We start from the raw sequence: 57671 nt of genomic DNA on the forward strand, positions 1-57671 counted from the left end.
CGCTACATGCAGATCGAGGGCATGGCCGCTCTCGCCACACCACAGATCGAGGAGGTGACGCCGCTACAGATTACACCCAAGGCCGCCTGATCGATGCAGCCCGGTGCCACGACCGAAATTACACCACGTTGACGGACACGACCAGCGACCGCGTCCGTCCATGCTGATCCGCACCTCGGCCTCGCGCAGCACATCGGTGAAGTCGGCGCTGGTGAACTGGCTGCCCTGATCCGTGTTGAAGATCCCGGGCCTGCCCAAGCGCGCCAGCGCTTCCCGCAACGCCTCGACACAGAACGCCGCGTCCATCGTGTTCGACAGCCGCCAGGCCAGCACCTTCCGGCTCGCCCAATCCATGATGGCGACGAGATAGAGGAAGCCACGCCGCATCGGCAGGTAGAGCCTGCCCCGGCGGAGGCCGGGGTGATGTCGGCGCACCAGACGTGGCCCGGCCGCGTGATCTCCAGATCGCGCAGCAGATACGGGTAGATCCGGTGCTCGGGATGCGGATCGCTCGTCCGCGGGCGCTGGTAGATGGGCGCCAGCCCCATCCTCGCCATCAGCCGCCGCACCCGCCGACGCCCGACCCCATGGCCGAGGCGCTTGAGGTACCGTGCCATCTGGCGGTTGCATACCAGGGATGATCCAGGAACGAGGCGTCGATCACCGCCATCAGCGCGAGCGTCTTCGCCGTCTCCGGCACCGGTGCATAGTAGAAGGACGACCGGCTGATCGATACCAGCCGGCACTGTGCGGCGATCGACAGGCTGGCATGCTCTCGCTCGATCATCTGCCGTCGTCCCACGACGCTCATCGTGCGAACCCCTTCGACAAAAAATCCGCTCCACCACCAGTTGCCCGATTTTGGCATGCAGTTTCTCGATCTCGGTGTCGCCCGCGACCTTCGCCGCCTCGTTCGCCCCCGGGAAGGTCGCCGCCATCCCATCGATCGCCTGCCGCTTCCAATTCGCGATCATCGTCGGGTGGATGCCATGCTTCGTCGCCAGCTCCGCCAGCGTCAGATCGCCACGGATCGCCTCCAGCGCCACCCGCGCCTTGAACTCACCCGTATACCGCTTCCGCGTCGTCTTCATTGCCGTCCGTCCCTTACGTCCGGGATAGCTTAGCCTCCTCTCCGGAAAACCGGCACCACCTCACTAGATGTTTGATCCCGGGCTTTGACGGTGCATGCTCCGCGAGTGAGATGATGCGCAGGATCATGACGCTGTTCGACGAATATCAGTCGAAGGAAACCGCCAAGCACACGCTGCGCGCGATGAACGAGAATGCGCGCCAGGGCTTCTGGAACGGCGCTCGCCCGCCGATCGGCTACCGGGTGGTCGCGGCCGAGCAGCGCGGCATGAAGATCAAGAAGAAGCTGGAGGTCGATCCGCTCCATGCCGAGACGGTGCGCCGTATCTTCCGCATGGCGCTGGAGGGCGCCGACGGACGCGGACCGATAGGCGTCATGGCGATTGCGTGCTGGCTCAACGAGAACGGCATCCGCACCCGCTACGGGGGGTGGGGCAAGGGCATGGTCCACCAAGTACTGACGCGGACCACCTATATCGGCCAGCATCGCTTCAACAGATATGATGCGAAGAAGGGGCAGGCGAAGCCTTTGGAGGAGCATGCCGTCATGGAAGTGCCGCCAATCATCACGGTGGCGGAGTTCGAGGCTGTGCAGCGCTCCTTGAATTCGCGCAGCCCCAAGATGATGGCGCCGCGTGCGGTGGGCGGATCGACGCTGCTGACGGGCATCTGCTTCTGCGCCTGTTGCGGCGGCTCGATGACGCTGAGGACTGGGACCAGCCGTAACGGTCAGGAGTATCGCTACTATACCTGTGTGACCAAGGCGGTGCAGGGAAAGACGGGCTGTTCCGGCCTCACGCTGCCGATGGATCGACTTAACGCGGCGGTGATCGAGCATCTCGAAACGCGGTTGCTCGACCCGGCGCGGCTCGAAGTGCTGATGGACCAGATCCTTGCCCGTCGCGACGAATGGGTGAGTGAGCGCCGCCTGCATGTCGCCGAGCTGGAACGCCGCGCGACGGAGGCTGAGACGAAGTTGTCGCGGTTCTATGAGGCGATCGCAAACGGGTTGGTCGATGTGGGCGACCCGTCGCTCAAGGCGCGGATCGCTGAACTGACGGCCATCCGCGATCAAGCCAAAGGCGACGCTGAGCGGGCAGTGGCGCATATCGAACGGATCAACCCGGAGATCACGCCGGAGAGCCTGCGCGCTGACCGCCAAGCGCAAGCTACGCCACGACGACGGCTCTTACGCCCGGAACTACGTTCGGGCAGTGGCGCAGCGAGTCGAGGTGCATAGCAAGACAGACGTGCGCATCTGCGGAACACTGACCGAATTACTGCGGACCCTGACCGCCGCCTCTGGCGTACAGGCGGCGGTCCTAGAGACTCGCGGTTTCGGACCGAAATGGTGCCCAGAAGAGCACAAAGCTGAGCACTCAAATCATTGGGAAATTGCGATCAATCGCCGGTGACCTCGCCCTCGTCGTCCGGCAATTTCTTTTCGATGCGCCGGTTGCGAACGTCTTTCAGCACGTCCTCCATCTCGAACAGCAATGCACGACCCTCGTCTGTCTTCCCATTGGCATCGTCTTGATCGGCCGCGAACAGTGCCTTGGCTCGCACGGCTAGGTCCATCAACGACGCATAGCGCTGCTCGCCCAGCTTCTTGCGGACGACCTCGAATCCTTCGGTGAGCGTGCGGAACTCGCTGTCAATGTTGCGATAAGGAAAATCGCCAACGGGATCCACGAACGTCGGAGCAAATAGGATCATTGATCCCAGCAGGTCATAGATCTCGCTCAGCGTTGCCGGGACATAAGGCTTGGGATTGAAGTAGGGGTTCGGTCTGCTCATCGTTTTGTCTCCGGGCGAGGAATAGCGTAGGTGTGGCCAGCTCCGAGCTGGCGCGGGCGAATGATGACCACGCGGCTTGGACGGAAATCGGCGTCGAAGAATCCTCGAACTTGCGGTGTGCCCATCGTCTTGCGGCTCAGGGTTACGTCGAACACCACATCTTTGACCCGCGCATCGGGACGGCGATAGGTGAGATCGCCACCCGAACTGATGTTCTCCCTCCGATTGACCCGCACCGGCCCCGCACCCGTCGAGTCGATGCCGGATTGATGATAACGCTCACGTAGACTGCGGCGAACCTGCCGATCGACATAGTTACCCAGCGCTTCCTGATCGGACAGCCTCGGCGTAAGCCTGCCCGCCTTTAGCAAGGCCACGCCTTGATCATATGCCGCATCGGCGTTCCGCTGAACAAAGCGGAGCGTCTCCACTTGAAGCGGCCCATAATCGCCCTTCACGCGCGCAGTGACCGCAGCGCGCTGGAAACGCAGATTGCTTAGCTTCGCTGTCAGGCCCTGTGTCGTTTCGACCCGATTCCCAAGCGCGTCAGTCGGCACGATTTCATCGTAATGCCAACCAGGATCGATCGCCTTGATTTGCGCTGAGAGCTGCTGCATCTGATTCTGGAGCACCTCTGCGGTCATTGCGTCTGCGGGACCAGTGAGGTCGAAAAAATTGTCTGCCACTGCGACCACCGCGCCGCCTGGGGAATTGCGAAGTCCTGGGAACGACTGCTCCAGGGTCATGGGATCCTCGAAGGCCCTGATGTTCCCACCCCGCCCAACGATCGGCCTCTGCAGAGGCGCCGCAAGTTGCGCCTCGATATGTTGTCCGATTGTCGGCGGGTTTGGATAGGTAGATGCCCGACGGGCTCCCGTCTGCCTGTCTATTGTCATCCTAGGGGCCAGCGTGTCCGAGCCCCGCGGGCGGACGTTCGCATACTGTGCCGAAATCCCGCCACTGCCCAACGCTCCGCCGGGGGCAAAGGTGAACTGCCCGTTGCGGGGATCGTGATAGGGATTGAACTTGAGTTCGGTTCCGTCAGCCAGCCGAACCGTGGCAAGACGCCCCGTCCTAAGCCAGTGCCCGAACGCCTGCCGTTGTTGGTCCACATCGATGTTCATAATGCCGCCCCGCTCCGTTGCGGCAGGAACATAAGGGGAACATTTTCCAACAAGTCAAGCCTGAACCAGGGCGCACGCATCCTTGGGCCACCATCAGATGCCCGGTTCCATCCGCTAAGCTCTTAAGTTTCATGAAAATGGTGCCGCTTACAGGACTCGAACCTGTGACCCCCGCATTACGAATGCGATGCTCTACCAGCTGAGCTAAAGCGGCCCGTGATCGTGTCGACCCGGCTGGTGTCCGGTCGAGGTGGGGGCGCTTAACAGGTCCATGTGGGGCTGGCAAGCGGCTTTGCCGTCGGGGGCGGATCTTTAGACGCCGTTAACCGCGTGCCGCGCATGAGCGAGGGGGACAGCGCGAGGGAAAGCAACGACGTCATGAGCAACGGCACGCCCAAGAACGAAGTGCCGTCCGCCGGTCGGCAGGGCGGCGATGAGGTGGAGGATTTGCTCTTCGCGCCCGGCGGCGTGGAGCGACGGCTGCACTCGCGCGCCTATCATCACTGGATTTCGCTGCTCGAAGGCGGGCCCTATCCACGGATCGAACGGCTCGATCCGGCCGCCATCGCCGATTTCGCCCCCTATTCGGTGTTGCTCGACTTTCGCGGCGGGGCGGTCGATCCGCGCATCGCCTATATCGGTCAGGCGTTGCGCGACGAATGCGGCCTTGTCGGCGTGACCGCCCGAATCGCGGACCTGCCCGAGCGTTCGCTGCTGGCGCGGCTGACGGGGCGCTATGACCAATTGCTGGCGGCCAATGCGCCCGTCGGGTTCGAGGCCGAGTTCGTCAATGCGCGCGACCATAGCACGCTCTATCGTGGCATATTACTGCCCTTCTCCTCGGACGGGCAGGGGATCGATTTCGTCTACGGCGTCATCAATTGGAAGGAACTGGCCGATCCGCTGCTCCAGGCGTCGCTCGATTCGGCGTTGATGGCGGCGCAGCGAACGGCCGACGAGGATGGCGGCGAAGGCAGCGCGACACGTGGCCGCGGAACGCCGTGGCCGATGCGCGATGCCGATGCCGCGCGTCCGCGTCGTGATGGTCCGACATCGCACGACATGCTGGCTTTTCCCGTCGATGCGGCACCGGGCACCCCGATCGTGCTCGTCGGCGAGGTTCGGGCGGACGGCATGATCGAGGTCCGGCACAGCATCCTGGGCGACGCGCGCCTGGTTGACAGGCTATTGCGCGTCACGCTTTGATTGTTGCGCTGCGTCGCAACATCTTTTCTTGAGCGGCAAAGGGTTGAGCGGCGCGAAAGCCGGGCCTAGGATTTCGATCCATGGCACCGAATATGTCGCATCCGATGGCCGACGCGATCGCCGCACGGCTGACCCAGGGCGCCCTTCCGGCGGAATTGCAGGGGTTTGGCCCCGCGGAGGTGGCTGCCGCGGCAGCCTTCGTTGCGGAGGTGGCGCAGCAGCGGGCGGCGGGTGAGCCGTCGATCGCGCTGGAGCCTATCTCGGGCGACGACACGCACCGCCGGATGCGCCTCGCCATCGTCAATGACGATATGCCCTTCCTGGTCGATTCGATCGCGGCGGCGGTCGGGGCCGAGGGGATTGCGATCGACCGGGTGATCCACCCCATCCTGGCGGTCACGCGCGACGCCGATGGCGCGATGCAGGCGATCGGCGCGCCGGGCGGCCGGTCCGAATCCTTCATCTATCTGGAAATGGAGCGCGCCGATGCGCGCGATCGTCGCGGGCTGGTCGACGATCTGCGCGCGGTGCTGGCCGATGTCCGCGCCGCCGTGACCGACTGGCCGGGGTTGCAGGATGCGCTGGCCGCCGACGCGACCACACTGGGCGAGAAGAATGGCGAGGGCGCGGCGCTGCTGCTGTGGTTCCTGGGCGGCAAGCTGACCCTGCTCGGCCATGAGACATGGTATGAGGATGGCCGCAAGAGCCCGGCGCTCGGCGTCGCGCGCAACCCGCACAGCGTGCCGTTGCTCGCCGACATCTCGCGCCAGCGCGCGCTGGACTATTTCGTCGAGGGCGGCGCGGCGCCGTTGCTGCTCAAGTCCAATGCCATTTCCACCGTACACCGCGCGGTGCCGCTCGACCTGGTGCTGGTGCCGATCATGGAGGGCGGCCGGGCGGTCGGCCTGTCGATCCATGCCGGCCTCTGGACCAGCGCCGCGCTGGCCAGCCCGCCGCATGAGGTGCCGGTGCTGCGGACCCGGCTGGCCGCGCTGCAGGCCAAGTTCGGCTTCGATCCGCGCGGCCATACCGGCAAGGCGCTGACCCATGCGCTGACCGCGTTGCCGCATGACCTGGTCGCGGCCTTCCCGCCCGAGGCGCTGGAGACGCTGGCGCTGACCGCGATGTCGCTGGCCGACCGGCCGCGCCCCGAACTGGTGCTGATCCGTTCGGCGTTGCAGCGGCATCTGTTCTGCTTCGTCTGGCTGCCGCGCGACGAGTTGACGACGGCGCGGCGCGTGGCGATCGGCGACATGCTGGGCGAGGCGGCCAATGGTTCGCTGCTCAACTGGGCGATCGCGCTGGAGAACGGGGTGGTCGCGCTGATCCGCTACACCATCGACCTGCGCCAGGACGGGCGACTGCCCGACACGGCGGCGTTGGCCGAGCGGCTGAGCAAGATGGTGCGCGGCTGGATGCCGGACGTCGAGGCGGCGCTGGCGGAGACGCTGCCCGCCCCGCGCGCGGCGCGTCTGGCGCTGCGCTGGGCCAATGCCTTCCCGACCAATTACCGCAATGTCAGCGATGCGGCCGAAGCGGCGGCGGACATTCTGCGCCTGTCCGCGCTGGAGGATGACGGCAGCCGCTCGGTCCGCCTCTTCCCGGTTCAGCAGGGGCAGGCCCGCCGCCTGAAGATCTACAAGCTGAACGGTGCGCTGCCCCTGTCGGACGCGGTGCCGGTGATGGAGAATTTCGGCTTCCGCGTGATCGGCGAGCTGCCGACGCGGCTGCGCGATGATTCGGCCGCCTTTGTCCATGATTTCCTGGTCGAGACCGAGGCGACGACCGAGCCCGAGGGCGCGGCGGTGCTGGAAGGCGCGATCGCCGCGGTGCTGGAGGGCAAGGCGGAGAATGACGCGTTCAACCGCCTGATCGTCGATGTCGGGCTCAGCCCGCAGGCGGTGGTGCTGTTCCGCGCCTGGTTCCGCTATCTGCGGCAGGCGGGGCTGCCCTATGGCCTGACCACGGTGGTCGACGCGTTGCGGCGCGCGCCGAAGCTGGCGACCGCGCTGGTCGAGTGCTTCACCGTCGCGCATGACCCGAAGGCGAAAGGCGATATCGCCGCCGCCGATGCCGCCATCGCGGCGGGGCTGGATGCGGTGTCGGCGATCGACGACGACCGTATCCTGCGCAGCTTCCGCGACATGATCGCCGCGACCCTGCGCACCAACGCCTTTGCCGAGACGGGGAAGGAGGCGCTGGCGTTCAAGCTGGACAGCCGTGGTATTCCGGGCCTGCCCGCACCGCTGCCGTGGCGTGAGATCTGGGTGTATAGCCCGCGTGTCGAGGGCATCCATCTGCGCGCCGGTCCCGTCGCGCGTGGTGGCCTGCGCTGGTCGGATCGTCGCGACGACTTCCGCACCGAGATTCTGGGGCTGATGAAGGCGCAGCGGGTGAAGAACGCGGTCATCGTGCCGACCGGGGCCAAGGGCGGCTTCTACCCCAAGCAACTGCCGTCGCCCGTCACCGACCGCGACGGCTGGGCGGCCGAGGGCAAGGAAAGCTACCGCGTGTTCATCCGCGCTTTGCTGTCGATCACCGACAATATCGTCGAGGGCGCGGTGGTGCACCCGGACGGCGTGAAGGTGCTGGACGGCGAGGACCCCTATTTCGTGGTCGCCGCCGACAAGGGCACGGCGACCTTCTCCGACGTCGCCAATGCGCTGGCGCTGGAGCGGGGCTTCTGGCTGGGCGATGCCTTCGCCTCCGGGGGCAGCCAGGGTTATGACCACAAGGCGATGGGCATCACCGCCAAGGGCGCCTGGGTCTCGGTCCAGCGGCACTTCGCCGAGCGCGGTATCGATGTGCAGAGCCAGCCGATCCGCGTCGTCGGCTGCGGCGACATGTCGGGCGACGTGTTCGGCAACGGGATGCTGCTGTCGAAGGCGATCAAGCTGGTCGCGGCGTTCGACCATCGCCATATTTTCCTCGACCCTGATCCCGATCCCGCGACCAGTTGGGACGAGCGCGCACGGATGTTCGCGCTGCCTCGATCGAGCTGGGCGGATTACGACACCAGCCTGATCTCGCCCGGCGGCGGCGTCTTCCCGCGTTCGGCCAAGACGATCCCGCTGTCCGACGAAATCCGCGAGGTGCTGGGCATCACCGCGACGTCGCTGGAACCGGCGGCGCTGATCTCGGCGATCCTGAAGGCGCCTGCCGACCTGCTCTGGTTCGGCGGCATCGGGACGTACATCAAGGCGGCGGCGGAGAATAACGTCCAGGTCGGCGATCCGGCGAACGACCGGCTGCGCGTCGATGCCGAGGATCTGCGGGTCATCGCGATCGGCGAGGGGGCCAATCTGGGCGTCACCCAGGCCGCGCGCATCGCCTTTGCCGAGCGGGGCGGGCGGATCAACACCGACTTCATCGACAATTCGGCGGGCGTCGATTGCTCGGATAACGAGGTCAATATCAAGATCGCGCTCAACCGCGAGATGATCGAGGGCCGTCTGGCGGAGGGCGACCGCAACACGCTGCTTGCGTCGATGACCGACGATGTCGCGCATATCGTGCTGGAGGATAACCGGCTCCAGACGCTGGGCCTGTCGATCGCCGAGGCCGACGGTGCGGGCGCGATGCCCAGCTATGTCCGCGTCATCGAAATCTTCGAGAGCGCCGGGCGGCTCGACCGCGCGGTCGAGGGGCTGGCCAGCAACGAACTGCTATTGCGGCGCGGGCAGGACGGCATTGCGCTGACCCGGCCCGAACTGGCGGTGCTGCTGGCGACGGCCAAGCTGACGCTGCAGGACGCTGTCGAGACCAGCCCGCTGGCGCTTGACGAGGAACTGCTGCCCGATCTGCACGCGGCCTTCCCGACCGCGATGCGTGAGGCGTTCGGCGCGGCGATCGACCAACATCGCCTGCGCGGGGAGATCGTCGCGACCAAGCTGGCCAACCGGATCGTCAACCGGATGGGTATTCTCCACCCATTCGAGCTGGCGGAGGAGGAAGGCGCGGCGATGGCCGACATCGCGGCGATGTTCGTCGTGGTCGAGCGGCTGTTCGACCTGCCATCCGTCTGGACGGCGATCGAGACGGCGGCGATGCCCGAGGTGGCGCGCATCGCGCTGTTCGACGAGGTGGCGCGCGCCACCCGGTCGCAGATCGCCGACTTGCTCCGCGCCATGCCCGCCGGGACCGCGCCGGGCGCGGCGCTAGAGCGGTTGCAGCCGGGGATTGAGCGGCTTGCGGCGGAAACGCCCGCCCTGCTGCGTGACGAGGCCAAGGCGCAGAGCGCGCGGGTCGTCGCCGCACTGGAGGATGCGGGTGCGCCTGCCGACCTTACGGCGCGGGTGGTGCGCGTGTCCGAACTGGACGGCGCGGTCGGACTGGCCGATCTGGGCCAGCGGCTGTCGCTGGACGAGACGCGGCTGACCCATGCCTTCACCCGTCTGGGGCAGGCGCTGGGCCTCGACTGGGCGCAGGGACAGGCGGCGCGGATCAACCCCAGCGATCCGTGGGAGCGGTTGCTGATCGCGGGGCTGGCGCGCGATTTCCAGCAGCAGCGGCTCGACTTCCTGGGCCGTGCGGGCGCGACCGATCCCGAAGCGGCGGTCGAGGCGTGGCTGGAACGCAACGCCGCGCGGGTCGGCCAGTTCAAGGCGGTGATCGACCGGGCACGCTTGGCGACGCAACCCAACGCCGCGATGCTGGCTCAGATCGCGGGCCAGGCGCGGGTGCTGCTGGGGCGATAAGGGGCCAAATCCCATCGCGACCACCCCGGCGAAGGCCGGGGTCCAGTTTCCTCTCCGTCGAGAACGCGCAAAACGGCGCGTGGGAGGCTTCTCCCGCGCGCCGTATTTCTGATCCATGCAAAGCCGCGAAGATTGATTTCGGGCGGAGACATGGAGGACGCTGAGAATGTGGGGACGCGCGCAGCGCCCTCTCTATTCTACAGCGGCAGAAAGAAGAGGGCCGCTGGCGCGGCGGGCGAAACACCTCCGCGCCTCCGCGCGAACCAACCTTCTTCACATGGCGAGATCAGATCGCCGCACACTTCTCCAGCAGCCAGTCGCGATCCGCGCCCTCCAGCTCGGGCGCCAACGCCTCCGCCACCCGCGCATGGTACGCGTTGAGCCATTCCCGCTCACCTTCGGTCAGCAGCGCCGCCACGATCAACGTCCGCTCGATCGGGCACAGCGTCAGCGTCTCGAACCCCAGCATCTCGCGATCCGCGCCATCGATCGCGCGGGGTTCGACCCGCACCAGATTCTCGATGCGGATGCCATATTCGCCCGCCTTGTAATAACCAGGCTCGTTGGACAGCAGCATCCCTGCGCGCAGCGGCTCCATCGCCGCGCCGCCGGGATAGTTGGGGGCGGCGATCCGCTGCGGCCCCTCATGCACCGACAGATAGGCGCCGACGCCGTGGCCGGTGCCATGCGCGTAATCCAGACCGGCTTCCCAGAGCGGCCGCCGTGCCAGCGCGTCGAGATGCCCGCCCAGCGTCCCGTCCGGGAAGACCGCCGTGGCGAGGCCGATATGACCCTTCAGCACACGGGTGAAGCGGTCGCGCATCTCCGCCGTCGGATCGCCGATCGGCATGACGCGGGTGATGTCGGTGGTGCCGTCCTGATACTGCCCGCCCGAATCGATCAGGAAGAGCTGGCCCGACTCGATTGCGGCGTTCGATTCCTCGGTGACGTGGTAATGCGGACTGGCCCCATGTGCGCCGGTCGCCGAGATGGTCGCAAAGCTGATATCCTTGAGCAGCCCGGTGTCCTGACGGAACGCCAGCAGGCGCGCGGCGGCGGAGAGTTCGGTCTGCCCGCCTTTGGGGCATTCGCTTTCGACCCAGCGCAGGAACTTCACCATCGCCGCGCCGTCGCGCACCGATGCGGCGCGATGCCCGGCGACTTCCGCGGGGTTCTTGATCGCCTTGGCCAGCACCACCGGGTCACGAAGCGCCAGCACCCTGGCTCCGCCCGCCTCCAGCGCCTGCGCGATCGCCGCAACCGCCCGTTCGGGATCGGCGACGATGCGCTTGCCCGCAAAGCCGGTCAGATAGTCCTCGAACGCCGCGCGGTCGTGCAGCCGCACCGCATTGCCCAGATGCGCGCGGACCTCCGCCGTGATCTTCTCGGGCGCGACGAACAGATCGGTCTCGCCGTCCGCATGGACGATCGCATAGGACAGCGCGACCGGGGTATGCGCGACATCGGTGCCGCGTATGTTGAGCGCCCAGGCGATCGAGTCGAGCGCCGACAGCACCACCGCATCGGCGCGCATCTCGGCCAGCCATTCGCCGATCCGCGCGCGCTTGGCCGCCGAGCTTTCGCCCGCCACGGTGTCGTGCTGCACGGTCAGGACGGCGGGGGAGGGGGCGGGGCGGTCGGTCCAGACCGCATCGATCGGGTTGGCCGTCACCGCGACCAGCTCCGCCTCGCGATCGGCGAGCGCGGCGGTCATGTCGGCGACCTGCTGGGGAGTGTGCAGCCACGGGTCGTAACCGATACGCTGCCCCGCCGCCGCCTCACGCCCCAGCCAGCCGGCGACGCTGTCCTGCGGCACCGGGATATAGGCGTAATCATCGCCCGACACCTGCTCGCGCACCTGGAGCGTGTAGCGCCCGTCGGTGAAGATCGCGGCCTTGTCCGCCATCACCACCGCCGTCCCCGCCGACCCGCCGAACCCGGTCAGCCAGCCCAGCCGCTGCGCATAGTCGCCGACATATTCGCTCATATGCTCGTCGGTCAGCGGCACGACGAAGCCATCGAGCCCTTGCACGGCCAGTTCGGCGCGAAGGGCGGCAAGGCGGGCGGAATGGGACATGCGGAAACCTGTCTGGGGAGGAAATGGTCGCGCGGGTCTAGCCCTGTGGTGAAGGGACGTCGAGCCTGACGGCCTTGCGCGAACTTCGCCGTCGGCCCCTTTCGGCGGGATGAAAGCCTAGCTACATCACGGCGATGACCGAACGCCCTGCGCTGACGCCGCCTATTGCCGAAACCCGTGCCCACAGCTTCACCGCGCATGGGATCACCATCGAAGACCCCTATGCCTGGCTCAAAGACCCCGCCTATCCGGACGTCACCGACACGGATGTGCTTGCCTATGTCGAGGCGGAGAACGCCTATTTCGAGGGCGTCATGGCCCCGCGCCAGCCGCTGATCGACCGGCTGTACGAAGAGATGAAGGGACGGATCAAGGAGGACGAATCCTCGGTCCCGCAAAAGGATGGCGATTGGCTCTACTGGACCGCGTTCGAGACGGGGGGCCAGTATCGCAAATGGTGGCGCAGGCCCGTCGCGGGCGGCGCGGACGAACTGCTGCTCGACGAACCGGCGCTGGCTGAGGGGAAGGAATACTTCCGGCTGGGGGCTTTCTCGATCAGCAATAATGGGCGTTACCTCGCCTATGCGATCGACGACAATGGATCGGAACGGTTCGAGGTGCGGGTCAAGGACCTGACCACCGGCGAACATCTGCCCGATGTCATCCCCGGCATGTTGTCGGAGATCGTCTGGGTCGCGGACGATAGCGGCTTCCTCTACGGCGTGGCGAATGCGCAGTGGCGGACCGACAATGCGCGCTTCCACCGGCTGGGCACGGCGGTCGCGGACGATGTCGAGCTGTTCCATGAAGCGGACGAGGGCTACCGCGTCGCCGTGGCGGAAACCTCCGCGCGCAACTGGATCCTGATCGCGACCGGCGACCATGTCACCAGCGAAATCCGACTGCTGCCGTCCGACAACATCTTCGCCGAACCGATCCTGGTCGCGCCCCGCAAGGAGGGGCGTGAATATGACGTGGACGAGCATGACGGCACGCTGTTCATCCACACCAACGATGTGGACCCGCAATTCCGCCTCTGCACCGCGTCGATCGACGCGCCGGGCGACTGGCATGAGCTGATCGGGCCGAACCCGCATTTCTACATGACCGGGGTGGAGTGCTATAAGGATTACTTCGTGGTCGAGGGGCGCGAGGACGGGTTGGACCGGATTGCGCTCCACCGTTACGACACCCCCACCACGGCGCAGCGGATCGATTTCCCCGAAGAAAGCTACACCGCCGGGCTGGGCGACAATCCCGAGTACGACGTGTCGGTGCTGCGCCTCGGTTACGAGTCGATGGTCACGCCGGGCACCGTCTATGATTATGACGTGGCGACGGGGGCGCTGACCACGCTCAAGGTGCAGGAGATACCGTCGGGCTATGACGCCGACCGATATCGCACCGAGCGGCTGAAGATCGCCGCGCGCGACGGGACGATGGTGCCGGTGTCCATCGTCTACCCGAAGGATTTCCCGCGCGACGGATCGGGCAAGCTGTTCCTCTATGCCTATGGCGCGTACGGCTATGCGATCCCGCCGGGCTTCTCGACCGGCCGGATGAGCCTGCTCGATCGCGGCTTCGCCTATGCCATCGCGCATATTCGTGGCGGCGACGATCTGGGCCAGCAATGGTATCTGGACGGCAAGCTGGAGAAGCGGACCAACACTTTCGCCGATTTCGTCGACGTGGCGAAGGGGCTGATCGACGGCGGCTGGACGGCCAAGGGCCGGATCGCCATCGCGGGCCGTTCGGCGGGGGGCGAGCTGATGGGGGCGGTGGTCAATTCCGATCCCGACCTCTGGGGCGCGGTGATCGCCGATGTGCCGTTCGTCGACGTGCTCAACACGATGATGGACGCCGAACTGCCGCTGACGCCGGGCGAGTGGCCCGAATGGGGCAATCCGATCGAGGACAAGGCGGCGTTTGAGCTGATCCGCAGCTACAGCCCCTATGACAATGTTAAGCGCCAAGCCTATCCGCCGATGTTCATCTCCGGCGGGCTGAACGATCCGCGCGTCACCTATTGGGAGCCGGCCAAATGGGCCGCCCGGCTGCGCGCGACCAAGACCGACGATAATCTGCTGTTGCTCAAGACCAATATGGGCGCGGGGCATGGCGGCAAGTCGGGCCGGTTTGAAAGCCTGCGCGAAGGAGCGGAGGAGCATGCCTTTGTCCTGTGGCAGATGGGAGTGGAATCCTGAGCATCGAGGCGATCGTTGCCCGCTATGGCGTGGTGGCGATCGCGCTGGGCGCAGGGCTGGAGGGCGAGACGGCGGTCGTCACCGGCGGCATCCTGGCGCATCAGGGGCTGGTCGCCTGGCCCGCCGCGCTGGTCGCCGCCGCGATCGGATCGTTCGTCGCCGACCAGATCTTCTTCTCCGTCGGACGCTATGCGCGGGACGGGCACTGGGTCGCGACGTTGCGCAAGCGGCGTGTCTATGCGCGGGTGACCCGGATGATGGAGCGCTATCCGATCGGCTTCATCTTCGCCTTCCGCTTCCTGTACGGCCTGCGCACGATCAGCCCGGTGGCGATCGGCACCAGCCGCGTGTCGACCCGGCTGTTCGTCGCGGTGAACGCGGCGTCGGCGGCGTGCTGGGCCTCGATCTTCGTCGGGATCGGCTATCTGTTCGGCGAGGCGTTTCAGGAACTCGCCACACGCTATCGGCCCAGCCTGCGCCATATCCTGATGGCGGCGGCGTTGGTCATGGTCGCTGCCGCGATCGGATGGGGGCTTCGTGCGTTGTGGCAGCGATACAAGGATCAGAACGAACAGGTATGACCCGCTTCACCCTGCGCATCACCGCCGCCCCCGAGCATATCGACGAGCTGGGCCATGTGAACAATGCGGTCTGGGTCCAGTGGATTCAGGCGATCGCGACCGCCCATTGGGAAGCGGTCGCGCCGCCCGAGCATGTCGCCGCCCATATCTGGGTCGTGACCCGGCACGCGATCGATTATCGCGGCAATGTGGTGGCGGGCGAGACGGTGACGGGCGAGACCTGGGTGCCCGATCCGCCCCGGGGGGCGCGGTTCGACCGGCATGTCCGCTTTATCGGGCAGGACGGGCAGGTGAAGGTGGAAGCGGTGACGACCTGGGCGCTGATCGACCGCGCCACCGGGCGCCTGCTGCGCGTCACGCCGGAGATCGCCGCGCCCTTCTTTCGGGTTTGACCGCAAGATGCGGGACGCTTCCCGGCCTGCGATCGGTTAGGATCCGCCCCATGTTGAGCGAATGTACCATGGCCTCGCCGGTCGGCGAACTGACCCTCGTGGCGAGCGAGCAGGGCCTGCGCGCGATCCTGTGGCCCGAGGAGCGGGAGGGCCGCGTGCCCTTGCCCGAGCGGCAAAGCGACTCCGCGCACGCGATCCTGGCCGAGGCGGTGCGCCAGCTGACCGAATATTTCGAAGGGCGGCGGCGCGATTTCGACTTGCCGCGCGATCCCGTCGGCACCGAATTCCAGAAAAGCGTATGGACCGGCCTCAACGCCATTCCGTATGGCGAGACGCGCAGCTACGCCGCGCTCGCCGTCGCGATCGGGCGGCCGGGGGCGTCGCGTGCGGTGGGGGCGGCGAACGGGCGCAACCCGCTGTCGATCGTGACCCCCTGCCACCGGGTGATCGGCGCGAACGGGGCGCTGACCGGCTTCGCGGGCGGGCTGGCGGTGAAGCAGTGGCTGCTCGCGCATGAGCGGGGCGAGCGAGCCTTGGCGCTGGAACCCTGACCGACAGCGCCGCAAGCCTCTTTTCCCGCGCGTTGGCCTAGCCGCTGTTCCGAAGCGCGGTGGCAATCGCGTTGATCGACAGTAATATGCCCTCGCCGATGCGCGGATCGTCCTCGCCCGCGCGGTGGCGCTTCATCAACTCGATCTGGAGCAGGTTGAGCGGCTCGATATAGGGCAGGCGCAGGCGGATCGAGGCCTCCAGCGTCGGATTGTCCGACAGCAGCCGGGTCTGCCCCGTCACCGTCAGCAGGCCGTCGCGCGTGCGGTGCCAGCCGTCCTGGATGCGCCCGAAAATCACCTCGCGCATGCCTTGGTCCTCGACCAGCCCGGCATAGCGGCGGGCGATGCCGATGTCGGACTTGGCCAGCACCATCTCCATGTTCGCCAGCGTGGCGGCGAAGAAGGGCCAGTTCTTCGCCATGTCGGCGAGCAGCGCCTTGTCCTCGAACTGTGCGATCGCGGTGCCGACCCCGAACCAGCCGGGCAGCATGACGCGCGCCTGCGCCCAACTGAACACCCAGGGGATGGCGCGCAGATCCTCGATCGCGTCGGATTTCTTGCGGCTGGCTGGGCGGCTGCCGATCTTCAGCCCGGCGATCTCGGCGATCGGGGTCATCTGGCGGAAGAAGGTGCGGAACCCTTCGGTGCCATAGACCAGGTCGCGATAGGTGCGGAACGCGGTCGCCGACAATTGCTCCATCGCGGCGGTGAAGCGGTCATTCTGGGCGGACGACAGTTGTTCGGGTTCCAGGCTGGCGAGCAAGGTGGCCGAGGCCATGGCCTCCAAATTGGTCATCGCCGAGTCGCGTGTGCCATATTTGCCCGCGATCACCTCGCCCTGTTCGGTGATGCGGATGCGGCCCTGCACCGTGCCGTGCGGCTGGGCACGGATCGCAGCAAAGGCGCTGCCCCCGCCACGCCCTACCGCACCGCCGCGCCCGTGGAAGAGCTGCATCCTGACGCCCGCCTCCTCGAAGACCGGCCGGAACGCGCGGGACGCCTTGGACAGCGACCAGGTCGAGGTCAGATAGCCGCCGTCCTTGTTCGAGTCGGAATAGCCGATCATCACTTCCTGATGGCCCCGCGCTCGCACGATCGCGGCGATCTCGGGCAAGCCGAAATAGGCGCGCATGATATCCGGCCCGGCCTCCAGATCCTCGATCGTCTCGAACAGCGGCACCGCCATGATCGCGGCGGTGGCGGGCTGGCCGGGACGGTAGAGGCCGAACTCCTTGAGCAGCAGGTTGATTTCGAGCAGGTCGGACACCGACTTGCCCATCGAGACGATATAATTGGTGATGCACTTCGGGCCATAGGCCGCGTGCGCATCGGCGGCGGCCTGGACGATGGCGAGTTCGGACCGCGTCTCGTCCGAATAATCGGCATAATGGCTGACCAATGGGCGGGCATTGGCGAGTTCGCGGCGCAGCAGCGCGACCCGCGCGCCTTCGTCCAGCGCCAGATAATCGGCCTCGACCCCGGCGACCTTGAGCAGTTCGGCGACCACCCGCTCATGCACCGCCGAATTTTGCCGCAGGTCGAGCGTGGCGAGGTGGAAGCCGAACGTCTCGACCGCGCGGATCAGCCGGCCCAGCGCTCCGCCGCTCGCCAGCGCGCCGCCGCCGCGCGCCGCGAGGCCGCGCGCGATCGCGACCAGATCGGTGCGCAGTGCCTTAGGATCGGGATAGGGTTCGCCGGTCAGCCGGCCGGGGCGGGACGAGGTCTTGCCGGTCAGCGCCTGATGAGTCGCGGCGAGCCGGGCGTAGATGCCCGACAAGGCGCGGCGATAGGGTTCGTCGGCGCGGCTCAGCGCGTCATCGCCACTCGCCTCGGCCAGCGCCAGCACCGCCCCATCCACCTCGGCATGTTCGGTCGAGATCGACAGCTCGGCACCCAGCGCGTGCACCCCCTCGGAATAATGGGTCAGCACCGCATCGGCCGCCTGCGCCAGCGCATGGGTCAGCGACTCGGCGGTGACGAAGGGATTGCCGTCGCGGTCGCCGCCGATCCACGAGCCGGGGCGCAGAAAGGCGGGGACGCGCGCGCCGAACGCCTTGTCCCAATGCTGGTAGAGCGCGGGCAGCACCGGCAGGAACACGTCGCGCAGATAGGACAGCGCGGTTTCCACCTCGTCGGTGACATAGAGCCGTTCGCGGCGCAGCACCCGCGTCTGCCAGAGAAGCGCGATCTGCCGTCCGATCGCCGCCTCGACATCGTCACCGTCGGGCGTCACGTCGCGCCCCGCATCGCGCATCGCCAGCAATTCGGCGATGCGGTTGCGGTGATCGATCATGCTCTTGCGCCGCACCTCGGTCGGGTGCGCGGTGAGCACGGGCACGACCAGCGCCTGTTGCAGCAGCGCCATCGCCTGATCGCGGTCGATGCCCTTTTCGGCCAGCGTCGCCAGCACATGGGCGATATCGGCACCCTGTTCGCGGGCGATGCCCTGCCGGTCCTCGGCGAGGTTGGCGAGCATCGAGAAGAGCATGAAGCCGCGCACGAAATCGAGCGTCTCGTCGAGCGCGAGGCGTTCGAGTTGCAGGTCGACGGCGGCATCGTCGCCCAGCCCGCGATGCCGGTCGACCGAGGCGCGGCGGATCGCCTCGGTGGCCTCGAACAGCGCGTCGCCGCCAAAACGACGGATCACATCGCCGAGCTGGGTGCCCAGGAAGCGGATATCGGCGTTGTTGGCGATCGGGGGAAGGCTGGTCATGGCCGCCATTGCTGCAACGCAATAGCCTGGACGTCAACCGCCGATATCCGGCAATATTAGTATGCCGTTTTACAAAACGAGCAATTTATATTTCACATTGGCGCCATGTGGAGACCGCGAAGTTACTTTTTTCGACCCGATCGGGTGCCGTCCCGGCGATGAAGGACAGGCACCCGATGGTGGGGCGCAGTCCGCTCAGTTTGTATTACCGGGCGCGACCATGCCGGTCGCCGTCGGCACCGGATCGGTCGGGGGGGCAGGCCGCTCGGTGCGCGAAGCCTCGCGTTCCTCCGAGGTGACGGTGCCGTCGCGGTTCAGGTCCATCCGGTCGAACCGCGCCAACATGCCCTCGAAAAACTCGCTCTCAGTGATCTCGCCGTCCTTGTTGCGGTCCAATGCCTTCAGCCGCGAATTGGCGGCGGGCATTTCGTCGGCGGTGATGATGTCGTTGCCGTCGCGATCGAGTTCGCGGAAGCGGCGCGCCATCATGCTGCCGAAATCGACGCGGCTGGTGACGGAGGGGGGCACGAAACCGGCTTTGGCGGCGGCCTGGTCCGCTTCGGCGCGGCTTTCTTCCTTCTTGCCGCAGGCGGTGGTGGTCATCACTGCCATCAACCCCAGGCCTCCAAGGCCGATCGCCCAACCACGCATTCCCGACTCCTTGGCTCGTTACGCTTCCAGTTCAACGTCCCAATAGAGCCAGTCGTGCCATGTTTCATGCAGATAATTGGGCGGGAAGCTGCGGCCATGCTCCTGCAAATGCCAGTTGGTCGGGCGGATCGGCTCGACATGCAGCGGCATTCCGGCCTGGCGAGGGGTCCGTCCGCCCTTCCTCAGGTTACAGGGGGCGCAGGCGGTGACGACATTTTCCCAGGTCGTCCGTCCGCCCTGCGCGCGCGGGATGACATGGTCGAAGGTCAGGTCCCGGTGCGAGCCGCAATATTGGCAGGAAAAGCGATCGCGCAGGAACAGGTTGAAGCGGGTGAAGGCCGGGAATTGCGACGGCTTCACAAATTGCTTGAGCGCGATGACCGAAGGAAGCTTGACCTTGGCGGTCGGGCTGCGCACCTCGCGCTCATAATGCGCGACGATATCCACCCGGTCGAGGAACACGGCCTTTACCGCGGTCTGCCAGGGCCAGACCGACAGGGGATAATAGGACAGCGGCGTATAATCGGCATTCAGCACGAGAGCCGGACAACTGTCCGGGTGTCGGATCAAATCGGGATGAAACACAGCTCCTCCCTTTGCGGTATCGCTAGCGCCCTTTCGCGCAGCGACGTGACATGGCTATGACAGCATGGGATTGGAATCGGGGTCAAGGGGGCGGATGATGCGCGGCATGGTCTCCGTGACGCGATTCGCGCCCAGCCCGACCGGACGGCTGCATCTGGGCCATGCGCTGTCGGCGGTGCGGGCGCATGATCTCGCGCGGGCCGGTGGCGGGCGATTCCTGCTGCGGATCGAGGATATCGACGGTACGCGCAGTCGACCGGAGCATGTCGAGACGATCCTTCGCGATCTCGCATGGCTGGGGCTGGAATGGGACGAGCTGTCCTTCCAGTCGGAGCGGCTGGCGCTCTATGCCGCCGCGCAGGCGCGGCTGGGCGATCTTCTCTATCCCTGTTTCTGCACCCGCGCTGCAATCGCGGCCAGCCTGTCCGCGCCGCACGGGCCCGTGGCGGCCTATCCGGGCACCTGTCGTTCGCTGTCAGCGCAGGCGCGCGCTGCGCGGATTCACGAGCCGCATGGCTGGCGGATCGACATCGCCCGCGCGGTCGACCGCGTGGGGCCGCTCGACTGGCGGGACGACCAGGCCGGCACGATCGCCGCCGATCCGCTGCGCCATGGCGACGTGATCCTGGCGCGCAAGGACGCCCCCGCCAGCTATCATCTGGCGGTGACGGTCGACGATGCCGCGCAGGGCGTGACCGATGTGGTGCGCGGACGCGACCTGTTCGAGGCGACGCATGTCCACCGCCTGCTTCAGGCCCTGCTGAGGTTGCCGACGCCGCTCTATCATCATCATCCGCTGATCGTCGGGGGTGATGGACAGCGGCTCGCCAAGCGCCACGGCGCGCCCGCGCTGGCGGCGATGCGGGAGGCGGGCGAGGACGGCCATGCGCTCGCCGATGCGCTGCGGCGCAATATGCTTCCCGCTGGATTTCGGCTGGGGGAGGCGTAAGCTTCGCGGCATGACCCTATTTCTCGTGATCCTGCTGATCGCGGCGATGATCGCGACCCTGGTCGCGCTGGTGCGCGGCATCGTCAGCTTTCTGCAAGAGGCGTCCGCCGAGGCAAGGGGCGGCGAGGGGCCGACCGTGTCGCAGTTGAAATCCAACCGGATGATGCAGCAGCGCATCTTCTTCCAGGCGCTGGCGATCACCGTCGTCGTGCTGCTCCTGTTCCTGGCGGGACGGACCTGAACCCATGGTCAAGCTGACGAAAATCTATACCCGCACCGGGGACAAGGGCACGACCGGACTGGTCGACGGATCGCGCCGGTCCAAGGCGGACGCGCGGATGATCGCGATCGGCGAGGTGGATGAGGCGAACAGCGCGATCGGCGTCGCGTTGCTGTCGGTCGAAGGACCGATGGCGGCGCAGCTGACCCATATCCAGAACGACCTGTTCGACCTGGGCGCCGATCTGGCCACCCCCGGCGAGATCGAGGGCGCGCTCCGCATCCTGCCGGAGCAGGTCGCGCGGCTGGAGGGACAGATTGACGCGATGAATGCGGCGCTGTCGCCGCTGACCAGCTTCATCCTGCCCGGCGGCGGCGCGGCCGCGGCCCATCTGCATCTGGCGCGGGCGATCGCGCGGCGGGCGGAGCGGGCCGCCGTCGCGCTGGGCGAACGGGACGCGGTCAATCCGGCCGCGCTCGCCTATCTCAACCGATTGTCCGACTGGCTGTTCGTCGCCGCGCGGGTGATGAACCAATGCGGCGCATCGGACGTTCTTTGGGTGCCAGGAGGGGCGCGCACGGGACGGTAAAGGACCGGTCGGCGGCCCCGCACTCCGGGGAGCGCCCAATGTCGATCCTTGCTCCGTCCGCCGCGACGTCTGCGCCGCCTGCCGACGATCTGGCCGCGCGCTACCGATCGGTGCGGGCGCTGACCCTGGCGCTGGCGGAGCCCCTGTCGGACGCCGACGCCACGGTCCAGTCGATGCCCGACGCCTCGCCCGCCAAATGGCATCTGGCGCATACGAGCTGGTTCTTCGAAACCTTCGTATTGCGCGATCATGTGCCGGGCTATGCACTGCACGACCCGCGCTTTCCCTTTCTGTTCAACAGCTATTACGAGGCGGAGGGCAAGCGCCACGCGCGCCATCGCCGCGGGATGATCACCCGCCCGACGCTGGACGAGGTGCGGGCGTATCGCGCGCATGTCGATGCGGCGTTGCTCGCCGCCCTGCCCGCGCTTCCCGCCGATGCGCGCGACCTTGTGGCGCTGGGCTGCCATCATGAGGAGCAGCATCAGGAGCTGTTCGTCACCGATATCCTGCACCTGTTCTCGGAAAGCCCGCTCGAACCCGCGCTATATGCGCCCGAGCCCAAGGAGCCGGTGGCGATGCCCGGCCCGGTCGGCTGGATCACGGGGCGGACGGGCATCGTCAGGGTCGGCCATGACGGGCGGGGCTTCGCCTTCGACTGCGAAGGGCCGCGCCACGACGCGCTGCTTCACCCCCACGCCATTGCCGACCGCACCGTCACCAACAGCGAGTGGATGCGGTTCATCGCCGATGGCGGCTATCGCGACTCGCGCCATTGGCTGTCGGATGGCTGGGCCTGGGTGACGGGGGAAGGGATCGCCGCGCCGCTCTATTGGGAGGCGGGGGACGGCGGCTGGACCCGTTTCGGACTGGACGGCCGCCGCCCGGTCGATCCCGCCGCGCCGGTCACGCATGTCAGCTTTTACGAGGCGGACGCCTTCGCCACCTGGGCGGGCGTGCGACTGCCCACCGAGATCGAGTGGGAGGCGGCCGCCGCGGCGCATGACGCATCGGGCGGCCACCAGATGGATCGCGCCGGCGCGGTCGAGCCACGTCCCGCGCCGCAAGGCCCGGCCTTTTTCGGCAATGTCTGGGAATGGACCGGCAGCGCCTATCGCCCCTATCCCGGCTTCCATCCCGTCGCGGGCGCGGTCGGCGAATATAATGGCAAGTTCATGAATGGGCAGTTCGTGCTGCGCGGAGGCAGCTGCGCGACGCCGCGCGGTCATGCCCGCGCCAGCTATCGCAACTTCTTCTACCCCCATCAGCGTTGGCAATTCACCGGCGTCCGCCTGGCAAAGGATCTGTAATCATGCTGAAGCCCGAGATCGAGGACGGCCAGATGACGCTGGCCGACCCCGCCTTCCGCGCCGATGTCCTGTCCGGGCTGGCGCGTCGCCCGCGCGCCATTCCCGCCCGCTGGTTCTATGACCGTCGCGGGTCGGAGCTGTTCGAGGCGATCACCGACCTGCCCGAATATTATCCGACCCGGGCCGAGACCGCGATCCTGAAGACCATCTGTCCCGAGGTGATCGCGCATGTCGGCCGGGGCCGGGTGGTCGTCGAGTTCGGATCGGGATCCTCGACCAAGACGCCACTGCTGCTGCGCTGTGTCGAGCCCGCGGCCTATGTGCCGATCGACATTTCAGGCGATTTCCTGCGCGACTCCGCGCGCAATCTGCAACGCGCCTTTCCCGATCTTCCCATCCATCCGCTGGAGGGCGATTTCATGCGCGCGCTGGCGTTGCCCGCGATGGTGGCCGACAGGCCCAAGCTGGGCTTCTTCCCCGGCTCGACCATCGGCAACATGACGCCCGCAATGGCGACCGACCTGCTGCGCGCGATGCGCGGGTCGCTGGGCGAGGGCGCGATGCTGCTGATCGGCATGGACCGGGCCAAGCCCGTCGACGTGCTGGTCCAGGCCTATGACGATGCGCCGGGCGTCACGGCGGCGTTCAACCGCAATCTGCTCGACCGGATCAACCGCGAACTGGACGGCACTATCCCGGTCGAGGCCTTTCGCCACCGCGCGGTGTGGAACGACGATCGCTCGCGCATCGAGATGCATCTGGCCGCGACCCGCGATGTCGATTTCACCATTGAGGGACGCGCCTTTGCGATGGCGGCGGGCGAGACCATCCATACCGAGAACAGCCACAAATACGGGCCCCGCGACGCCAGGATCCTGTTGCGCGCGGGTGGCTGGACCCCCGTGGCGCAATGGAGCGATCCCGATGAATTGTTCACGGTCTATCTCGCCGAAGCCCAGGCGGCCCGGCTTGCCCCCTGAGGGCGTCATGGACAGGTGGCTCGCACCCGTGGCGCGATCGCTGCTCGCCGACGCCGATGTCCCGAAGGTGCAGTCGCGGCCGCTGTCTGCGGTCGACTGTCTTCCCCTTGATCCATCGGGGTATTATCGAGCCGCGCTGTGCGCCCGCGCGAAACCCCTTCTTATCCGCCGCGAATACGCCTATGCAGGCGTGATCCCCGGGGGAGCGCCGATCCGCGCTTGAGAGGGGGGCAGGAGCCCCCGACCCGCTGAACCTGATCCGGCTGACACCGGCGTAGGGAGGGAGCGGCCCCGTCTCTCATGGTCCGTTTCCTCCGCATGGAGTGGACTATGGCAGATATCCCCGCAAAGGCCGAGATCGGCGTCACGACCGGCCCGATCCGTGGCTCGAAGAAAATCCATGTCGGCCCGCTGGGCGTTGCGATGCGCGAAATCCATCTCGACCCGTCCTCGGGCGAGCCACCGCTGCGCGTCTATGACACCTCAGGCCCCTATACCGACCCGACCGCGCGGATCGACATCATGGCGGGCCTGCCGCAGATTCGCCGCACCTGGATCGAGGGGCGCGGCGATGTCGAGACCTATGACGGCCGCGAAATCCGCCCCGAGGATAATGGCCAGCTTGGTCCCGACCGTTCGGGCGGAGTGCCGCAATTCCCGCGCACCGGGCTGAACCGTCCGCTGCGGGCCAAGCCCGGCATAAACGTCAGCCAGATGCACTATGCCCGGCGCGGCATCATCACGCCCGAGATGGAATATGTCGCGACCCGCGAGAATCTGGGGCGCGAGATGCTGAAGGATTATGTCCGCGACGGCGAGAGCTTCGGCGCGAGCATCCCTGATTACGTCACGCCCGAATTCGTCCGTGACGAAGTGGCGCGCGGCCGGGCGATCATCCCCAACAACATCAACCACCCCGAATCCGAACCGATGGCGATCGGCCGCAACTTCCTGGTCAAGATCAACGCCAATATCGGCAATTCGGCGGTCGCCAGCAACGTCGCCTCCGAGGTCGACAAGCTGGTCTGGTCGATCCGCTGGGGCGCGGACACGGTGATGGACCTGTCGACCGGGCGCAACATCCACGACACGCGCGAATGGATCATCCGCAACGCGCCCGTGCCGATCGGCACCGTGCCGATCTATCAGGCGCTGGAGAAGGTCGGCGGCATCGCCGAGGAGCTGACCTGGGAGATTTTCCGCGACACGCTGATCGAACAGGCCGAGCAGGGCGTCGACTATTTCACCATCCATGCGGGCGTGCGCCTGCCCTATATCCCGCTGACCGCCAAGCGCGTCACCGGCATTGTGTCGCGCGGCGGCTCGATCATGGCGAAATGGTGCCTGGCGCATCACAAGGAATCGTTCCTCTACGAACGCTTCGACGAGATCACCGAGATCATGAAGGCGTATGACATCGCCTATTCGCTGGGCGACGGGCTGCGTCCCGGCGCGATCGCCGACGCCAATGACGAGGCGCAGTTCGCCGAGCTCTACACGCTGGGCGAGCTGACCAAGCGCGCCTGGGCGCAGGACGTGCAGGTCATGATCGAGGGCCCCGGCCATGTGCCGATGCACAAGATCAAGCAGAATATGGACAAGCAGCTGGAGGCGTGCGGCGAGGCGCCCTTCTACACGCTCGGGCCGCTAACGACCGACATCGCGCCGGGATATGACCATATCACCAGCGGCATCGGCGCGGCGATGATCGGCTGGTATGGCACGGCGATGCTCTGCTACGTCACGCCCAAGGAGCATCTGGGCTTGCCCGACCGCGACGACGTGAAGGTCGGCGTGGTGACGTACAAGCTGGCCGCGCACGCCGCCGACCTGGCCAAGGGACACCCGGCGGCCAAGATGCGCGACGACGCGCTCAGCCGCGCCCGCTTCGAGTTCCGCTGGCGCGACCAGTTCAACCTGTCGCTCGACCCCGACACGGCGGAATCGTACCACGACCAGACGCTCCCGGCGGAAGGCGCGAAGACCGCGCATTTCTGTTCGATGTGCGGCCCCAAATTCTGCTCGATGAAGATTACGCAGGAGGTCCGGGAATTTGCGGCGAAGCAGAACGCCCCGGTGGAGACCTTCGTCGCAGCCGACGAGGCCGAGGCGGGGATGCAGGAAATGAGCGAGAAATTCCGTGAGAAGGGCGGGGAGGTCTACCTTTCGGCGGAGTGATGAAAAAGGGCTGCATCCGGCAAGGATGCGGCCCCCTCATTCCCAATCCCCGTTTCGCCTGAGCGAAGTCGAAGGCCATGGGGTGACGATTATGAAAGCGGCGAGGGGGCGTCATGAAGGCGCACCTCTCGCCTTTCTGCTTAGGGGCATTCGGGCAAGCTCAACAGATTGTTCGGCTGCTCGCCGTCATTCTGCGTCTTGAGATATTTGTTACCCGCAGCGGACCGGGCGACAATCACCCAGACCGTTTGCCCGCCGACCGAAACGTAGAACTGCCATTGGCCGGTTTCGATAGCGGCAATCGCTTGTTCTTGGGTCAGCTTCCATTGGTTGGGGTAGGTGCCGCCGACATGGGAAATGCGCTCGTGGGCGCTGTAGCGGTTCGTCTTGTTGATGCATTGGATTTGGGCAGCATTAGCCATCGTACATAGCTCCGCCACACCGCCCAGGCATCATGGCGGTTGACCTTGAGCGAACGGGCCCATAAATTCCGGATGCTGACCAAAGCACCGGCGGGGATGCCTGCCGTTTTATCAAGGGTGATCGGTTCCAACGATCACCCTTGATCTTCTTATGACATCATTAAGCATAATCTGTGTCAATAAGAATAATGCCTACTTCATCCTTATTTTAGAAAAGAAAGTGGATACAGTTTAATCACTAGGTGATTCGATCAGCGCTGCGCCCATTCCGAGGATGAAGTGTTGTCGCTGGACCGCGATCTCTGAGGTGATGGGCGTGGCACGGGCAATCCAGCCGCGCCCATCACAATCACATCCGTTTTGGATCAATAATGATACCGGCACTGCGCCACTTGCAGCACTTGCTCATCGCCGCTGTCAGCCACCCGGTACACCAGCCGATGCTCATGGCTGATCCGGCGCGACCACCAGCCTGACAGGTTCCCGCCCAGCGGTTCGGGTTTGCCGGTCCCCTTGAACGGGTGGCGGCGACATTCTTCAATCAGGGCATTGAGCTTCGCGAATAGCTTCGCGTCATGAGCATGGAGGTCGAGATACTCGGCCCATGATCGTGACGAGAACTGGACCTTCACGGTTGGACGAGATCGTGGGTTTCGCCGCCGCCTGCTTCCAGCTCGGCGATGCTTTCCAGCAGACGCTGGGCGTTCTTGGGCGAGCGCAGCAGGTATAGCGTCTCTTCGATCGAGGCCCATTCGCTGGCCGAAATCAGCACGGCGCCTTCACCCCGCTGGCGGGTGATCGCCACGGGCGCGCGGTCGGCGACGACCTTGTCGATCATCGCCTTCAGATTCTCGCGCGCTTCGGAATAGGAGACAGCTTGCATACAGCCAAAGTTGTACAATAATCTGTCCAATGTCAAGGCTTACCGCTTCCGCACGAACTCCGCGCGCAGCACCAGCCCCTTGATCCCGTCGAACTTGCAGTCGATTTCCTGGTCGTCGCCGGTCAGGCGGATCGACTTGATGAGGGTGCCGCGCTTCAGCGTCTGGCCCGCGCCCTTGACGGTCAGGTCCTTGATCAGCGTCACCTGGTCGCCGTCGCTCAGCACATTGCCGACCGAGTCGCGCACCACGACCGCGTCATCGGGACTGCCCGCACCGGCCTTGGCGGCGGCGTCGGCCGCGCTGATCCATTCGCCGGTCGCTTCGTCATACACATATTCGTCGTCGGCCATCGTCCGAGGTCCTTGTTCTGATCGGTGGAATGGCGCGCCCTATGCGCGCTCGCGTCAAATGATGCCAGTATGATTACAGATCGGGCGACCCTTGAATCAGGACAGTGGCGGCAGTGCCCAGTCGATCGGTTCGCGGCCATGCGCGACCAGAAAGTCATTGGCGCGCGAAAAGGGGCGCGAGCCGAAGAACCCGCCCCGCGCCGACAAGGGCGAGGGGTGGACCGAGGTCAGGACGCAGTGCCGCCCGGCTCCCATCTCGCGGACGAAGCCCGCCTTTTTCTGGGCATAGGCGCCCCACAGGATGAAGACGACCGGCTCGGGCCTGGCGGCGACCGCGCGGATCACGGCGTCGGTGAACCGCTCCCAGCCGCGCCCCTGATGCGACGCGGCCTGCCCCATCCGCACGGTCAGCACCGAATTGAGCAGCAGCACCCCCTGCCGCGCCCAATGGTCGAGCAGCCCGTGGCTGGGCGGCGCGATGCCCAGGTCTGTCGCCATCTCCTTGTAGATGTTGACCAGGCTGGGCGGCGGGCGGACGCCCGGCTGGACCGAAAAGGCCAGGCCATGCGCCTGTCCCTCGCCATGATAGGGGTCCTGCCCCAGGATCACGACGCGCACCTGGTCGAGTGGGGTCAGGTCGAGCGCGCGAAACCATTCGGAGGGGCGGGGAAAGACCCGCTGCCCGGCCGAGCGTTCCTCGGCCAGAAAGCTCTTCAGCGCCTTCATATAGGGCGTGTCGAACTCGTGGCGCAGGACGGACAGCCAGCTTTCGTGCAGACGGATATCGCTCATCGCTTCGTCATGCCGATGACGTCTTTGTCGCGCAACCGTGGCGCGTGCGGATCGTTGTGCAAGCGATATGGTCACGATATTGGCGGCCATTGCGATCATTCGGAGGATTTAGCGACCATGATGCGTTCGACCACCGTTCTCGCCCTTCTCGCCGCCGCGCTGCCGCTGGCGGCGTGTGGCTCCTCCAACGAGGGCGGCGCGAACACGACGCAGGCGGCGCCCGCCAATGCCAGCACCGCGGCGGCGATGGGCGCGAAGGTGCGCGACCTGCCCGAGGGGCAGCGCAACGGCGTCCTGTTCCGTGCGATCCGCGATTCGGGCAGCACCGGGCAAAGCTGCCAGGCGGTGACCTCGATGCGCGAAGTGGCTGCGGTCAATGGCGCCCCGGCCTGGGTCGCGGTGTGCGACAATAATGCGCAATGGACCATCGTCTTCACCGCCGATGGCGGCGCGACGGTGACCGGACCCTTCCCGCTGGACAAGAAGGGCTGATGACGCCTGCGCAGCGGGGGCGGCTTTGCCCTTGAAGGCGATCCGACCCGTCGCGCCCGGGCGGCCCTATTCGTGCCCGTCCAGCCTGTCGCCGGGAACCGGACGCCTGGGGCAGACTGGCAACTCTTGCCTGTGTCGACGACGGTGCACCGGCCCGTCCCGGCAACCGGCATTGGCATGCCGGTGCTGGCTGGGGCATGATAAGGCCGAGAGCCCGGCCAAAAGGAGAATTTCGATGCGCCGTCTTCCCTTGCCCTATGTCTTGCCCTGCCTGATCCTGGTCGCGCTGGCGGGCTGTAACAGCCAGACCTCCGACACGAGTTCGGACGTCGCGCCGGGCAATTTCACTCCCCCCGGGCCGGTGCGGCCGACTCCGGCGGCGCAGACGGCGAAGGTCGATCCGCTGGCGGCCTATGTCGGCCATTATCCCAATGACGTGGTGAAGGGCGTCAGTTTCTTCGACCAGCCCGAGGTGCTGAGCGCGCTGCGCGGGGCGGTGAGCGATCAGGCGCTGGTGAAGCGCGTGACGTCGCAAGGTTCGGTCACGGTTCCGATCTTCCGCTTCGGCAAGACGGGGATCGCCGCGCATGGCTGTACCCCGCATAATTGCGCCGACAGCCATTGGACCTTTATCGTCGAGAAGCAGGGGCCGGAGAATAAGGGCCAGCTCTGCTATCACGATCAGGACAAGATGGGGGACGCCAGCCGCTGGTATATCGGCGGCGCGCCGGTCGTCCGTCCGGGGCCGTGCCCGCAGGAATAAGCGGTCGGGGGTGTCTCCGGTCGAAAGCCGCCTCCGTTCGACCTCGGGGTCGAACGGACGGGCGGCGCGCGGTGCAGCCCGCCGGACATGGCGGCACAGGGATAGGCGTGCCTGTTCTCCATGCGGCGAGCGGCGCGCGAACCCGGTCAGAAAGTATAGGCTATGCCCAGCGCGCTCAGCCACTGGCTGCGCGAGCCCGCTTGCGACACGATCGGGCTGTCGCCGAAATCATTGAGCATCCGGCTATAGTTGACGCTGCCGACCAGCTTCCAGCCATGAACCAGATTGCCGGTGATCGAATAGGTGCCGATCGCACCCGCCGTCCAGTCCTTCCACCCCGCGCGGGCGGTATAGACGGGCAGGGTGCTCGCGATGCTCTGCTCGGGGTTGATCGAGAAATAGCGGCGGGCATAGCCTTTGCCCGCGCGCTCGGCGGTCACGAACAGGCCGACCGCCGCCTTGGTCGACAGCGGCGTGAAATAGTTGATCGTCGGCTGCCAGATCGCACTGTCATGGACGTTGGTCACGTCATGCCGATAGCTGAGCGCGATGGACAGCCGGTCATAGGGGCTGGTCACGACGCCGACCTTGGCGATGCCGACATAGCCACCCAGTTCGACTGCCGCGCCGATCTTGCCCAGCGCGCGAACGCGGGGATCGTCGATCTGCGACGGTGCGGTGCGATCCATGTTGACCACCGCGACGGGACCCGCCTGAAAATCCCATGCGGGGTTGCGAAGGTCGCCGATCAGGTCGACCGACAGGCGGTTGCCGATCAGCGCGATCGTGCGTCCGTCGATATAGGCCAGCCCGGCGGGGGCGGCGGTGAAGCGATAGTCGTTCGACCCCTCGTAATCGGGCAGATAGACTCCGCCCAAGCCGATGGTGACGCTGTTCTTGTTCAACTCGCCCGCCGGTGTGGTGGCGGGATCGCGAGGACCGGAAATCTCTTGCGCCCAGGCGGGCACTGACAGGGAAAAAGCCGCCGTGGCGATCAACGGGGCGGCAACGCGCGAAAAAAGCCGCAAGGTGGAACACTCCCTGAGATGGTTATCCGGCATCAAACGCCACGCCATGGATTTCGCTCCGGCGCGATGGGTCAGAAGATATACCGCATCCGAATCTGTTGCGCTTCCGCAACACCTTCGAGCGTGAAGCGGGCGGCGGTGAAACGCGGCGGGCCGAAATGGATCGGCGGGTTGCGCGAGAAGCCGAAGCCTTCGCGCGGGATGCCCGCCAGCGTGTCCAGCTTGGCATTGCCATTCTCGTCATGGATGACGGCGGCGGCGTAATTGCCATGGGGCAGGCCGTCCAGTCTGATCGCCTTCTGGCCGGCGGGCACCGAACGGGTCATGGCGCGGCTATCGTCGACACAGGCCGGGAAATTGTCCGGGTCGGCGGTCAGGCACAGGCGGATCATGCCCTTGGCCGAACGCAGATGGTCGATGCCGATGTCCAGGTGGCTAACCGGCGCGGCGCCCATCAGCGGCAGCGCGACCAGCGCCAGCGCGGCGGCGCTCCGCCTGCGCATGGGCGCGCCCGAAATCGCCGAGCCCCCGGTCCGTTCTGCACAATCGGTCCCAGAAGCGGAAATATAGCCCATAATTGCACCCATATTGCTCATGATGCCGCTGATGATGGCTGGCGGTGATGAGCCACCCCCCCAAGCGCCCCTGCCACATGAAGCGCGGAAAGATTTCCCAGCCCATATGGTTGGTCACGCCCATAACGGTCATGATGGTCAGGACCAAGCCGAGCGCGCCGGCATGGATCGGAATCACGAAGACCAGTAGCGGAATGGCCACAGCGCCGGTCACCGCCTCGATCGGATGAAAGGCCATGGCGGCCCAGGCGGTCGGCGGGCGGCTGGCATGATGGACGGCGTGGGCGCGCTTGAAGATCGCGGGGCGGTGCATCCAGCGATGCGTCCAGTAGAACCAGGTGTCGTGCGCCAGCAGATAGAGCAGCACCGAGACCGGCCAGTACCAGAGCGGCCAGGCATGGATATCGGCATAGATCTGCGTCCATCCGCGATTCTGCCATCCCCAGGCGACGATCCCGGCGGGGATGCCGTAGATCGCGGCGGAGGCGAGGCTCCAGCCGATCTCGCGCCGGATCTGCGGATCGAGGCCCGCATAGAGATCGGGATGCCGCGCCCTGGTCGCCAGCGCGAACGCACCCGAGGCGATCAGGTAACGGACCCCGACGATCAGGGTCATGGCGATGGCGGACAGGATGAGGGCAAGCGTCACGCCGCCCTTCTAGCCCATCCGTGCGTCGGCTTGAAGGCGGCTGCGTCCGTCATTCGGAGCCCATCATGTGGGGCCTGTCATTCCGGCGGGCGGTCAGGCGGGGTCCTTGGCTCCCTCATGGGCGCTGTAGCCCAGCCGGGCATGCCCCTGGACCGGCCCGGCGATATCGGCGACCAGGTAGAGCGGACGCCGCTTCGATTCGATGTAGAGCCGCCCGAGATATTCGCCGATCATGCCCAGCACGAGCATCTGCACCGCGCCCAGGACGACGGTGACCAGCATGGTCGAGGTCCAGCCCTGCACCGCCGAGCCGGTCAGCCAACCGATCGCGATATAGACCAGCAGCAGCAGCGACGCGGCGGTCAGCGCCAGGCCGATATGGCTCGCCCAGCGCAACGGGGCGGTCGAGAAACCTGTCACCGCGTCGAAGGCGAGCGCGATCATCTTGCCCAGCGGATAATGGGTCTCGCCCGCATGACGTTCGGCGCGGTCATAGGGAAAGGGAATCTGGCGAAAGCCGACCCAGGCGACCATGCCGCGAATGAAGCGTGCCTGTTCGGGCAGCGATTGGAGCGCATCGAGCGCGCGGCGGCTCATCAGACGGAAGTCGCCGGTGTCGAGCGGGATCGGCGTGTCGGTCAGCCGGTCGAGCATCCGGTAGAAGATTGCCGCCGTCACCTTCTTGAACAGCGTTTCCCCGGCGCGCTTGCGGCGCACGGCATAGACCACGTCCGCGCCCTGTGCCGCCATGGTCGCGCGCATGTCGGAGAGGAGCTCGGGCGGGTCCTGAAGATCGGCGTCGATGATGAGGATCTGCTCGCCCGAACACAGGTCCAGTCCGGCGGTCAGCGCGAGCTGGTGGCCGTGATTGCGCGACAGGTTGATCGCGACCAGATGCGGGTCGGCGGCGGCCAGCCGCTGCATCACCGGCCAGCTGTCGTCGCGCGAGCCGTCGTTGATGAGGACGATTTCATAATCGTCCCCCACCGCCGCGCGGGCGGCGCCCGAGATCCGCGCGTGGAGCACGTCCAGGCAGGCGGCTTCGTTGTAGCAGGGGACGACGACGGACAGGGCAGGGCGCTTCATGACGCCGCCGGTTTAGCGGCGTCGAACGCGTCCGTCACCCATTCACGACCAACTTGACCAAACGACCCGGCACCAGCGGTTGTTCCGGGTCGAGCCCGTTGAGCGTGACGAACCGTTCGCGCCGATAATCGGGATAGGCCATGCGCGCCGCCAGACTGTCGATCGTGTCGCCCTGGCGGACGGTCACGATGCTGATCTTCTTGCCGTGAATGGCGTTCGCCTCCGCCGTGGACAGCGGCGCGACCGAGGCCAGCAGCGGCTGGAACGGCCCGATCCCGCTGCCCGCCGGCGTCACCAGCGTGAAGGTGTAGGTGGCCGCAGGGAAACGATACGCCACCACGGTCGCATCGACCGCGCGATTATTGGCGGCGGCGCGTGTCGTTACCCATGCATAGCGGAGGCCGTTGGCGGTGCCGTTCTGGAGCTGGCCCGTGGGCGTGCCGGTGCCGAGCTGTTTGAAGCGCAACGCGATGGCCTGGCCCAGGTCGCTGCCCTGGCCCAGCCGCATTTCGGCCTGCCCCCCCTGGCCGACGATGCTGACCGCATCGCTGCCATTGGCGATGCGATAGCCGCTGGGCGCGGTGAATTTGAGCTTCAGGACGGGATGGCGAAAGGTCTGGCCATCGACAATGCCTTCCTTGGGGTCTTCGCCATAGGGCAGGCCGTCGAGCATCCGCAGGAAGGCGGTGTCCTGTGCCGGAGTGGTTTCCGGGCGGCCGGTCTGCCGCGCCAGCGCGGCGGCGCGGCGCACGCGATCGGCGCTGTTGGGATGGGTGGAGGCCCAGGTGGGAATCGCATTGGCGTCGCGGCCCGCGGTCCGCGCGGCCAGGTCGCTCGACGCCGCCAGCGCGGCGAGCATGTCGGGCGAGGCATAGGGATCATAGCCCGCCGCGGTCATGTAGCGGATGCCGAGCCCATCGGCCTGATATTCCTGATCGCGGCCATATTTCAGCGTGTAGAGCTGCGCGCCGGTGCCGACGAGCTGGGTGGCGACATCGCTGCCGGTCAGCAGCCCCGCGCCCGCCGCCAGGATCGAGCCGATGGTCGAGCGGGTGTTGCGGCTCTGTGCGTGGCGCGCGGCGACATGGCCGACCTCATGTCCCAGCACCGAGGCGAGCTCGGCCTCCGAGTTCATCAGCGCGAGAAGCTGGCGCGTGACATAGATATAGCCGCCGGGGATGGCGAAGGCGTTCTCCACCGGCGAGTTGAGCGTCGTCACCACGAAATCGCCCTGCGCGTTGGACAGGCCCGACTGGACCGCGACCCGCTTGCCCACCCGTTCGACGAACGCCGCCTGTGGGCCGGTGTAGCGGCCGCCATATTGCGCGACGAGCTGGGGATTGGCCTGTGCACCCTGCGCCTTGTCGGACGCGGAGATGGACCGGACCTGTTGTGCGACGGCCGGAAAGGCAACGGGCGCGGCGAGGGCGAGCATGGCGGCGGCGGTGACGAAACGCATGAGAAAGGCTCCCTGTTCGGGAAGGTCAAAGCGCGTCGCGGGCGTGGGTTCCAGTCTTTTGTTACGGAGCCGTCATTCGCGTGTCAGATTTCGGGGCGCAGTGGCTCCCCATACATAAGTGGCACCCTGGCGAAGGCCGGGCCCTAGTTGCCATGTGGTTCGTGGCGTGCGAGGGGATGGCCTCCGCATCTCGATAGTCCATCGCATCTGGACCCCGGCCTCCGCCGGGGTGGTTCGGGAAGGGGGTTAAACCCGCTCCACCGAACTCACCACATCGGCGGCGCGCAGCGCGGCGATCAGGCGCATCAGATGCTGCACATCATGCACCTCGACATCGATCAGATTGGTGTGGAAGCGCGTGTCGCGCGTATCCAGCCGGACGTTGATGATGTTGGCCTTGTGCTGGCCGATGATCGTCGCCAGCACGCCCAGCGCGCCGGGTTCGTTCTTGACCATGACCGAGATGCGCGCGGTCGCGCCCTCGCTGTCGTCGCCCCAGGAAACGTCGACCCAGTCGGTTTCCTCTTCCGAGCGGTCGGCGAGATCGGTCAGGACGGGGCACTGGATCGCATGGACTTCGATCCCCGCATCGGGGCGGCGCAGGCCCACGATGCGGTCGCCCGGTACCGGGTGGCAGCATTGCGCAAGGTCATAGGCGACCCCCGGCGTCAGCCCCTTGATCGAGATGGCGCTCGACTGCGGCGGCAGGGCGGCGACATCCGCGCCGGCCGAGCCGGGCATCAGCGCCTCCATCACGGCGGCGTCCGACACGGTGCGGCGCGCGATCGCGATCATCAGATGCGCCTCGTCGGGCATCTTCAACCGCTGGAGCGCATGGGTCAGCGCGTCGGCGCCGATCTGCGCGGGCAGGCGGCGGACGATATCCTCGTACAGCTTGGTGCCCAGCGTCACCTGCTCGGCGCGCTCGGCATGGCGCAGGTGGCGGCGGATCGCGGCCAGCGCCTTGCCGGTGATCGCCAGGTTCAGCCAGTTGGCCTGCGGCGTCTGGCCCGCCGAGCGCAATATCTGCACCTGGTCGCCATTGGAGATGACGGTCGACAGCGGCACGACCCGGCCGTTCAGCTTGGCCCCCACCGCCTGGTCGCCCAGATCGGTATGGACGGCATAGGCGAAGTCGATCGGCGTCGCGCCCTTGGGCAACTGGATCAGCTCGCCCTTTGGCGTGAAGGCGAAGATGCGATCCTGGTACATCGCCATCTTCGTATGCTCGATCAGTTCCTCGGGGCTGCCCGCCGTATCGAGGATTTCGACCAGATCGCGAATCCAGCTCACCTGCGCATCGTGGCGCGTCGCCTGTTTATAGGTCCAGTGCGCGGCCAGGCCGAAATCCGCCTCGGCATGCATTTCCGGCGTACGGATCTGGATCTCGATACGCGCATTGTCGGCATGGATGACGCTGGTGTGCAGCGAGCGATAGCCGTTGCGCTTGGGGGTCGAGATATAATCCTTGAACCGCCCCGGCACCATCGGCCAGCGGCGATGGATCAGACCCAGCGCGCGGTAGCAATCCTCCTCGGTCGGCACGATCGCGCGGAACGCCATGACGTCGGACAGCTGCTCGAAGCTGATATGCCGCTCATTCATCTTGCGGAAGATCGAGAAGGCGGATTTCTCGCGTCCCGTCACCTCCGCATCGATGCCACCGCGCGCCATCAGCAGCTTCAGCCCGGAGGCGATCTTGGCGATCCGGTCGCCGCCGCCTTCCTTCATCTGCGCCAGCCGCAGCGAGATCGACTCATACGCCTCGGGTTCGAGTTGCTGGAAGGCGAGCATCTGCATCTCCTTCATGAACTCGTACATGCCGATCCGCTCGGCGAGCGGGGCATAGATGTCCATCGTCTCCTTCGCGATGCGGCGGCGCTTCTCCGGCTTCGCGATGTGATGGAGCGTGCGCATATTGTGCAGCCGGTCGGCCAGCTTCACCAGCAGGACGCGGATATCGTCCGACATGGCGAGCAGGAACTTGCGCAGATTCTCGGCGGCGCGCTCGCTTTCGGTCTGCGCCTCGATCTTGGACAGCTTGGTGACGCCGTCGACCAGCCGTGCGACATTGGCGCCGAACAGCCGCTCGATCTCCTCGGGCGTGGCGACGGTATCCTCGATCGTGTCGTGCAGGATCGCGGTCGCGATCGTCTCGTCATCCAGGTGCAGGTCGGTCAGGATGCCGGCAACCTCGATCGGATGGCTGAAATAGGGATCGCCCGAAGCACGCTTCTGGCTGCCATGCGCCTTCATCGAGAAGACATAGGCGCGGTTCAACAGCGCCTCATCGGCCTGGGGGTCATAGTCGAGCACACGGTCGACGAGTTCATACTGGCGGAGCACGGGATCAGGTTTGCGGAAGGGGGAGGGGCATTGCAACATTTTTGATACGATCAGCGTGATCGATTTGCAGGGGACGGGGGCTCAGGTCTCCATCGCCTCCGCCGCCAGCGCCTCCGCCTCGATCAGCAGGGCGTCGTCCGCGCTCCCGGTCGCGACCCGCTCGCGTCCGATCAGGACCAGCACCGGGACGGCGAGCGGGCTGACCCGGTCCAGCTCGACATGCAGCATCGTGCCCGCCGCCCGGCCGAGCAGATTGGCCAGCCGCCCGACATCGGTCATCCGCGCGCGCGCATCGTCCCACGCGGCTTGCAGCAGCAGGTGGCCGGGCTCGTATTTGCGCAGCACGTCGTAGATCAGGTCGGTCGAGAAGGTCACCTGCCGCCCGGTCTTGCGCTTGCCGGGATGCTGGCGCTCGACCAGCCCGCCGATCACCGCCACTTCGCGGAACGCGCGCTTCAACAGGTGCGATTGCTGCACCCAGTCGACGAACTCGTTTTCGAGGATGTCGGGGGACAACAGGCTGGCCGGGTCGGCGATCGGCTCCAGCCCGTAACAGGCGAGCGCATAATCGCTGGCGACGAAGCCGAGCGGCTTGAGCCCCTGCGCCTCCATCCGCCGGGTGATGAGCATCCCCAGCGACTGGTGCGCGTTCCACCCCTCGAAGCTGTAGGCGACCATGTAATGCCGCCCCTCGCGCGGGAAGGTCTCGACCAGCAACTGGCCGGGGCGGGGCAGGACCGAGCGGCGGTCCTGCATCTCCAGCCAGTCATGCACGTCCGGGGGAAAGCGATCCCATTCGCGGCGGTCGGCGAGGAAGGCGCGCACCCGTTCGGCGAGGCTGGTCGACAGCGGCATTCGCGCGCCGCCATAGGTTGGGATGCGCGCGGGGCGAGACGTGGCGCGGACGATCAGGTCCTCGCCGTCGATCGATTCCACCTCCAGGCTCAACCCGGCGAAGAAGAAGGTGTCGCCGGGGGCCAGCGTCGCGGCGAAGCCCTCTTCCACCCGGCCGAGCTGGCGGCCGTTGCGGAAGCGGACCTTGAGCATCGTCGCCTCGACGATGATCCCGGCGTTGAGGCGGTGCTGGGCAACGAATTGCGGATGGGTGACGCGCCACAGCCCGCCGGGCTGCTGGACCAGTCGCTTGAACTTGTCATAGGCGCGCAACGCATAGCCGCCGTCCGCGATGAAGCGCAGCACCCGGTCGAAGGTCGCATCGTCCAGCGCCGAATAGGGCATGGCCGAGCGAATTTCATCGAGCAACGCGCCCTGTTCGAACGGCGCGGCACAGGCGCAGGCCATGACATGCTGCGCCAGCACGTCGAGCGCGCCTTGCCGGAACAGGTCGGGGTCGAGCTCGCCCGCCTCCACCGCGTCGAGCGCGGCGCGCGCCTCCAGATACTCGAAGCGGTTGCCGGGGACGAGGATCGCGCGGCTCGATTCATCCAGCCGGTGATTGGCGCGCCCGATCCGTTGCAGGAGGCGCGACGAACCCTTGGGCGCGCCCATCTGGATCACGCAATCGACATCGCCCCAGTCGACGCCCAGATCGAGGCTGGCGGTCGCGACCAGCGCGCGGAGCTGGCCCGCCGCCATCGCGCCCTCCACCTTCTGGCGCGCCTCCAGCGACAGCGAGCCGTGATGGACGCCGATCGGCAGGCCCTTGTCGTTTGCCTTCCACAAATCCTGAAAGATCAGTTCGGCCAGACTGCGGGTATTGCAGAAGACGATGGTGGTCCGGTTCGCCTCGATCACCCGCATCACCTGGGCGGCGGCATAGCGGCCCGAATGGCCCGCCCAGGGCACGCGATCCTCGGGCAGCAGGATGGCAATGTCGGGCGGCGCGCCCGGCTCGCCCATCACCAGTCCCACCGCGTCGATGTCGCCGTCGGGCGCGAGCCAGGCGCGATAGCCATCCGGGTCCGCCACCGTCGCCGACAGTGCGACTCGGCGCAGATCGGGCGACAGCCGCTGTAACCGCGCCATGCACAGCGACAGCAGATCGCCGCGCTTGCCGGTGGCGAAGGCATGGACCTCATCGACCACGATGGTCTTCAGCCCCGCGAACATCGTTTCGGCATCCGGGTAGCTGAGCAGCAGCGACAGCGATTCAGGCGTGGTCAGCAGGATTTGCGGCGGCTTGACCCGTTGTCGCGCCTTCTTGTCCGAGGAGGTGTCGCCGGTCCGCGTCTCGACCCGGATGTCGAGCCCCATCTCCTCGATCGGGGTCACGAGGTTGCGACGGATGTCGACCGCCAGCGCCTTGAGCGGCGAGACGTAGAGGGTGTGCAGCCCTTCGGCCGGCGCTTCGATCAACTCGGTCAGCGTCGGCAGGAACCCCGCCAGCGTCTTGCCCGCGCCCGTCGTCGCGACCAGCAAGGCGTGCCGCCCGGCGCGGGCTTCGTCCAGCATCGCCAGCTGGTGGGTGCGCGGTTGCCAGCCCTTGGCGGCGAACCAGTCGGTCAGGGGGGAGGCAAGGGAACCGGGGGGCATGCTGAAGGATATAGGAAGCATGGCCAAGCTCGGCGACTGGATACAGCCCCATAAACACGGGATTTACGTGGCCCCCGCCGATGCCTGGGTCGATCCGTCCGAACGCGAACCCAAGGCGCTGGTAACGCATGGCCATGCCGACCATGCGCGTGGCGGCCACGGCACCGTCTGGGCGACGCCCGAAACGCTGGCGATCATGGCGGCGCGCTATGGTCCGCAAAACGGCGTGGGCGTCGGCTATGGCGAGACGATCCGGCTGGGCGCGGTGGAGGTCAGCTTCGTCCCCGCCGGGCATGTGCTGGGATCGGCGCAGGTCGTGCTCGATTACCGGGGGGAACGGGTGGTGGTGTCGGGCGATTACAAGCGGCGCGCCGACCCGACCTGTACGCCCTTCGAACCGGTGAAGTGCGACGTCTTCGTCACCGAGGCGACCTTCGCGCTGCCCGTCTTTCGCCATCCCGAGACGGGGGACGAGATCGACAAGCTGATCGCGCGGCTCCACGCCAATCCGACGCGGTGCGTGCTGGTCGGCGCCTATGCGCTGGGCAAGGCGCAGCGGGTGATCGCCGAACTGCGCGCCCGGGGGCATGAGGCCCCCATCTACCTCCACGGCGCGCTGGCGCGGCTATGCGCGCTCTATCAGGACCTGGGCGTCGATCTGGGCGAGCTGCGGATGGTCGCGGACACCCCCAAGGCCGAGATGGCGGGGCATGTCATATTGTGCCCGCCGGGGGCGCTCAACGATCGCTGGTCGCGGCGGCTGCCCGATCCGATCACCGCGATGGCCAGCGGCTGGATGCGGGTGCGCCAGCGCGCGCGGCAGAAGAATGTCGAACTGCCGCTGATCCTGTCCGACCATGCCGATTGGGACGAACTGACCCGCACCCTGACCGAGATCGCCCCGCGCGAGGTGTGGGTGACGCATGGGCGCGAGGAGGCGCTGGTCCATTGGTGCGAGACGCGGCAGATGAAGGCGCGGGCCTTGGCGCTGGTGGGGTTCGAGGATGAGGATGACTGAGCCGTGCCGCCCCGTTCCCGTGCTGCCCGGCTCTATGCGATGGCCAGGGGGCGGGCGGGTTCCGCCACCGCCGATCCCGGCACGGTGAACACGCCCTTCCGGGCCAGTCGCTCGCCGGGCCGAACCTTGGCCGTCTCCATCGCCAGCCACGGCGCGAGCAGCAGCCCCAGCGTCACCGGCGACAGCCACGCCCCCAGCATCGGATCGAGGACCGACACGCCGAGCAGGATCACGCCGACACCCAGATGCCAGTAATAGCGCGGCATCGTGTCCGCCGCCGCCAGCCCGTCGCGCACCCGGCTCTGGGGGTTCCAGCCCGACGGCTTGCCGCGCAGGATGTTGACGATGTCGATCGACTGGGTCAGCGCGATCACGGGCGCGGTCAGGATCGACAGCGGCACGTCGAGCGCGACCGAGGATAATATGCCCCGAACGCCGCCATAGCTGGCCCGCCGATCCCGGTCGGCCATCGCCCAGATGATGCTCAGGACCTTTGGCCCGAACAACAGGATCAGCGTCACGACCAGCACCCGGACCGATGTCACGGCGCGCACCGTCGCCGGACCGTCCGACAGCCCCTGCATGATCGCGGTGGCGATCAGGATCAGCCAGGCGGGCGACATCAGATAGGACAGCGCGCCGAGGAATAGCTGCAACCGGCTGATCCAGTGAAAGCCGCTCGATCCCAGCAGCTTGAGATGCTGGGTATTGCCCTGCGCCCAGCGCCGGTCGCGCACCGCCTGGTCGATCAGGGTGGGCGGGAACTCCTCAAAACTGTCCTCGACCATCAGCATGTGGAGTCGCCAGCCGCGACGGCGCAGCAACGCCGCCTCGACCATGTCGTGGCTCATGATCGTGCCGCCGAACGGTGGTCGTCCGGGCAGGTCGGGCAGGCCGCAGCTCTCGGCAAAGGCGCGGATGCGGATCAGCGCGTTATGCCCCCAGAAGGTCGATTCCGATCCCGACCACCAGACCAGCCCGGCGGTGGAGATCGGCCCGTAGAAGCGGCTGGCGAACTGCATCCACCGCTGGAAGAAGGTCGTCGCGCCGATGATCATCGGCACGGTTTGCAGGAGCGCGATCGAGGGGCGCTGCTCCATGATCTGCGCCATGCCGACCATCGTGTCGCCGCCCATCAGGCTGTCGGCATCGAGCATCAGCATGAAGTCATAGGCCGCGCCGTGATTGCGCACCCAATCGGCGACGTTGCCGGGCTTGCGGCCGATATTCCGGGTCCGGCGACGATAATGGAGGGGCACGGCCAGATGTGGCGCGAGCCGAGCCCAGGCGGCGCGCTCCTCGGCCTCGGCGGCCTCGCCCGAATCCGACAGGACGAAGATCGCGAACCGATCGGCCGCGCCCGCCCGGTCGAGCATCGTCGCCATGCGGGCGATCCGGTCGAACACCGCATCCACGTCCTCGTTATGCACCGGCACGAGCACGGCGGTCCGCGCGCTCGGCGGCACGGACCCGCGCGGCGCGGCGATGATGCCGGGATGCGCGCGCGAGATCAGCAGGATGAAGCCGATTGCCGCGGTCACGAAGCCGAACGCGATCCAGGCGAAGAGGGGGAAGAAGAGCAGCAGCAACAGCCCGTCGAGCAGGCTGAACCCGTCGCTGAGCAACGCTTCCTTGACCGAGGCGGCGGCGGCGGTGGCCAGCAATCCGGTCAGCAGGACCAGCAGCAGACGGCGCGTCAGGATGTCGTCGGGAGACAGATTGATGCCGGGGCGCGGCTCTGGCGCGGTCTGCGGCGGCGGCGGGCCGTCGAACCGCTGGACCGGCATGTCGAGCGGCGCGGGCGGCGGCATCATGGCGGGCAGGGCGGGCTGGTTGGTCATGGCAGGAACAGGGGAACCAGCACCGTTTCGGTCAGCGCCCCGGCCCCGCGCCGCAGGAACAGGCGGGCATCGGCCGGACCCTGGCCCTCCGGCGCGATGTCGGCGGTGACGCGCCAGCGATTCCGCTGGCCGACGACCGGATAGGCCGCCTGGGTCAGCAGCCTGCCGCGCGTCACGCCGATCTCGGCGGTGACGCCGCTCTGCCGGTCGAGCCCGGCCAGCACCGGCCCGACGAAATCGACGACCAACTTGCGTGCGCCGCGTGTTGCCTCGGCTCCAGGCCGTCCGGCGGTGCCGGTCCAGCAATCGACCGCATGGGCGATCGCGGGGACCACGGTCGGATCGGTCGAACCCCAGCTCAGGCGATAGTCGAACTGGCGTTTCTGCCCCGCTCTGGGCGCGTCGGCGGGGTTCCAGAAGGCGACGATGTTGTCGACGGTTTCCGACGCGGTGGGGAAGGCGTAGAGCATCACCTGCCCACGGCCCCAGTCGCCCTGTGGCTGGACCCACAGGTTCGCGCGACGGTCGTAAAAGGCGCCGTCATCCTGATAATGATCGAAGTCGCGGTCGCGCTGGAGCAGGCCGAAGCCGCGCGGATTGGTGTCGGCGAAGCTGTCGAGCGTGGCGCGCGGTGGGTTGACCAGCGGCCGCCACAGCCGCTCGCCCGTGCCGGTGAGCAGGGCGAGCCCGTCCGAATCGTGAATCTCGGGTCGCCAGTCGCTGCCTGCCGCACGATTGCCCTCGCCATACCAGAACATGCTGGTCGCGGGCGCGATGCCCAGTCGTTCGACATCGCGGCGGAAGAACAGGATCGCGGAGACGCGTTGCTCGACCCCCGCCGTGCCCCGGGTCGAATCGATGCGATACGCGCCGGTGACGCTCGGTCCGTCGAGCAGCGCATAGACGCGATAGCCATCCGTTCCCGTCCGTTCGATCCAGAAATCGGTGAAGGCGGGGAATTCCTCGCGCCCGTCGATACCGGTGTCGATCGCAATGCCGCGCGCCGACAGGCCATATTGGTCCTGCGCGCCCGCCGTGCGGAAATAGGACGCGCCCTGAAAGGCCAGCCAGTCGCTTCGGCCGTCCGCTGTCATCGCACGAAAGCCGGCAATGCCCAGCGGGGGAGCATGGCCCGCCACGGCCGTGAAGAGCGACCGCGCGAAGGGCACGGTCCGCGCCTGGCCGCCCTCGACGATATGGATGCCGACCGGATGCGGGGCGTAGCGGCCCAGCGGGAACAGGCGGATCCCCCCGGCCAGCGTTTGGTCGTCGCGATAGCGGATCGTCCCGACCGCGTCATAATCGATCGCGGCGGCGGCCTCGACGATGGGCTGGGGGCGATAGGGCTGGCGTGCGAGCGCCTCGGCCCGGGACTGGACCAGCGCCCAGGAAAAGGGACTGGCGGTGTCGGGCGATCCCGCCGGCCCGCCCGATGTCCCGCCCGTCGTGCGGGCGGTCAGCCGGGTCGCGGTCAGCGGCGACAGTCCCAGAACGGCAAAGGCGGCGACCAGCTCGCGGCGATTGGCCTGCATCATCGGCTCGACATCTCCCTGCATCGATTTCCAGCATCGACATGGCCCCGTGTGGCTGGCGGGACGGGGACGATGTTGCAACGCAACGTGCGATGATCGGTTGCCCTGGCGCCACCAAATGTCCTTATTAAAAATACCGTATAATATATTTGACACCCAATATGTTTTGGGTCACGTTTCTCCCAATTAATTCAAGAGGGGGAAGGCTGGTGAACAGAAATTACAAAGCGATGGCCTGTTCGGCGGGCGCGATTGCGATCGCGCTGCTTTCGGTGTCGCAGGCGAACGCCCAATCGGTCGCAGGGCCGGACGCGGCCCGTATTTCAGGAGACGATCAGAATACGCCCCGCGAAGGCGAGGCGATCGTGGTCACCGGCACCCGGCTCCAGCGCCCCAATTTCACCAGCAACAGCCCGATGACCGTCGTCGATTCGGCCGAGATCCGCTATCAGGGCGCGGTCCAGGTCGAAAACGTCCTGAACCGTCTGCCGCAGGTGACGCCCGATTCGAACGAGAACGGCTCCAACGGATCGGACGGCACGGCGCGCGTCAATCTGCGCAACCTGGGCAGCAACCGCAACCTGGTCCTCATCAACGGCCAGCGCATGTTGCCGGTGCAGGCCAACGACCTGAACTTCATTCCCGCCGCACTGGTCAAGCGGGTCGATGTCGTGACTGGCGGCGCGTCGGCCGTCTATGGCTCGGACGCGATTTCGGGCGTCGTGAACTTCGTCCTGCGCGACGATCTGCAGGGCGTGCGCACCGACATCCAATATGGCTTTTCCCAGCACCAGAACGACAATGCGTTCGCGCGGAACGTACAGCGCCAGGCCAATTACCGGCTGGCCAATCGCAATGTGCTGGACGGCCAGAAGCTGGACGTGAACGTCGCCTTTGGCACCAACCTGCCCGACGGGCGCGGCAATGTGACCGCCTATTTCGGCTATCGCGATACCCAGCCGGTCCTGCAGGGCCATCGCGACGTGTCGTCCTGCGCCTTCGATCCGGCGGGAACCGGCAATTCGACGCTGACCTGCGGCGGCTCGAGCAACAACCAATATGGCCTGTTCGATCCCATCACCGGGCCGAGCGCGGATTCCGGCGCGTTCAACAACACGCGCGATGGCAACCGGAGCTGGGTGCCCTATGATTCGAGCTTCCGGTACAATTACGCGCCGCTGAATTATTTCCAGCGCAACGACACCCGCTACACGGCGGGGGCCTTTGCCCGGTACGAGATTTCGTCGTCGGTCGAAGCCTATGGCAGCGTCATGTTCATGGACGACCACACCAATTCGCAGGTGGCGCCATCGGCCCTGTTCCAAGGCTATACCTATTCGATCAACTGCGACAATCCGTTCCTGAGCGCGCAGCAGGGCAACATCCTGTGCGGTTCCGCCTATGGCACCAGCGCGACGCAGCAGGCCTATATCGGGTATCGCCCGGTGGCGGGGAATGCCCGGCCGCGGCGGGACGACCTGCGCCACACCGATTATCGTTTCTCGGGCGGCATCCGGGGCCAGATCGCGGAGGGCATCCGCTATGATGCGAACGCGCTGTTCTCGACCGTGCTCTACAACGAGACCTATGAGAACGACATCGACCCGTCGCGCGCCAATCGCGGCATCCAGGTCGTCAACGTCAACGGCACCCCGACCTGCAAGTCGGTGGTCGACGGCAGCGATCCGCAGTGCGCGCCGCTCGACATCTTCCGCTACAATGGCATTTCGGACGCGGCGTTCAGCTATATCTACGCGCCGACCTCGACCCGCGGGGTGGACCGGGAAACGGTGCTGAGCGGCAATATCAGCGCGGATCTTGGCACCTATGGCGTCAAGTCGCCCTGGTCGGAGGACGGCATCGGCGTCGTCCTGGGCATCGAGCATCGCTATGAGAGCCTGGAGTTCAAGGCGGACGCCCTGGCGTTGCAAAAGGGGACGAAGGAAACGCAGGGCCGGTTCGACGTGAACGAAGTGTTCGCCGAGATCGAAGTGCCGATCATCCAGAACCGGCCCTTCTTCAAGGACCTGTCGCTCAACGCGGGTTATCGCGGATCGGACTACAGCAACCTGTCCAAGATCGTGTCGACCTACAAGGCGGAACTGTCCTGGGCGCCGAGCCGCGACATCCGCTTGCGCGGCAGCTATAACCGGGCGATCCGCGCCGCCAATGTGTCGGAGCTGTTCGGTCCGCAATATAACGGCAATATCAGCGCGCAGGACCCTTGCGCGACGGCGACGCCGTCCGCGACCTTTGCCCAGTGCGCGCGCACCGGCGTGACCCAGGCGCAATATGGCCGCATCACCGCCTGTCCGGCGGAAACCTGCACCGCGCAATTTGGCGGCAACCCGGCGCTGAAGCCCGAAACGGCCGATACCTTCACCGCCGGCGTCGTCCTGACACCGTCGTTCCTGAAGCGGCTGTCGCTGTCGATCGACTATTACGACATCAAGGTGCGCGACTATATCGGATCGATCGCGGTCAGCCAGACGATCAGCCAGTGCATCCAGACGGGCAATCCGTTCTTCTGCAACCTGTTCAAGCGCGATCCGCGCGGCGGCATCATCTTTGGCGACCAGGGCTATGTCGTCTCGACGACGCAGAATACCGGGTCGTTGCGGACATCGGGCGTCGACTTCAACCTCGGCTATCTCCAGCCACTGGGCGCGGTGGGGTCGCTGGCGGTCGATTTCCAGGGCACCTGGAATCGCAAGCTGGTGAACGAGCCGGTGCCGGGGCTGGGCTCCTATGACTGTGTCGGCTATTTCGGTCCGACCTGTGGCCAGCCGACGCCCGAGTGGCGGCACCAATCGCGCTTCACCTGGACCGATGCGGCCAAGGTCGCGACGATCTCGTTCAACTGGCGCTATATCGGGGGGACGAACCTGACCAACAATGCGTCCGACCCGAATCTGGCGGGAACGCCGTCCAGCTTCAACAGCCGGATCAAGGCCTATAGCTATTTCGACCTGGCCGGCACCGCCAAGGTGCAGGACGGCATCACCTTCCGCGCGGGCGTGAACAACCTGCTCGACAAGGATCCGCCGATCATCGCGCAGGGGCTGCTCGCCTCGTTCGGCAATGGCAACACCTATCCGGGCATGTACGATGCGTTGGGCCGTACCGTGTTCATCGGCCTGACCGCCGAATTCTGATCGGGGTTCCAGGGGGCGGCGTGGTGCCGCTCCCGATTCCGGTGCCCCGTTCGGCGCGAAGCTCAGGCGCCGGCGGCGATCACTTCGCTTCGGCCAGCAACTGGTCCGCCGGCGCGCCGGCCCAGTCGAACCCGCCGGTCATGCGCCAGATTTCCCTGCCATCCGCCCCGTACAGGATCGTGGTCGGCAGATTGGCCTGGTAATGGACGCTCAACGACAGCCTGGGGTCGAGATAGATGGGCAGCGCGTCGAGCCTCTTGCCCGCCAGGAATGGCTTCACCTTCGCCGCGTCGTCCTGCGCCACGGCGATCACCGCGATTCTGCCCTTGGACCGTGCGGCCTGCGCGGCGAGCGTCGGCATCTCGGCGATGCAGGGGCCGCACCAGGTCGCCCATAAATTGACCAGCACCGGCTTGCCCCGGAAATCGGCCAGGCTCGCGGGCTTGCCGTCCAGCGTGGTGAAGCGCAGCGTCGGTGCCGCCTCGCCCTTATGGCTGCGGTCGACCTTTCCGGCGGGGTTGGGGGCGTCGGGCGCGGGGGCGTCCCGAACTTCGCCAGCGGTCACCTCACCGCTCGAAACTTGGCCTGCACTGGTGTTGGCGGCTTGCTCCGGCGCGGGGCTTTGCTTATCGCACCCGGCAACCACAAGCCCCAGGAGACAGGCGATCACGGTACGCGACGACATGGGCGGCTCCAACGCAATGTGGGGCGGGCGCTTCGCAGAAGGTCCCGCCGCGGTGATGCGCGAGATAAACGCCTCCATCCCCTTCGACAAGCGACTGTGGAAACAGGATATCGCCGGGTCGAAAGCGCATGTCGCGATGCTGGGCCAGCAGGGGATCGTCTCGCCCGGGGACGCCGCGACGATTTCCGCCGGGCTCGACCAGGTCGCACAGGATTATGCCGCCCATGGCGTGGCCGAGGACCTGACCCTCGAAGACATCCATATGCAGACCGAGGCGAAGCTGGCCGCCTTGATCGGCCCGGTCGCGGGGCGGCTGCACACCGCGCGGTCGCGCAACGACCAGGTCGCGACCGATTTTCGCCTGTGGGTGCGCGATGCGATCGATGAGACGCTGGCGGCGCTGGGGGCTTTGCGGGAAGCGCTGCTGACCCGTGCCGAGGATCATGCCGACAGCGTGATGCCCGGCTTCACCCATCTCCAGTCGGCGCAGCCGGTGACGCTGGGCCATCACCTGATGGCCTATCACGAGATGATCGTGCGCGACGCCAGCCGCTTCGCCGATGCGCGCGCGCGGATGAACCAGTGCCCGCTGGGGTCGGCGGCGCTGGCGGGGACGGGCTTCCCGGTCGATCGCCACATGACCGCGGCGGCGCTGGGTTTCGACGCGCCGACGCGCAACTCGCTGGATGCGGTCAGCGACCGGGACTTCGCGATCGACTATCTGCAGGCGGCGACCAACTGTTCGCTGCACCTGTCGCGGCTGGCGGAGGAGTTCGTGCTCTGGGCGTCGCAGCCCTTCGGCTTCGTCGCGCTGTCCGACCAATGGTCGACCGGCAGCTCGATCATGCCGCAGAAGCGCAACCCCGACGCCGCCGAGCTGGTGCGCGGTCATGCCGGGCGGATCATGGGCTGCATGACCAGCCTGATGGTCACGATGAAGGGCCTGCCGCTTGCCTATTCCAAGGACATGCAGGACGACAAGCCGCCGGTGTTCGAGGCGCACGACCTGCTCGCGCTGTCGATCGCGGCGATGACCGGCATGGTCCAGAGCGCGACCTTCCGCGCGGACCGGATGCGGCAGGTGGCGGAGGCGGGCTTTTCGACCGCGACCGATCTGGCCGACTGGCTGGTGCGCGTCGGCGGCATCCCCTTCCGCGAGGCGCATCATATCACCGGGCGCGCGGTCAAGCTGGCCGAGGAGAAGGGCGTGATGCTGCACGAATTGTCGATCGACGAGCTGACCGCGATCGATGCGCGGATCAATGACGGCATCTATGACGTGCTGTCGGTCGATGCCTCGGTGGCCAGCCGGGTCAGCTTCGGCGGCACCGCGCCGGCCAATGTCCGCGCCGCGATCGCCGCCGCACGGGGGCTGCCGGCATGAAGCCCGCGCTCGCCCTGCTGGTGACGCTCGGCCTGACGGGATGCGGTGCGGCCAACCGCCTGCAACCCGCCAAGGGCGATTCGCTGCCCGTCGCGCCGCGTGGCGCGATCGCGACTCCGACGCCGCAGCAACTGCTGACGGCCACCCCGCAACAACGCCCGCAACGCTCCGACGAACTGCTTCGCCAGTCCGAGGAACGCCGTTCGGACGATTTCGATCTGCCGCCCCGCTGATGGACCATTTTCATTTCCAGAACGGCGAACTCCATGCGGAGGACGTCCCCGTGGCCCGGATCGCCGCCGATGTCGGCACGCCGGTCTATATCTATTCCGCCTCCACCTTCCGCCGCCACGCGCAGGTGTTTCGCGAGGGGCTGAACGCGGTGCCGCGCGTCCATCTGGCCTATGCGATCAAGGCGAACCCCAATCTGGCGGTGCTGCGCGTGCTGGCGGATGAAGGCTATGGTGCCGACGTCGTCTCGGTCGGCGAGATGCGCCGCGCGCTGGCGGCGGGGATGAAGGCGGAGGACATCGTGTTCTCGGGCGTCGGCAAGACCCGCGCCGAGCTGGTCGCCGCGCTGGAGGCCGGGATCGGCCAGTTCAACCTGGAGCTGGAGGAAGAAGGCGCGGTCCTGGCCGAGCTGGCGCACGCGCGCGGGCTGGTCGCCCCCGCCACGTTGCGGGTGAACCCGGACGTCGATGCGGGCACCCACGCCAAGATCTCGACGGGGCGCAAGGAGAACAAGTTCGGCGTGCCGATCGACCAGGCGCTGGGCATGTTCGACCGTCTGGCGGGCCTGCCCGGCATCGACCTGAAGGGCGTCGCCTGCCATATCGGCAGCCAGCTTGGCGATCTCGCCCCGCTCGAGGCGGCTTATGCGCGCATCGGCGAGCTGGTCGCCGAGCTGCGCGGCGCGGGGCATCGCATCACCCGTGTCGACCTGGGCGGTGGGCTGGGCGTGCCCTACAAGCCCGGCGACGTCATGCCCGCGCCCGCCGCTTATGGCGAGATGGTGGCGCGCGTGACGCGGGACTGGGATGTCGAACTGATGTTCGAGCCGGGCCGGGTCATCGCGGGCAATGCGGGCGTGCTGGCCACGCAAGTCGTCTGGGTGAAGCCCGGCGTCGCCAACCCCTATGTCATCGTCGATGCCGCGATGAACGACCTTGCGCGGCCCGCCCTGTACGACGCCTATCACGAATTCGTCGCGGTGAAGCCGACCGGCGCGACGATGATGGCCAATATCGCCGGGCCGGTGTGCGAGACGGGCGACACCTTCGCGATGAACCGCGAGATCGATGTGGTGCAGTCGGGCGACCTCGCGGTGTTCCGCACCGCGGGGGCCTATGGTGCGACCATGGCGTCGACCTATAACAGCCGCCCGCTGGTGCCCGAGGTGATGGTCGAGGGCGATCATTATGCCGTCGTCGCGGATCGCATCGCGGCCGAGACGATCATCGCGGCCGAGCGTGTGCCGGAGTGGCTGAAGAAGTGAACCATGGGCGGATCTGATGCGTGATCCGTCCGGTCTGGCGACGTCATCCGGGTGCAGTACTCGCTTTAATGAGGGCTGGGGCCGGGGGCAGGCCGGGTGAGCCTCGCGAGCCTCCCGCTCTTCGTCCGGCTGGCCGGTCGCCCGGTGATCCTGCTCGGCGAGGGCGATATCGCCGAGGCCAAGCGGCGCTTGCTCGAACGCGCGGGCGCGCAGATCGTGGACGAAGCGCAGGCCGCGTCGCTCGCGATCGTTGCGATCGAGGATGAGGGCGAGGCACAGGCTGCGATCGCGCGGCTGAAGGCACGGGCGATCCTGGTCAATGCGGTCGATCGCCCGGCGGCCTGCGATTTCACCCTGCCCGCCATTGTCGAGCGCGGGCCGGTCATCGTGGCGATCGGCACCGGCGGGGTGTCGGCCGGGCTGGCAGCGGCGCTGCGCCAGCGGCTTGAGGCCGTGTTGCCCGCGACATTGGGCGCGCTGGCGCAAGGGCTCCATGCCGCGCGGCCGGCCCTGCGGGCGCGGTTTCCCGATGGCGCGGAGCGGCGGCGCGCCATCGGCGCGGCGCTGTCGCCGGGTGGACGGCTGGATCCCTTGGGACCGGATCATGATGTCGCGGGCTGGCTGGCCGGGGTTGATCGACCGGCGGCGCGGTTCGAGTCGTTCGTGCTGACGTCGCGCGACCCGGACGATCTGACGCTGCGCCAGGCGCGCGCGCTGGCCGCCGCCGATCGCGTCTATCACCGTGTCGATGTGCCGGATGCGATCCTCGACCGGGCGCGCGCCGATGCGGTGCGTATCCCGACCGATGCCGCGCTCGCGACCCCGCCGGAGGGACAGGTGGTCGACCTTGCGATGAAGGCTTCTGCATGATCGGCTTCGCCTATCGCATCGATGACGGCAGGGCCGAGGCGATTGGCGTGCGCGCGGCGATCGACACTCGGGCGCGGCTGGTCTGGGTACATCTGGAAACCAATGATGCGGCGGCGCAGGACTGGCTGCGCGATGCCGCGCACCTGCCCGATTACGTCGTCGACGCGCTGACCGCGACCGAGACGCGCCCGCGGTGCGAGGCGGTGGGGGAGGGCGCGTTCCTCAATCTGCGCGGGCGCAGCAGCGAGCGGCTCGAAAGCTCGGACATGCTCGCCTCGGTGCGCATCTGGGCGTTGAAAGGGCGCGTCTATTCGGTCACGCGCCGCCCGCTGGTGGCGGTGGATATGGTGCGCGAAGGCGTCGAGCATGGCGAGACGCGCGATCCCGGCGATCTCATCACCGCGTTCGCCACCGCGATCACCAATGACCTGGACCCCGATGTCGCCGGGCTGGGCGACGAACTCGACAGTTGCGAGGAGCAGCTGGACGAACACCGGGTGTTCCAGTTGCGCCGGATGGTCAGCCATGTGCGCGTCGCCGCCATCGGGTATCGCCGCTTCCTCAGCCCGCAGCGTGCCGCGCTGGAAAAGCTGGCGGCGCTACCCGGCGACTGGCTGGCCGATGACGACCGGCTGCACCTGTCCGCCGCCGCCGACCGGGCGGCGCGCATGGCCGAGGAACTGGAATCGATCCGCGAACGCTCGGCGCTGATCCACGAGACGTTGAGCGACATGCGCGCGGAGCAGATCGACAATCGCGCACTCATCATCTCGATCGTGGCGATGGTGTTCCTGCCGCTGACCTTCATCACCGGGCTATATGGAATGAACGTCAAGATCCTGCCCTATGCCGACCAGCCCTGGGCGTTCGACGCGATCCTGGGCGTCTGTACGGCGATCTCGGTCGCGATCATCCTTTATTTCACGCGGCGCCACTGGTTCCAGCGCTGACCGGCGCCCCCGTCACAGGGCCATCAGCTGCGCGCGCCGTTGGCCTTGCGCACGATTTCCCAGGCTTCGGCGATCTCGGCGATGCTGGCGGCGACCGACCGGAAGATCTGCGGGTCTTGGCCCAGCGAGGCGTCGACCACCTGCTTGCGCGCGCCCGCATAGAGTTTGGCGAAGGTGATCGACATCTCGCCGCCATTCTCGAAGTCGAGCCCAGCCTCCAGCGCGAAGAGGATCGCGGTCGCGCGCGTCACGCGCTCGCTCTTCCGGATCAGATGGCCGTGTTCGGTCGCCCAGGCGGCCGAACGCAGCGCCGCGATCAGTTCCTCGTAAAGCAACTGCACCAGCGCCGGGCCATCGGCCATGGCGGTACGGCCGACCACGTCGATCTGGCGGTAAACGGCGGCGGGATCGGTCAGAAGAGCGGAAGCATAGCTCATATCAATTGCTCTTCGTCCACATCTTGACCTGTTGGTCCATGAAGCTTTGTACCGACTTATAGGCGCTGACCCGGCTGTTCATCGCCGCGAAGCGTTGCGTCATCGCATCACTGGCGGTTTGGCGCGTGTCGCTCAGCTTGCTCTGCGCATCGGAATTGTCCGATTGTTGCTTGGACAGATTATTGTAAGACGCAGTCAGGCCATAGACGCTGCTGGTGGCGGACATCTGCACCGAGTTCATCTGCGCCGACAGGCCCATCACATTGTCGCCGCTGGCCTGGAACATCTTTTCGACGATGTCGGGATATTGCGCCAGCGCCTTGGACAGGCGCACCGAGTCGACGCTCAGCGTCCCGTCCTTCTCGGTCTTCACGCCAAGATCGGCGAGAGTCTTGGGTCCGGCGGTCGAACTGTCCCCGGGGACCAGCTTCGTCGTGGTCAGGGTGCGCATCTTCTGGGCCAGCGCGCGCGCGGCGGGATCGCTGCGCAGATCGCCGTTGATCGGGTCGATCGCCTTGTTCAGGGCGTTCATATTGTCGTTGAAGGTCGACACGAAATTGGTCACGACCGTGCTGAGCGCCGAGCTCGGAGAGGTGCCGGTCAGTGCGATCGGCTTGCTGGTCACCGCCGACAGGGTCATCGACACGTTGGGGATCAGATCGGTGATCGTGTTCGATGCGCGCTCCACCGTCACGCCGTCCATCGTGATGCTGGCATTGGCGGCGGTTGAGTTGGTGGTCGTGCCGCTGGCGTTGTTGCCGACGTTCAGGCGCGACAGCCCGGCCGTATCGCCTTCCGTGGCGGTGATGGTGAAGCTGTTATCCTTGCCCGTCGCGCCGGTGAACGACAGATAGGCGTTGCCGCCGGAATCGGTGATCACCGACGCCTTGACGCCGGTATTGGCCGCATTGATCTTCGCGGCCAGCGCCGATGGCGTCGAATCCGAGCTGTCGATGGTGATCGAGACCGCGTCGTTGGAGCCGACCTTGATCGACAGGCTACCGGTGCCCAGCGAAGCGGTGGAGGAAAAGGAGGATTTGGTCGAGGAGACCTGCGCGGTGGCCAGCGCGTTGATGCTGATCGACTTGGACATGCCCGCCAGCTTTGCGCCAGCCGCGGTGGTGACGCTCAGGCTGCTGGGGTCCGAGCTGGTCGCCTGGGTCGCGAGCGTTCCCCCTTGCGCCAGCGAGGCGAGCGCGGAGGCGAAGTCGGTGATCGAACTCCTGATCGACGAAATGTCGGAGATCTGCGCGCTCAGCGTGTCCGCCTTCGCCTTCAGCGCGGCGGTCTTCGCCGCGAACTGCGCCTCGATCAGCGACGGCACCAGCGTGGACAGATCGACGCCCGACCCCGTTTGAAGCGAGGTGAACAGCGCCTGCGCCGCCGTCTTGGTGGCGTTGGCGGTCGCGCTGGTGCTGGTGGAACTCGTCGACTTCGACGTGGTCGACGTCGCCGTGGTTGATGACGTTGTCGATGATGTGGTCGAGGAAACGGTGGTCATCGACGATTCTCCGGTGCGCGCCTGCCGACTCTAACGGCCGGACGCCGCGGAGCTTTAGGGCGATGCGACGAACCGACTTGGCGCTGGCGGACCGTCATGGCTGGGCGACGCCGTTTTCGTCGAAGCGTGCGGTCGTCGGCACCTCGACCGGCGGCTGCGCCGTGCCGCCCGCGCCCGCATTGATCCCGAAGACGAAGGCCAGCACCACCGCGATCGCCTGATACAGATCGGCGCGGACCTCCTGTCCCTCCTGGCTGGTATAATAGACGGCGCGCGCGAGCTGCGGATATTCGAGCACGGGGGTGGCGAATTCGGCCGCCATCTCGCGGATCGCCAGCGCCGTCGCCCCGCGCCCCTTGGCCACGACCACCGGCACTTCGTCGCGTCCGCGATCATAGCGCAGCGCGACCGCGAAATGGGTCGGGTTGGTCAGGATGACATGCGCGTCCTGCACCGCCGCGCGTACCGCCCGGCGCGACATTTCGCGCTGTTTACCGCGGATATGCGCCTTGGCCTCCGGATTGCCTTCGCTTTCCTTATGCTCGTCCTTGACCTCCTGCTTGGTCATCTTGAGCTTGGAGAAGAGCTGGAAGATCTGGAGCGGCACGTCGACGCCGGCGATCACCACCAGCCCCATGCCCATCACCAGCAGCACGGTGATGAAGGTGCCGCCCAGCGCGCCGATCGCGCCGTTCAGGTCCGACTGGGCCAGACCCATGGTGGCATGGGACGATTTCCACAGCATATACGCGCCGATCGCGCCGAGCAGCACGACCTTGAGCAGCGACTTGCCCAGTTCGGTCCAGCCCTGCATGCCGAAGATGCGCTTCAGGCCAGAGGCGGGGTTGAGCTTGTTGGGCTTGGGCGCGATCGCCTTGGGATTGAAGTGCAGCGAGCCCAGCCCCGCCTGCGACGCGATGGTGGCGACGATCGTCACCGCGAACAGCGAGGCGAGCGAGGGCATCAGCTTCCATCCCGCCTCCATCAGCGGGCGGAACGGTTCGAAATCCTCGACATCGGCGCGGCCGAACTGGAAACTGGCCGTCATCACCGCCTTGCACGCGCCGAGCAGCATGGGGCCGGCGAACATCAGCCAGGCGATACCCGCCATCATCACCAGCGCCGCCGCCAAATCGCGGCTGCGCAGGACCTGCCCGTCGTCGCGCGCCTTTTGGCGGCGCTTCTGGGTTGGGGCTTCTGTCTTCTCGCCGCCCTCCGACATCAGCCGATCACCAGGTTTTCGGTGGCGGCCAGCGCCTCGCGGATGATGACGAGCATATAGTCGCCCATGGCGGGGAAGGCGATGGCGATGGCGATGACGCCCACGCCGAGCGCGGCGGGCAGGCCCACCGAGAAGAGGTTGAGCGAGGGCGCGGCGCGGCTCATCATGCCGACCACCAGGTTGAGGCAGAGCAGCAGGAAGCCGACCGGCAGCGCCAGCAACAGCCCGGCCAGGAACGCATAGCCGCCGAACAGGGCGATGCCGCGAAACTGCGCCGGGGTCATCCAGGCCTGGCCGGGGGGCAGCGCCTCGTAGCTTTTGACGATCATCTCGACGAGGACGAGGTGCCCGTCGACCGACAGGAACAACAGGGTCAGCATGATGGTGAAGAACTGGCCCAGCGCCTGGGTCGACCGGCCGTTGAGCGGATCGATGGTGGCGGCGAAGTTGATTCCCATCGATCCGCCGATCAACTCGCTGGCGACCAGCGGCGCGGTAAAGGCGACCTGGAGGATCAGGCCCAGCGCGAGTCCGACCGAGGCCTCCGCCGCGACCGCCATGATGGTGGGCATCGCAAAGATGACCGGCGGCGGCGTGACCGGATGGACGGCGTTCACCAGGAAGGCGATCGCGCCCGCCAGGCTGATCCGCACGGGCAGCGGGATCGACACCGCGCCGAACACCGGCGCGGTGATGAACGCGGCGCCGATCCGGATCATGATGAACAGGATCGCCCAGACCTGCGGCTCGATCGAGAGGCCGAAGCCGAGCATGCTATTTGACGAGATCCGGGATGCGTTCGAACATGCTGACCGCGAAGTCGCTCAGCAGGCCCATGATGAGGCTGCCGAAGATCAGGATCGACACGGCGACGACGATCAGCTTGGGCACGAAGGACAGCGTCTGTTCGTTGATCGAGGTCGCGGCCTGGATCATGCCGATGACCAGGCCCGACACCAGCACCGGCAACAGGATCGGCGCAGCGGCGAGCGCCAGCACCCACATGGTCTGGTTGGCCAGCGTCAGGAAATATTGGGCGTCCATGAGGCGTGATGTCCGGTGCGGGGGAGGCGCTGGGCGAAATGGGGGGCGAGATGGGGGGCGGGGTCGGGAGGCGAAGTCGGGGCCCCAAGGAGGATTATGTCGCGAAGCTGTTGGCCAGGCTGCCCATGGTCAGCGCCCATCCGTCGATCAGCACGAAGAGCAGCAGCTTGAAGGGCAGCGAGATGATCGAGGGCGACAGCATCATCATGCCCAGCGCCATCAGGACGGTGGCGACGACCAGGTCGATGACGATGAAGGGCAGGAAGATCAGGAAGCCGATCTGGAACGCGGTCTTCAGCTCGGAGGTGACGAAGGCGGGGAGCAGCACCGCATAGGGAATGTCGTTGGGGCTGGCATAGGGGCCGGACTTCGCCATTTCGGCGAACATCGTCACGTCCTTCACCCGCGTCTGCTTGGCCATGAAGGCGTGGAGCGGCGCGCCGGCGGCCTTGATCATCTCGGTGCCGGGCAGGCGGCCTTCGGCATAGGGCTGGATCGCCTGGGCGTTCATCTGGCTGATGGTCGGAGCCATGACGAACAGCGACAGGAACATGGCCAGCCCGATCAGCACCTGGTTGGGCGGCGTCTGTTGCAGGCCCAGCGCCTGGCGCAGGATGGCCAGCACGATGACGATCCGGGTGAAGCTGGTCATCATCAGGATGATGCCCGGCAGGATCGTCAACAGGCCCATGATGATGAGGACCTGGAGCGACAGGCTCAGCGATCCCGTGCTGCCATTGCCGCCACCGCCCAGCTGGCCGATCGCGCGGTCGACCGCATCGCCCACGCCCGGCGCGGGCGCGGCGGCTGCGGGTGCGGCGACCGGGGTCGCGGCAAAGGCGGGCAGGGCGATGAGGCAGGCGAGCAGGACCGCGAGCACGATCCACAGCGGCTTCAACGTGCGCCGGGGCGCGGCATCGTGGCGCGCGCGGATCAGCGCGGGGCCGGTGCCGCGACGGGTGACCGAGATGCTCATTGATCGGCTCCCGGCGTCCGGGGCGGCTTGGGCGCGAAGCGCGACACGAAGTCGGTGGTGCGGCGCGCGGCGGGCGTGAAGGCGGCGGGTGGCACCGGCGCGGGCGTGACGGTCGTGGGCGAGCCGCCGGCGGCGTCCACCTTGTCCACCAGTTGTACGCCGCCGCGCGCGACCGACACCAGCAGGTTGCGCCCCTCAAACTCGATCACCGCCAGACGTACGCCCGGCGAGATCATCATCGTCTCGCGCACCTGGATCAGCCGGGTGGCGGGACGGCCCGGCATCCGCGATTCCAGCCGCCGCCAGAGATACAGGCATCCGATCATCAG

50 protein-coding genes, 1 tRNA gene, 1 pseudogene and 1 riboswitch (1 of these 53 running past the window's edge) are annotated in these 57671 nt (G+C 66.7%); of the genes and pseudogenes, 22 read left to right on the plus strand and 30 right to left on the minus strand.

Annotation, left to right across the window (positions count from 1 at the left end; translation table 11 throughout):
- Positions 1-141: 141 nt before the first annotated feature.
- Positions 142-1091 (minus strand): annotated as a pseudogene (locus tag RN629_RS11185) (IS3 family transposase); the annotation flags it as partial.
- 125 nt (positions 1092-1216) lie between these two features.
- Here RN629_RS11185 and RN629_RS11190 point away from each other — a divergent pair.
- On the plus strand, positions 1217-2329 hold the full coding sequence (locus RN629_RS11190; RefSeq protein WP_407035278.1) for a recombinase family protein: 1113 nt from the start codon (positions 1217-1219) through the stop codon (positions 2327-2329).
- Positions 2330-2490: 161 nt separating this feature from the next.
- On the opposite strand, the gene RN629_RS11195 is transcribed toward RN629_RS11190, so the two are convergent.
- The 3 genes from RN629_RS11195 to RN629_RS11205 form a co-directional block, all read right to left on the minus strand.
- Positions 2491-2886 (minus strand): hypothetical protein, encoded by a 396-nt coding sequence (locus tag RN629_RS11195; RefSeq protein WP_407035279.1) that lies wholly within the window; start codon positions 2884-2886, stop codon positions 2491-2493.
- Positions 2883-4010: a hypothetical protein gene (locus RN629_RS11200; protein WP_407035280.1), complete on the minus strand. Its 1128-nt coding sequence runs from the start codon at positions 4008-4010 to the stop codon at positions 2883-2885. The genes RN629_RS11195 and RN629_RS11200 overlap by 4 nt, the downstream gene beginning before the upstream one ends.
- Positions 4011-4148: 138 nt before the next feature.
- Positions 4149-4224: transfer RNA gene (locus RN629_RS11205), tRNA-Thr, on the minus strand.
- 164 nt (positions 4225-4388) lie between these two features.
- On the opposite strand from RN629_RS11205, the gene RN629_RS11210 reads away from it, so the two are divergent.
- Together RN629_RS11210 and RN629_RS11215 are read left to right on the plus strand one after the other, a co-directional pair.
- Positions 4389-5216, plus strand: coding sequence for a PAS domain-containing protein (locus RN629_RS11210; RefSeq protein WP_407035281.1), 828 nt, complete (start codon positions 4389-4391; stop codon positions 5214-5216).
- Between the two features lie 80 nt (positions 5217-5296).
- Positions 5297-9913: an NAD-glutamate dehydrogenase gene (locus RN629_RS11215; RefSeq protein ID WP_407035282.1), complete on the plus strand. Its 4617-nt coding sequence runs from the start codon at positions 5297-5299 to the stop codon at positions 9911-9913.
- 286 nt (positions 9914-10199) lie between these two features.
- Here the strand turns inward: RN629_RS11215 and RN629_RS11220 are convergent, their stop codons facing one another.
- Positions 10200-11990 carry an aminopeptidase P family protein gene (locus tag RN629_RS11220; protein WP_407035283.1) on the minus strand — a complete coding sequence of 597 codons (1791 nt, stop codon included), beginning with the start codon at positions 11988-11990 and terminating at the stop codon, positions 10200-10202.
- 134 nt (positions 11991-12124) lie between these two features.
- Here RN629_RS11220 and RN629_RS11225 point away from each other — a divergent pair, with 134 nt between their 5' ends.
- The 4 genes from RN629_RS11225 to RN629_RS11240 are packed head-to-tail and all read left to right on the plus strand — an operon-like array spanning position 12125 to position 15718.
- Positions 12125-14194: a S9 family peptidase gene (locus tag RN629_RS11225; protein ID WP_407035284.1), complete on the plus strand. Its 2070-nt coding sequence runs from the start codon at positions 12125-12127 to the stop codon at positions 14192-14194.
- Positions 14170-14775, plus strand: coding sequence for a DedA family protein (locus tag RN629_RS11230; RefSeq protein WP_407035285.1), 606 nt, complete (start codon positions 14170-14172; stop codon positions 14773-14775). The genes RN629_RS11225 and RN629_RS11230 overlap by 25 nt, the downstream gene beginning before the upstream one ends.
- Complete coding sequence (locus RN629_RS11235; RefSeq protein WP_407035286.1) at positions 14772-15167, plus strand: acyl-CoA thioesterase; 396 nt, start codon at positions 14772-14774, stop codon at positions 15165-15167. The genes RN629_RS11230 and RN629_RS11235 overlap by 4 nt, the downstream gene beginning before the upstream one ends.
- A 50-nt stretch (positions 15168-15217) precedes the next feature.
- A complete protein-coding gene (locus RN629_RS11240) occupies positions 15218-15718 on the plus strand; it encodes a methylated-DNA--[protein]-cysteine S-methyltransferase (protein ID WP_407035287.1) in 501 nt (166 codons plus the stop codon).
- A gap of 37 nt (positions 15719-15755) precedes the next feature.
- Here the strand turns inward: RN629_RS11240 and ppc are convergent, their stop codons facing one another.
- The 3 genes from ppc to RN629_RS11255 form a co-directional block, all read right to left on the minus strand.
- On the minus strand, positions 15756-18431 hold the full coding sequence (ppc, locus tag RN629_RS11245; protein ID WP_407035288.1) for a phosphoenolpyruvate carboxylase: 2676 nt from the start codon (positions 18429-18431) through the stop codon (positions 15756-15758).
- A 195-nt stretch (positions 18432-18626) separates the two neighbouring features.
- Positions 18627-19082: an EF-hand domain-containing protein gene (locus RN629_RS11250; protein ID WP_407035289.1), complete on the minus strand. Its 456-nt coding sequence runs from the start codon at positions 19080-19082 to the stop codon at positions 18627-18629.
- A gap of 18 nt (positions 19083-19100) precedes the next feature.
- Entirely contained in the window at positions 19101-19667 is a 567-nt protein-coding gene (locus RN629_RS11255) for an HNH endonuclease (protein WP_407035290.1), read from the minus strand.
- A gap of 106 nt (positions 19668-19773) precedes the next feature.
- Between RN629_RS11255 and gluQRS the strand changes: the two genes are divergently transcribed.
- From gluQRS to thiC, 6 genes are all read left to right on the plus strand, one after another.
- Positions 19774-20616: a tRNA glutamyl-Q(34) synthetase GluQRS gene (gene gluQRS, locus RN629_RS11260; RefSeq protein ID WP_407035338.1), complete on the plus strand. Its 843-nt coding sequence runs from the start codon at positions 19774-19776 to the stop codon at positions 20614-20616.
- Positions 20617-20626: 10 nt separating this feature from the next.
- Entirely contained in the window at positions 20627-20857 is a 231-nt protein-coding gene (locus tag RN629_RS11265; RefSeq protein WP_407035291.1) for a twin transmembrane helix small protein, read from the plus strand.
- Positions 20858-20861: 4 nt separating this feature from the next.
- On the plus strand, positions 20862-21425 hold the full coding sequence (locus tag RN629_RS11270) for a cob(I)yrinic acid a,c-diamide adenosyltransferase (protein WP_407035292.1): 564 nt from the start codon (positions 20862-20864) through the stop codon (positions 21423-21425).
- 38 nt (positions 21426-21463) lie between these two features.
- On the plus strand, positions 21464-22735 hold the full coding sequence (gene egtB, locus RN629_RS11275) for an ergothioneine biosynthesis protein EgtB (RefSeq protein ID WP_407035293.1): 1272 nt from the start codon (positions 21464-21466) through the stop codon (positions 22733-22735).
- Between the two features lie 2 nt (positions 22736-22737).
- The gene (gene egtD / locus RN629_RS11280) at positions 22738-23715 is read left to right on the plus strand and encodes an L-histidine N(alpha)-methyltransferase (protein ID WP_407035294.1); all 978 of its coding nucleotides are present in this window, start codon (positions 22738-22740) and stop codon (positions 23713-23715) included.
- Positions 23716-23909: 194 nt separating this feature from the next.
- Positions 23910-24000: riboswitch (TPP riboswitch) on the plus strand.
- A 45-nt stretch (positions 24001-24045) separates the two neighbouring features.
- Positions 24046-25893 carry a phosphomethylpyrimidine synthase ThiC gene (thiC, locus tag RN629_RS11285; RefSeq protein WP_407035295.1) on the plus strand — a complete coding sequence of 616 codons (1848 nt, stop codon included), beginning with the start codon at positions 24046-24048 and terminating at the stop codon, positions 25891-25893.
- Between the two features lie 140 nt (positions 25894-26033).
- Here thiC and RN629_RS11290 read toward each other — a convergent pair whose 3' ends face one another.
- The 5 genes from RN629_RS11290 to ung form a co-directional block, all read right to left on the minus strand.
- Entirely contained in the window at positions 26034-26315 is a 282-nt protein-coding gene (locus tag RN629_RS11290) for a DUF3892 domain-containing protein (protein ID WP_407035296.1), read from the minus strand.
- A 365-nt stretch (positions 26316-26680) separates the two neighbouring features.
- Complete coding sequence (locus RN629_RS11295) at positions 26681-26947, minus strand: Txe/YoeB family addiction module toxin (protein WP_407035297.1); 267 nt, start codon at positions 26945-26947, stop codon at positions 26681-26683.
- A complete protein-coding gene (locus tag RN629_RS11300; protein WP_407035298.1) occupies positions 26944-27216 on the minus strand; it encodes a type II toxin-antitoxin system Phd/YefM family antitoxin in 273 nt (90 codons plus the stop codon). Before RN629_RS11300 ends, RN629_RS11295 begins: the two co-directional genes overlap by 4 nt.
- Positions 27217-27237: 21 nt before the next feature.
- Positions 27238-27549 (minus strand): zinc ribbon domain-containing protein YjdM, encoded by a 312-nt coding sequence (locus RN629_RS11305; protein WP_407035299.1) that lies wholly within the window; start codon positions 27547-27549, stop codon positions 27238-27240.
- A 96-nt stretch (positions 27550-27645) separates the two neighbouring features.
- Positions 27646-28341: a uracil-DNA glycosylase gene (gene ung / locus RN629_RS11310; protein WP_407035300.1), complete on the minus strand. Its 696-nt coding sequence runs from the start codon at positions 28339-28341 to the stop codon at positions 27646-27648.
- A 117-nt stretch (positions 28342-28458) separates the two neighbouring features.
- On the opposite strand from ung, the gene RN629_RS11315 reads away from it, so the two are divergent.
- Both RN629_RS11315 and RN629_RS11320 read left to right on the plus strand, forming a co-directional pair.
- Positions 28459-28833, plus strand: coding sequence for a hypothetical protein (locus RN629_RS11315; RefSeq protein WP_407035301.1), 375 nt, complete (start codon positions 28459-28461; stop codon positions 28831-28833).
- Between the two features lie 235 nt (positions 28834-29068).
- Entirely contained in the window at positions 29069-29596 is a 528-nt protein-coding gene (locus tag RN629_RS11320) for a hypothetical protein (RefSeq protein WP_407035302.1), read from the plus strand.
- Positions 29597-29742: 146 nt separating this feature from the next.
- Here RN629_RS11320 and RN629_RS11325 read toward each other — a convergent pair whose 3' ends face one another.
- The 7 genes from RN629_RS11325 to RN629_RS11355 form a co-directional block, all read right to left on the minus strand.
- Positions 29743-30624, minus strand: coding sequence for a MipA/OmpV family protein (locus tag RN629_RS11325; RefSeq protein ID WP_407035303.1), 882 nt, complete (start codon positions 30622-30624; stop codon positions 29743-29745).
- 71 nt (positions 30625-30695) lie between these two features.
- On the minus strand, positions 30696-31127 hold the full coding sequence (locus tag RN629_RS11330; protein WP_407035304.1) for a DUF2141 domain-containing protein: 432 nt from the start codon (positions 31125-31127) through the stop codon (positions 30696-30698).
- Positions 31060-31815 (minus strand): sterol desaturase family protein, encoded by a 756-nt coding sequence (locus RN629_RS11335; RefSeq protein ID WP_407035339.1) that lies wholly within the window; start codon positions 31813-31815, stop codon positions 31060-31062. Before RN629_RS11335 ends, RN629_RS11330 begins: the two co-directional genes overlap by 68 nt.
- A 126-nt stretch (positions 31816-31941) precedes the next feature.
- Positions 31942-32934 (minus strand): glycosyltransferase family 2 protein, encoded by a 993-nt coding sequence (locus RN629_RS11340; RefSeq protein ID WP_407035305.1) that lies wholly within the window; start codon positions 32932-32934, stop codon positions 31942-31944.
- A 34-nt stretch (positions 32935-32968) separates the two neighbouring features.
- Positions 32969-34393, minus strand: coding sequence for a M48 family metalloprotease (locus RN629_RS11345; RefSeq protein ID WP_407035306.1), 1425 nt, complete (start codon positions 34391-34393; stop codon positions 32969-32971).
- Positions 34394-34639: 246 nt separating this feature from the next.
- Positions 34640-36739 (minus strand): RelA/SpoT family protein, encoded by a 2100-nt coding sequence (locus tag RN629_RS11350; protein ID WP_407035307.1) that lies wholly within the window; start codon positions 36737-36739, stop codon positions 34640-34642.
- A gap of 81 nt (positions 36740-36820) precedes the next feature.
- The gene (locus RN629_RS11355; RefSeq protein WP_407035308.1) at positions 36821-39232 is read right to left on the minus strand and encodes a ligase-associated DNA damage response DEXH box helicase; all 2412 of its coding nucleotides are present in this window, start codon (positions 39230-39232) and stop codon (positions 36821-36823) included.
- A 19-nt stretch (positions 39233-39251) separates the two neighbouring features.
- Between RN629_RS11355 and RN629_RS11360 the strand changes: the two genes are divergently transcribed.
- A complete protein-coding gene (locus RN629_RS11360; RefSeq protein WP_407035309.1) occupies positions 39252-40250 on the plus strand; it encodes a ligase-associated DNA damage response exonuclease in 999 nt (332 codons plus the stop codon).
- A 32-nt stretch (positions 40251-40282) separates the two neighbouring features.
- On the opposite strand, the gene mdoH is transcribed toward RN629_RS11360, so the two are convergent.
- On the minus strand, positions 40283-42091 hold the full coding sequence (gene mdoH / locus RN629_RS11365; protein ID WP_407035310.1) for a glucans biosynthesis glucosyltransferase MdoH: 1809 nt from the start codon (positions 42089-42091) through the stop codon (positions 40283-40285).
- Positions 42088-43647, minus strand: coding sequence for a glucan biosynthesis protein (locus RN629_RS11370; protein WP_407035311.1), 1560 nt, complete (start codon positions 43645-43647; stop codon positions 42088-42090). Before RN629_RS11370 ends, mdoH begins: the two co-directional genes overlap by 4 nt.
- A gap of 185 nt (positions 43648-43832) precedes the next feature.
- Between RN629_RS11370 and RN629_RS11375 the strand changes: the two genes are divergently transcribed.
- A complete protein-coding gene (locus RN629_RS11375; RefSeq protein ID WP_407035312.1) occupies positions 43833-46778 on the plus strand; it encodes a TonB-dependent receptor domain-containing protein in 2946 nt (981 codons plus the stop codon).
- A 79-nt stretch (positions 46779-46857) separates the two neighbouring features.
- Here the strand turns inward: RN629_RS11375 and RN629_RS11380 are convergent, their stop codons facing one another.
- A complete protein-coding gene (locus RN629_RS11380; protein ID WP_407035313.1) occupies positions 46858-47343 on the minus strand; it encodes a TlpA family protein disulfide reductase in 486 nt (161 codons plus the stop codon).
- Positions 47344-47479: 136 nt separating this feature from the next.
- Here RN629_RS11380 and argH point away from each other — a divergent pair, with 136 nt between their 5' ends.
- The 5 genes from argH to RN629_RS11405 all read left to right on the plus strand — a co-directional run bounded on the left by argH (position 47480) and on the right by RN629_RS11405 (position 52162).
- Positions 47480-48847: an argininosuccinate lyase gene (argH, locus tag RN629_RS11385; protein WP_407035340.1), complete on the plus strand. Its 1368-nt coding sequence runs from the start codon at positions 47480-47482 to the stop codon at positions 48845-48847.
- Complete coding sequence (locus tag RN629_RS11390; RefSeq protein ID WP_407035314.1) at positions 48844-49080, plus strand: hypothetical protein; 237 nt, start codon at positions 48844-48846, stop codon at positions 49078-49080. The genes argH and RN629_RS11390 overlap by 4 nt, the downstream gene beginning before the upstream one ends.
- Positions 49080-50342 carry a diaminopimelate decarboxylase gene (lysA, locus tag RN629_RS11395; RefSeq protein WP_407035315.1) on the plus strand — a complete coding sequence of 421 codons (1263 nt, stop codon included), beginning with the start codon at positions 49080-49082 and terminating at the stop codon, positions 50340-50342. The genes RN629_RS11390 and lysA overlap by 1 nt, the downstream gene beginning before the upstream one ends.
- A 96-nt stretch (positions 50343-50438) precedes the next feature.
- Positions 50439-51212, plus strand: a complete 774-nt coding sequence (locus tag RN629_RS11400) for a precorrin-2 dehydrogenase/sirohydrochlorin ferrochelatase family protein (RefSeq protein ID WP_407035316.1) — start codon at positions 50439-50441, stop codon at positions 51210-51212.
- Positions 51209-52162, plus strand: a complete 954-nt coding sequence (locus RN629_RS11405; protein WP_407035317.1) for a zinc transporter ZntB — start codon at positions 51209-51211, stop codon at positions 52160-52162. The genes RN629_RS11400 and RN629_RS11405 overlap by 4 nt, the downstream gene beginning before the upstream one ends.
- Before the next feature lie 23 nt (positions 52163-52185).
- On the opposite strand, the gene RN629_RS11410 is transcribed toward RN629_RS11405, so the two are convergent.
- The 7 genes from RN629_RS11410 to RN629_RS11440 form a co-directional block, all read right to left on the minus strand.
- Positions 52186-52599: a flagellar export chaperone FliS gene (locus RN629_RS11410; protein ID WP_407035318.1), complete on the minus strand. Its 414-nt coding sequence runs from the start codon at positions 52597-52599 to the stop codon at positions 52186-52188.
- 1 nt (position 52600) lies between these two features.
- A complete protein-coding gene (fliD, locus tag RN629_RS11415) occupies positions 52601-54100 on the minus strand; it encodes a flagellar filament capping protein FliD (protein ID WP_407035319.1) in 1500 nt (499 codons plus the stop codon).
- 94 nt (positions 54101-54194) lie between these two features.
- On the minus strand, positions 54195-55322 hold the full coding sequence (gene flhB / locus RN629_RS11420; protein WP_407035320.1) for a flagellar biosynthesis protein FlhB: 1128 nt from the start codon (positions 55320-55322) through the stop codon (positions 54195-54197).
- A complete protein-coding gene (gene fliR, locus RN629_RS11425; RefSeq protein ID WP_407035321.1) occupies positions 55322-56095 on the minus strand; it encodes a flagellar biosynthetic protein FliR in 774 nt (257 codons plus the stop codon). Before fliR ends, flhB begins: the two co-directional genes overlap by 1 nt.
- A 1-nt stretch (position 56096) precedes the next feature.
- On the minus strand, positions 56097-56366 hold the full coding sequence (gene fliQ, locus RN629_RS11430) for a flagellar biosynthesis protein FliQ (protein WP_407035322.1): 270 nt from the start codon (positions 56364-56366) through the stop codon (positions 56097-56099).
- A 94-nt stretch (positions 56367-56460) separates the two neighbouring features.
- Positions 56461-57342, minus strand: a complete 882-nt coding sequence (fliP, locus tag RN629_RS11435; RefSeq protein WP_407035323.1) for a flagellar type III secretion system pore protein FliP — start codon at positions 57340-57342, stop codon at positions 56461-56463.
- Positions 57339-57671: the 3' portion of a FliO/MopB family protein gene (locus RN629_RS11440; protein WP_407035324.1), read on the minus strand. 54 nt of this gene lie beyond the right edge of the window; only the last 333 of its 387 coding nucleotides appear in the window; its start codon lies beyond the right edge, outside the window; its stop codon occupies positions 57339-57341. Before RN629_RS11440 ends, fliP begins: the two co-directional genes overlap by 4 nt.

It is taken from the genome of Facivitalis istanbulensis, from assembly GCF_040560405.1.
Classification (GTDB): domain Bacteria; phylum Pseudomonadota; class Alphaproteobacteria; order Sphingomonadales; family Sphingomonadaceae; genus Sphingomonas; species Sphingomonas istanbulensis.

Bases quoted from the DNA above. Each gene is read 5' to 3' on its own strand.
- RN629_RS11270 (WP_407035292.1), top strand. From the start codon at position 20,862: ATGGTCAAGCTGACGAAAATCTATACCCGCACCGGGGACAAGGGCACG.
- RN629_RS11370 (WP_407035311.1), bottom strand. From the start codon at position 43,647: ATGCAGGGAGATGTCGAGCCGATGATGCAGGCCAATCGCCGCGAGCTG.
- flhB (WP_407035320.1), bottom strand. From the start codon at position 55,322: ATGTCGGAGGGCGGCGAGAAGACAGAAGCCCCAACCCAGAAGCGCCGC.
- RN629_RS11340 (WP_407035305.1), bottom strand. From the start codon at position 32,934: ATGAAGCGCCCTGCCCTGTCCGTCGTCGTCCCCTGCTACAACGAAGCC.
- fliR (WP_407035321.1), bottom strand. From the start codon at position 56,095: ATGCTCGGCTTCGGCCTCTCGATCGAGCCGCAGGTCTGGGCGATCCTG.
- fliP (WP_407035323.1), bottom strand. From the start codon at position 57,342: ATGAGCATCTCGGTCACCCGTCGCGGCACCGGCCCCGCGCTGATCCGC.
- RN629_RS11355 (WP_407035308.1), bottom strand. From the start codon at position 39,232: ATGCCCCCCGGTTCCCTTGCCTCCCCCCTGACCGACTGGTTCGCCGCC.
- RN629_RS11405 (WP_407035317.1), top strand. From the start codon at position 51,209: ATGATCGGCTTCGCCTATCGCATCGATGACGGCAGGGCCGAGGCGATT.
- RN629_RS11225 (WP_407035284.1), top strand. From the start codon at position 12,125: ATGACCGAACGCCCTGCGCTGACGCCGCCTATTGCCGAAACCCGTGCC.
- RN629_RS11240 (WP_407035287.1), top strand. From the start codon at position 15,218: ATGTTGAGCGAATGTACCATGGCCTCGCCGGTCGGCGAACTGACCCTC.
- RN629_RS11305 (WP_407035299.1), bottom strand. From the start codon at position 27,549: ATGGCCGACGACGAATATGTGTATGACGAAGCGACCGGCGAATGGATC.
- RN629_RS11315 (WP_407035301.1), top strand. From the start codon at position 28,459: ATGATGCGTTCGACCACCGTTCTCGCCCTTCTCGCCGCCGCGCTGCCG.
- RN629_RS11330 (WP_407035304.1), bottom strand. From the start codon at position 31,127: ATGCGCAGGCGGAGCGCCGCCGCGCTGGCGCTGGTCGCGCTGCCGCTG.
- RN629_RS11215 (WP_407035282.1), top strand. From the start codon at position 5,297: ATGGCACCGAATATGTCGCATCCGATGGCCGACGCGATCGCCGCACGG.
- RN629_RS11235 (WP_407035286.1), top strand. From the start codon at position 14,772: ATGACCCGCTTCACCCTGCGCATCACCGCCGCCCCCGAGCATATCGAC.
- RN629_RS11410 (WP_407035318.1), bottom strand. From the start codon at position 52,599: ATGAGCTATGCTTCCGCTCTTCTGACCGATCCCGCCGCCGTTTACCGC.
- ung (WP_407035300.1), bottom strand. From the start codon at position 28,341: ATGAGCGATATCCGTCTGCACGAAAGCTGGCTGTCCGTCCTGCGCCAC.
- RN629_RS11195 (WP_407035279.1), bottom strand. From the start codon at position 2,886: ATGAGCAGACCGAACCCCTACTTCAATCCCAAGCCTTATGTCCCGGCA.
- RN629_RS11335 (WP_407035339.1), bottom strand. From the start codon at position 31,815: ATGACCCTGATCGTCGGGGTCCGTTACCTGATCGCCTCGGGTGCGTTC.
- RN629_RS11200 (WP_407035280.1), bottom strand. From the start codon at position 4,010: ATGAACATCGATGTGGACCAACAACGGCAGGCGTTCGGGCACTGGCTT.
- RN629_RS11220 (WP_407035283.1), bottom strand. From the start codon at position 11,990: ATGTCCCATTCCGCCCGCCTTGCCGCCCTTCGCGCCGAACTGGCCGTG.
- RN629_RS11345 (WP_407035306.1), bottom strand. From the start codon at position 34,393: ATGCGTTTCGTCACCGCCGCCGCCATGCTCGCCCTCGCCGCGCCCGTT.
- RN629_RS11320 (WP_407035302.1), top strand. From the start codon at position 29,069: ATGCGCCGTCTTCCCTTGCCCTATGTCTTGCCCTGCCTGATCCTGGTC.
- fliD (WP_407035319.1), bottom strand. From the start codon at position 54,100: ATGACCACCGTTTCCTCGACCACATCATCGACAACGTCATCAACCACG.
- RN629_RS11190 (WP_407035278.1), top strand. From the start codon at position 1,217: ATGACGCTGTTCGACGAATATCAGTCGAAGGAAACCGCCAAGCACACG.
- ppc (WP_407035288.1), bottom strand. From the start codon at position 18,431: ATGACCAGCCTTCCCCCGATCGCCAACAACGCCGATATCCGCTTCCTG.
- RN629_RS11360 (WP_407035309.1), top strand. From the start codon at position 39,252: ATGGCCAAGCTCGGCGACTGGATACAGCCCCATAAACACGGGATTTAC.
- RN629_RS11265 (WP_407035291.1), top strand. From the start codon at position 20,627: ATGACCCTATTTCTCGTGATCCTGCTGATCGCGGCGATGATCGCGACC.
- egtB (WP_407035293.1), top strand. From the start codon at position 21,464: ATGTCGATCCTTGCTCCGTCCGCCGCGACGTCTGCGCCGCCTGCCGAC.
- gluQRS (WP_407035338.1), top strand. From the start codon at position 19,774: ATGGTCTCCGTGACGCGATTCGCGCCCAGCCCGACCGGACGGCTGCAT.
- thiC (WP_407035295.1), top strand. From the start codon at position 24,046: ATGGCAGATATCCCCGCAAAGGCCGAGATCGGCGTCACGACCGGCCCG.
- lysA (WP_407035315.1), top strand. From the start codon at position 49,080: ATGGACCATTTTCATTTCCAGAACGGCGAACTCCATGCGGAGGACGTC.
- RN629_RS11250 (WP_407035289.1), bottom strand. From the start codon at position 19,082: ATGCGTGGTTGGGCGATCGGCCTTGGAGGCCTGGGGTTGATGGCAGTG.
- mdoH (WP_407035310.1), bottom strand. From the start codon at position 42,091: ATGACCAACCAGCCCGCCCTGCCCGCCATGATGCCGCCGCCCGCGCCG.
- RN629_RS11390 (WP_407035314.1), top strand. From the start codon at position 48,844: ATGAAGCCCGCGCTCGCCCTGCTGGTGACGCTCGGCCTGACGGGATGC.
- fliQ (WP_407035322.1), bottom strand. From the start codon at position 56,366: ATGGACGCCCAATATTTCCTGACGCTGGCCAACCAGACCATGTGGGTG.
- argH (WP_407035340.1), top strand. From the start codon at position 47,480: ATGTGGGGCGGGCGCTTCGCAGAAGGTCCCGCCGCGGTGATGCGCGAG.
- RN629_RS11290 (WP_407035296.1), bottom strand. From the start codon at position 26,315: ATGGCTAATGCTGCCCAAATCCAATGCATCAACAAGACGAACCGCTAC.
- egtD (WP_407035294.1), top strand. From the start codon at position 22,738: ATGCTGAAGCCCGAGATCGAGGACGGCCAGATGACGCTGGCCGACCCC.
- RN629_RS11210 (WP_407035281.1), top strand. From the start codon at position 4,389: ATGAGCAACGGCACGCCCAAGAACGAAGTGCCGTCCGCCGGTCGGCAG.